General features: G+C 41.3%; 31 protein-coding genes and 2 pseudogenes. 11 read left to right on the top strand and 22 right to left on the bottom strand.

From position 1 onward, the window contains the following. Positions 1–46: 46 nt before the first annotated feature. The 6 genes and pseudogenes from ACFE93_RS08045 to ACFE93_RS08020 all read right to left on the bottom strand — a co-directional run bounded on the left by ACFE93_RS08045 (position 47) and on the right by ACFE93_RS08020 (position 7,364). Positions 47–1,828 carry a M61 family metallopeptidase gene (locus ACFE93_RS08045; protein WP_375472815.1) on the bottom strand — a complete coding sequence of 594 codons (1,782 nt, stop codon included), beginning with the start codon at positions 1,826–1,828 and terminating at the stop codon, positions 47–49. 168 nt (positions 1,829–1,996) lie between these two features. Then, positions 1,997–2,680, bottom strand: a complete 684-nt coding sequence (locus ACFE93_RS08040) for a Crp/Fnr family transcriptional regulator (protein WP_375472814.1) — start codon at positions 2,678–2,680, stop codon at positions 1,997–1,999. Between the two features lie 1,239 nt (positions 2,681–3,919). Then, positions 3,920–4,084: pseudogene (locus tag ACFE93_RS08035) on the bottom strand (pilus assembly protein PilB); the annotation flags it as partial. A gap of 338 nt (positions 4,085–4,422) precedes the next feature. Next, positions 4,423–5,610 (bottom strand): HetZ-related protein 2, encoded by a 1,188-nt coding sequence (locus tag ACFE93_RS08030; protein WP_375472813.1) that lies wholly within the window; start codon positions 5,608–5,610, stop codon positions 4,423–4,425. Positions 5,611–6,622: 1,012 nt separating this feature from the next. Continuing rightward, positions 6,623–6,970, bottom strand: coding sequence for a carbon dioxide-concentrating mechanism protein CcmK (locus ACFE93_RS08025; RefSeq protein WP_104908943.1), 348 nt, complete (start codon positions 6,968–6,970; stop codon positions 6,623–6,625). A gap of 82 nt (positions 6,971–7,052) precedes the next feature. Further along, positions 7,053–7,364, bottom strand: a complete 312-nt coding sequence (locus tag ACFE93_RS08020) for a BMC domain-containing protein (RefSeq protein WP_375472812.1) — start codon at positions 7,362–7,364, stop codon at positions 7,053–7,055. Between the two features lie 274 nt (positions 7,365–7,638). Between ACFE93_RS08020 and ACFE93_RS08015 the strand changes: the two genes are divergently transcribed. Further along, a complete protein-coding gene (locus ACFE93_RS08015; RefSeq protein WP_375472811.1) occupies positions 7,639–8,523 on the top strand; it encodes an alpha/beta fold hydrolase in 885 nt (294 codons plus the stop codon). A gap of 176 nt (positions 8,524–8,699) precedes the next feature. On the opposite strand, the gene ACFE93_RS08010 is transcribed toward ACFE93_RS08015, so the two are convergent. Both ACFE93_RS08010 and ACFE93_RS08005 read right to left on the bottom strand, forming a co-directional pair. Beyond that, complete coding sequence (locus tag ACFE93_RS08010) at positions 8,700–9,446, bottom strand: hypothetical protein (protein WP_375472810.1); 747 nt, start codon at positions 9,444–9,446, stop codon at positions 8,700–8,702. A gap of 2 nt (positions 9,447–9,448) precedes the next feature. Continuing rightward, positions 9,449–10,081, bottom strand: coding sequence for a ParA family protein (locus ACFE93_RS08005; protein ID WP_334912503.1), 633 nt, complete (start codon positions 10,079–10,081; stop codon positions 9,449–9,451). 239 nt (positions 10,082–10,320) lie between these two features. On the opposite strand from ACFE93_RS08005, the gene ACFE93_RS08000 reads away from it, so the two are divergent. From ACFE93_RS08000 to ACFE93_RS07990, 3 genes are all read left to right on the top strand, one after another. Beyond that, positions 10,321–11,703 carry a cytochrome P450 gene (locus ACFE93_RS08000; RefSeq protein WP_375472809.1) on the top strand — a complete coding sequence of 461 codons (1,383 nt, stop codon included), beginning with the start codon at positions 10,321–10,323 and terminating at the stop codon, positions 11,701–11,703. 49 nt (positions 11,704–11,752) lie between these two features. After that, a complete protein-coding gene (locus ACFE93_RS07995) occupies positions 11,753–12,130 on the top strand; it encodes a hypothetical protein (protein WP_375472808.1) in 378 nt (125 codons plus the stop codon). Positions 12,131–12,244: 114 nt separating this feature from the next. After that, positions 12,245–13,891 carry a HEAT repeat domain-containing protein gene (locus ACFE93_RS07990; protein ID WP_375472807.1) on the top strand — a complete coding sequence of 549 codons (1,647 nt, stop codon included), beginning with the start codon at positions 12,245–12,247 and terminating at the stop codon, positions 13,889–13,891. A 182-nt stretch (positions 13,892–14,073) separates the two neighbouring features. Here ACFE93_RS07990 and ACFE93_RS07985 read toward each other — a convergent pair whose 3' ends face one another. From ACFE93_RS07985 to ACFE93_RS07975, 3 genes are read right to left on the bottom strand one after another with little or no spacing between them, the layout of a single operon-like run. Next, the gene (locus tag ACFE93_RS07985; RefSeq protein ID WP_375472806.1) at positions 14,074–14,634 is read right to left on the bottom strand and encodes a shikimate kinase; all 561 of its coding nucleotides are present in this window, start codon (positions 14,632–14,634) and stop codon (positions 14,074–14,076) included. A gap of 56 nt (positions 14,635–14,690) precedes the next feature. Continuing rightward, positions 14,691–15,119, bottom strand: a complete 429-nt coding sequence (locus ACFE93_RS07980) for a hypothetical protein (RefSeq protein WP_375472805.1) — start codon at positions 15,117–15,119, stop codon at positions 14,691–14,693. A gap of 45 nt (positions 15,120–15,164) precedes the next feature. Continuing rightward, entirely contained in the window at positions 15,165–16,973 is a 1,809-nt protein-coding gene (locus ACFE93_RS07975) for an ABC transporter ATP-binding protein (RefSeq protein ID WP_375472817.1), read from the bottom strand. Positions 16,974–17,267: 294 nt separating this feature from the next. On the opposite strand from ACFE93_RS07975, the gene ACFE93_RS07970 reads away from it, so the two are divergent. After that, positions 17,268–18,683, top strand: coding sequence for a folate/biopterin family MFS transporter (locus tag ACFE93_RS07970; RefSeq protein ID WP_375472804.1), 1,416 nt, complete (start codon positions 17,268–17,270; stop codon positions 18,681–18,683). A 249-nt stretch (positions 18,684–18,932) separates the two neighbouring features. Here ACFE93_RS07970 and ACFE93_RS07965 read toward each other — a convergent pair whose 3' ends face one another. From ACFE93_RS07965 to ACFE93_RS07945, 5 genes and pseudogenes are all read right to left on the bottom strand, one after another. Then, a complete protein-coding gene (locus ACFE93_RS07965) occupies positions 18,933–20,090 on the bottom strand; it encodes a universal stress protein (RefSeq protein WP_375472803.1) in 1,158 nt (385 codons plus the stop codon). Between the two features lie 106 nt (positions 20,091–20,196). Further along, the gene (gene kdpC / locus ACFE93_RS07960; RefSeq protein ID WP_375472802.1) at positions 20,197–20,799 is read right to left on the bottom strand and encodes a K(+)-transporting ATPase subunit C; all 603 of its coding nucleotides are present in this window, start codon (positions 20,797–20,799) and stop codon (positions 20,197–20,199) included. Between the two features lie 514 nt (positions 20,800–21,313). Beyond that, on the bottom strand, positions 21,314–23,419 hold the full coding sequence (kdpB, locus tag ACFE93_RS07955; RefSeq protein WP_375472801.1) for a potassium-transporting ATPase subunit KdpB: 2,106 nt from the start codon (positions 23,417–23,419) through the stop codon (positions 21,314–21,316). A gap of 337 nt (positions 23,420–23,756) precedes the next feature. Continuing rightward, positions 23,757–25,442: a potassium-transporting ATPase subunit KdpA gene (gene kdpA, locus ACFE93_RS07950; RefSeq protein WP_375472800.1), complete on the bottom strand. Its 1,686-nt coding sequence runs from the start codon at positions 25,440–25,442 to the stop codon at positions 23,757–23,759. A 206-nt stretch (positions 25,443–25,648) separates the two neighbouring features. Further along, positions 25,649–25,840 (bottom strand): annotated as a pseudogene (locus tag ACFE93_RS07945) (tyrosine-type recombinase/integrase); the annotation flags it as partial. Between the two features lie 99 nt (positions 25,841–25,939). Here ACFE93_RS07945 and ACFE93_RS07940 point away from each other — a divergent pair. Then, a complete protein-coding gene (locus ACFE93_RS07940; protein ID WP_375472799.1) occupies positions 25,940–26,065 on the top strand; it encodes a hypothetical protein in 126 nt (41 codons plus the stop codon). A gap of 274 nt (positions 26,066–26,339) precedes the next feature. Here the strand turns inward: ACFE93_RS07940 and ACFE93_RS07935 are convergent, their stop codons facing one another. Further along, complete coding sequence (locus ACFE93_RS07935; protein ID WP_375472798.1) at positions 26,340–28,412, bottom strand: beta strand repeat-containing protein; 2,073 nt, start codon at positions 28,410–28,412, stop codon at positions 26,340–26,342. 723 nt (positions 28,413–29,135) lie between these two features. Between ACFE93_RS07935 and ACFE93_RS07930 the strand changes: the two genes are divergently transcribed. Both ACFE93_RS07930 and ACFE93_RS07925 read left to right on the top strand, forming a co-directional pair. Then, positions 29,136–30,227: a sensor histidine kinase gene (locus ACFE93_RS07930; RefSeq protein ID WP_375472797.1), complete on the top strand. Its 1,092-nt coding sequence runs from the start codon at positions 29,136–29,138 to the stop codon at positions 30,225–30,227. Positions 30,228–30,384: 157 nt separating this feature from the next. Then, on the top strand, positions 30,385–31,059 hold the full coding sequence (locus tag ACFE93_RS07925; protein WP_375472796.1) for a response regulator: 675 nt from the start codon (positions 30,385–30,387) through the stop codon (positions 31,057–31,059). Positions 31,060–31,081: 22 nt separating this feature from the next. On the opposite strand, the gene ACFE93_RS07920 is transcribed toward ACFE93_RS07925, so the two are convergent. From ACFE93_RS07920 to lepB, 4 genes are all read right to left on the bottom strand, one after another. Next, positions 31,082–32,410: a response regulator gene (locus tag ACFE93_RS07920; RefSeq protein ID WP_375472795.1), complete on the bottom strand. Its 1,329-nt coding sequence runs from the start codon at positions 32,408–32,410 to the stop codon at positions 31,082–31,084. A gap of 268 nt (positions 32,411–32,678) precedes the next feature. Continuing rightward, complete coding sequence (locus ACFE93_RS07915) at positions 32,679–34,514, bottom strand: EAL domain-containing protein (protein WP_375472794.1); 1,836 nt, start codon at positions 34,512–34,514, stop codon at positions 32,679–32,681. After that, positions 34,511–38,620, bottom strand: coding sequence for an ATP-binding protein (locus ACFE93_RS07910; RefSeq protein ID WP_375472793.1), 4,110 nt, complete (start codon positions 38,618–38,620; stop codon positions 34,511–34,513). Before ACFE93_RS07910 ends, ACFE93_RS07915 begins: the two co-directional genes overlap by 4 nt. 192 nt (positions 38,621–38,812) lie before the next feature. Further along, the gene (lepB, locus tag ACFE93_RS07905; protein WP_375472792.1) at positions 38,813–39,454 is read right to left on the bottom strand and encodes a signal peptidase I; all 642 of its coding nucleotides are present in this window, start codon (positions 39,452–39,454) and stop codon (positions 38,813–38,815) included. A gap of 252 nt (positions 39,455–39,706) precedes the next feature. On the opposite strand from lepB, the gene ACFE93_RS07900 reads away from it, so the two are divergent. The 3 genes from ACFE93_RS07900 (at position 39,707) to ACFE93_RS07890 (ending at position 43,799) form a co-directional block, all read left to right on the top strand. Then, positions 39,707–41,026, top strand: coding sequence for a dihydroorotase (locus ACFE93_RS07900; RefSeq protein ID WP_375472791.1), 1,320 nt, complete (start codon positions 39,707–39,709; stop codon positions 41,024–41,026). A gap of 601 nt (positions 41,027–41,627) precedes the next feature. Beyond that, positions 41,628–42,803 carry a patatin-like phospholipase family protein gene (locus tag ACFE93_RS07895; RefSeq protein ID WP_375472790.1) on the top strand — a complete coding sequence of 392 codons (1,176 nt, stop codon included), beginning with the start codon at positions 41,628–41,630 and terminating at the stop codon, positions 42,801–42,803. A gap of 435 nt (positions 42,804–43,238) precedes the next feature. After that, on the top strand, positions 43,239–43,799 hold the full coding sequence (locus tag ACFE93_RS07890; protein WP_375472789.1) for a nitrate transporter: 561 nt from the start codon (positions 43,239–43,241) through the stop codon (positions 43,797–43,799). 3 nt (positions 43,800–43,802) lie between these two features. Here ACFE93_RS07890 and ACFE93_RS07885 read toward each other — a convergent pair whose 3' ends face one another. Continuing rightward, a complete protein-coding gene (locus tag ACFE93_RS07885) occupies positions 43,803–45,206 on the bottom strand; it encodes a collagen-like protein (RefSeq protein WP_375472788.1) in 1,404 nt (467 codons plus the stop codon). Positions 45,207–45,334: the final 128 nt, after the last annotated feature.

The raw sequence follows: 45,334 nt of genomic DNA, 5'->3' as shown, positions 1-45,334 counted from the left end.
CTGCACCCCGCCCCTGTGCCTCTTTTCAATACCCCATGCCCCTTTATTAAACAGTTGCGATCGCAGCCCCAAGCCATCCAGCAAAGTTTTGCTGCTGTTTGGAGTTAGGATGCTCAACAGGCTTTACCTGATATTTAGTTGGATGTGGTGATGCCAGGGTGATGGAATAAGTACGCAGTTCGTCTTGGTGGAAAACTGCGACTTGGATGGTATCGTTTGGTTGGTAATCTTTCAGGCGATCGCTTAAGCCACCCGCTGTTACCTTAATCCGATCAATTGCTAACAACTCATCACCTGCATCAATTCCCTCTACTTGTGCAGGTGAACCAGTCTCCACAAACTTAACCATCTCCCGCCCATTCTCTGTATTTGTTCTCACGCCCAGGTAAGGTTCTTCTTGCTGTTCGGCTACCAACTGTAAGCCAAAGGGTTCTAAATACTGATTGAAAGGCAAATCATCAGTACTATCAATGTAGTGTTTAAAGAAATCAGTCAAATCGATTCCGGCAACAGATTCGATAACTTCTTGCAACTGTTCTGGGGTATAACCAATTTCAGCTTGCCCAAATTGCTGCCACATTTTCAGCATCACGTCATCGAGGGAGCGCTGATTGTTGTGAGTAGAGCGAATCAGCAAATCCAGCAGCAACGATACCATTTCTCCTTTTAAATAATAGGAAATTTGGGAATTACCGCTATTGGCATCTGGGCGATAGAGTTTTATCCAGGCATCAAAACTCGACTCGGAAACGGGTTGTACCTTGCGCCCTGGTGTCATTTCATATCTGGTAATTTCCTTACCCAAGTTATTCAAATACGACTTAACATCAAAAATTCCTGCCCGCAAAGGAATTAACAAGTCATAGTAACTAGTAGTGCCCTCACAAAACCACAATGATGGTGTGTAGTTTTCTTGGTCGTAATCAAAAACCTCTAATGCTTTTGGGCGAATTCGCTTGACATTCCACAAGTGAAAGAACTCGTGTGCAACTAATTGAAGAAAGCGATGGTACTTATCCTGAGCGCGAAACCCAAAACGTTGGTAAATTAAGGAGCAAGAGTCTTTATGCTCCAAACCGCCAAAAGCTTGGCTAAATAAATGTAGCAGAAACACATATCGTTCATAAGGCAAACCGCCGAACATCTGCGCTTCTACTTGAATAATTTTTTGGATATCAGCAATCATCTGCTGAACTTGGTAATTACCTTGCCCCCAGATTGCCAATTTATGAGGTTTTCCTAATACCTCAAATTTATACAATTGGTGGGAACCAATCTCAAAAGGGGTATCAACCAGAGTATCAAAATCGCTAGCCAAGAAAGTATTCGTTTCCTCAGCAACGGGTGTTAAGGCAGTAGTTACCTGCCATTCCGGCTGTGGTGGTACGATGGTGACGCGAATGGGTTGCTTATCCCAGCCAGATATTCTAAAAAATAGTGCCGCACCATTGAAATAACCGTGGGTAGCATCTAAGTGATTTGTCCGTACCGATAGCTCATTCGCAAAAATGCGGTAACGTACAGTTAATTCTGAAATACCTATTTTCTCTATCTGCCAATGATTTTTAGCGAGCTTTTGCCAATTTAAAGGCTTATTTTCTGCAAAAGCCTCAAAATCCTGTAAATTCTTCGCGTATTCCCGAACTAAATAGGAACCAGGTGTCCACACTGGCAGTTTTAAATCGAGAATCGGTGAGGAATAATCTACAAGGTGTAAAGTAATCTCAAACAGATGGGTTTCTGGTTGGGACATTGCCACCAAGTAATGAATTTTTGGCTCGGTTTCTTGGAGATAAGTGTTGGGGCGAGTTGCTGTTGCTTCAGTCATCTTGTGTACTGAGTCAATAATTAATGGGTAATTTTCCCCATCATGACAAATTTGCTTTTAACATCGCACACAAAACGTCTTTCGTTCATCATCATTCAAAATCTCTGGCGTTAAACTTACAAAGAAGCAAGCTACGCAGAGCGTCTTGTAGAGAATTGGATAAAAAAATCACACTTTGCCAGCCAAGTTCATCAACTGTTTGAAGTTCACAAGATAAGTGATGTTGTTGGCGCTATCAATTTTTATCCACCCTTTTTCATGTAGTTTTTCCATAATTTTGGTGGTTTCTTCAACGCCGATTTCTGTCACCTCTGCTAAATCTTTAAAGGGAATGTTAAAAATTTCTCTTCCTAAGTCTGACTCTTGACCATAGCTTTCACCCAAAGTCACTAGGGTATGGGCGAGTTTGACGGCTGGTGGTGAAGAGCGCATTTGTAAGCGCAGGTTAATTTGTCGCAATCGCCGCACCATCAGTTGCAACATTCGGTGATGTAACTGTGGGTCTTTAAACAATATTTGAATAAACCGCTCTCTGGAGATACTAAGCAACTTCACGGGTGAAAGGGCAATGACATCAGTTGAGCGTGGAGACTCATCCAAAATTGCCATTTCTCCAAAAAAATCGCCACGCCCAAAAATTGCCAGAGCTACTGAATCTTCCCCGACGGTACGCCGGACTTTGACCCAACCAGAAACCACGAAGTAAACGGCGTTACCCCAGGCATCTTCCATCACAACGGCTCGCCCAGATGGATATTCATGTTCAATTGCAACCTTGAGTAGCCATTCCAATGTCTGTGGATTGGCTGTACTCATTAAGGGGAAAAGTTCACTAAAAACCTCAGTTAGCATGAAATATTTGCAACAATAGGATTTAAGAGCGGGAAACTAACTTTGCTACTATTAAGTTTGTTTAAACCGTAATCTTACTCAGAATACGATCGCAAAATTTGTATTTATTTAGAGATAAATCTCTAAGCTTTATTAGTCTAGGATTCCATTACAACATAACAATTATGTATGCGAACGAAATCAGCGTTTTCACTTACTGACGGATGATTTACTCTTTGTTTGTCGATTGCTATCTAGTGCCAGTATTTTGATCTGTTGGTCTAAATTTTTCACTAATTGATTCAGTGCAACTAAAGCCTCTAATTGCTGAGAATCAAGGCTAGGATTCAGTAAAAGTCGTTCTTGTAGTTCATGTAACTTGATGCTTAGTTGCTGAGAAATTCCTAAAGCATCGCGGCCTAGACGTGTTAACTGTTGTTGTTGATAGAATTTTAATGCTGCTCCCCGCAATACTTGGAGTGTTGCCTCTTCGCCGTAGATTCCCGGCATGACTCGCAAGCGTAATAATAATCGATTTTTTTGATATACGTATTCCTTTTCTACCTGTTTTGGTTCTGCAACCGTGATTATAGGCAGGGAAGCAAACCGCTTTAATTCATTCAGTACTCCTTGGAAAACTGAGAGCGGCAGTTTTTCTAAGACAGACTGCAAAACTCCATTGTCACTCCACAGTATTCTGCCTTCATAAGCTTGTCTTTCTAAGTACAGACGACCAATTCCCCCAGCCAAGATTCGCCCTAGTAATTCTTCTAATAATTTCTTTGGTGGTAGTAGTTTTAGCAACTCAATCTGACTCAGTAGTTCGCAAGCTTGTGTGGGAAAAATAGGTAAATTGTTTGATGATGTGGCTTCAGAATTCTCTTCCTGTTGAGTTCTGGAAATAGGGGTCAAGAACGTTGTAGTTTGAAATGATTGGTCTAGCTCTGGGATCGGAGGCAAGTCTATCTGCTGTCCAGAATTTTGATGTTTTTGTGTCTGAAATACCATCAATATTGGTTGTTGATTTGATTCCGAGTCGGCATCTAGGGAAGGACTAGGTGTGTCAGCAATTGTAGCTGGGCTATTGGTTGGGAGAAAGTCCACTGTTGCCTGATGCAATTTAGCATCTAGCTGGGATGTATTCTTATGGTTAAGGTAGGCTGAAAGTATTCTGCGGTGGGCATCGGCTGCGATCGCCTCAATCACCATTGTGCAATTGATATAAGACAAAATGCGACCAACATAATCTAGGGCTTCGCTGTCTTCTGGATAAACCATACCTAGCAAGAGGTTTTTGTCTTTTAATCCAAAGGGCAAAATCTGGTGGTAGAGGCAAGCTTCAAAGGACAAAAGATTATCAATCAGGTAGAATATTTGTTCGCGATCGCCTCCTTCTTCCCACCTAGTTTGAGGGGCAGTTAGCATTTGCTGTCCATTTGCTGCGGTATCATTTAGTTCGCCCTTTGAAGACAACATAGATTTGATTTGTTGGTGTTTACTTATATTTTGCCTCTAATTCAATAAGTAGTTAATAAAGATACTTTGTTATATTATATAAATTTCAATTATATATACTTAAGTAATTGTAAGTAGAAGATGAATTTTAGATTATAGGCTAGGGATAATACTGAGGATTGCGAAAAAGAGTGCTGTACATGGATAGCGGGGCGTTGAGCTAGTGCTGAGTTTTGTTTATCTCCTTGTCTCTCATTTTTCTGCCTTCTCTGCTCCCCACTCCCCCATGCTCCATTTTCCACTACAGGCTACTCTTGAGTTCTTAAAGCTTGGGCTGCAAGATAGACTTTCGTCCATTCGCCTAACACTTGATGGGTTTTGAGTTTTAACTGCTGGGCTATGGCTTCTATTGAATTACCCGCTCTCCGCAAATCTAGAATTTGTCGTCCTAGAGGAGTCAATTTTTCATCAAGTTGCTGCCATTGGTTTTGGGTTAATCCCAAGTTATGTTCTTGCAAGGAAATTGAGAGCCAGTTGTCTACGAGCTCTGGATTACCTTTGAGAGCAAAAACACGTACAGCATGGTAACTAATTTTTTCTCGCAGACGGTAGACTTCTTTAGTTGGCTTATTTAGTCTTTTGGAAATCTCTTCCTGGGACTTACCTTGCAGATACAGCCGTAGCCATTCCACTGCTTCTATACCGAGATTTTCTTGTAAATAATTTTCAAATTCTTTTTGTACTGATTGGCGCAGCCCCTGTTGTTCCTCTAGTTGTTGTGCCTCTTGATATTCTGCGATCGCCTGACTATCGACTAAGTTAACTCGATTGTCACTGTCCTCTGTAAGAACTTCTTCTGACACTAGTCTAACCAAGTCACGGCCCGGTACTTGGGTTAAACCACCGCGCTGAGTACGACGCAAATAATTCACAAACCGGTAAGCTAATAGGGGTTGATTCCGTACTGGGCGCAGACAATATTCTTCTACACTGGCAAATAGCAGAGCATCCCCCAATCGTCTATCGGTTGTATATTTGGCAATATCAACCATTTGTTGTTGCATCTGACTGTCGCTTTGGAGTAACTCTTGGAGTACTTCTTGTAATACATCCATTACACTACGCTGGCGATCGCGACTGAGGGAAACCCAAGTCTGAATCTTATTCCGTAATGTTACTAAACTCCCCAATCGGGTTATCAAGTTGCGATATGCACGTTCTCGCCCCAGTCCCAAGTAGCGTTGACGTAAAATTCTCCAGCGATATTCCATCGCTTGCTTGGCGATATCGAGTTCTTTAGGATTAAACAGATCGAACCGTTTTGAGTCAGATCCCAACAGCCAGAGAATAATGCTTTGCCTCGCGGCTTCATTTTGGTCTGGACATTCCACAGCCAAGCGCTTTTGCCAATCTAGAGCCAGTTTTTCCACATCCATTGTCATAGTGAGATTGCATTCCTCGAAACTCAATTTTGAAGTTTGCATCACAACCCCCATTCGCCCCACCTAATTGTTTAACTGGCAGCTGCCCCAGATTTCATGAGTTTCATGAAAATAGCTCAGTGATTCTACTTTTATTACGTGTGAATTCACTAAAATTATGCAGAAATTTCTATATTGATGTTTTGCTTTAAATCCAAAATTACTAAAAGCCATGTATATCATGCATTTGGAGCAATTCTATTAATTGAAGCATTTTGTAAAGTTATGTTTTGTAGTTGAGAACAGAAATCTGCTTAAATTGGTGAGGATACACCTTGCACGAAATGGATCGGGTAAATCTAACATTTTGTAACAGCATAGAGGAACGAATCTAATTTAACTCAATGTTAGACGTTATTCCACCCGTATAAATTTCAACTCTCTACAACTCCTTACGTAGTAGAATACTTAGTTAAATCTAAATATCCTTGGTATTAATGAGATTTTGCCCTAGAAAATTCCCCAACCCCTGTGATGAATTGACTTAATTCCCTGTTTTTTAAAGATGATCGCGCTTTCGCTAAATCGTATTAAGTCACATTTTCTGATATTTGTTGGTTTTATTAAGTGTATCTACGGTAATTAGCGGTTTTAGAGGTTGTTTATTTGGTAAGTAGTTGTATAAAATCTTAGAGAAATACTATTGCTATAGCGTGGAATTAGTCTCAGTATCCTATGTGGGGATGTCTACGACGGGCTACGCCTACGCTATTCTGGATAGTAGGGATTGATAGGCGAATTGATTTTTTTTAAACCAGCTTCAGTCACAACTACACCTTTAATATTGCTAAGTTTTTCTTAAAGCTTTTATATTCCTAAAAATGAATAGTCAACAGTCAATATTGGTTTTGACTATTGACTTTGACTGTTGCTTTGCTTCTGCTTCAAAATTCAACTTATGCAAAATCTAAAAACAGAAAGAATGTAATTCTCTAAAGTTCTGATAATCAGAAGCCTGACAAGAAACTTCTCTTTAAATTCATTTATGGGAATTTTTTGTTTTGAATTCCCCCGCAGGAGGTTAAATCTATCGATTGTTCGATCTAACAATGGGATTTTCTACAGATTCTCGATAACCTTGGACTTGTTCTGTGTAGGCAATTGGTAGAACAGCTTCAACGTTTTCATGGGGACGAGGAATAATCACCCAGGATTCTAGGGTACCGCCATAAACATTTTCTGCGGCTTCAATACCGGCAGCCATAGCGGCTTTTACTTCAGAAACATCGCCACGAATATTAACTGTAAAACGAGCGCTACCTACTCTGATATAACCAACAAGGGTAACTCGACCAGCTTTTACCATCGCATCTGCTGCTGCTAGCACCGCAGGAAAACCTTTCGTTTCAAGTGCTCCAATTGCCTGTAATGACATTATTAATCTCCTGTATGAATAAACTGGGGGCTACAAGTTAATTGTACGAAGCTTCGCTACAGATAATGAATAGCAAAATTGCTTAGAAGATGCGGAAAGGTTCTGATTCCTCAGTAAAATGGATTGGTAATATGGTTTCGATATTTTCTGGGGGATTGGGAACGATGTAGTAGGTAATTACTGTACCAACTTTTACTTCCTCTCCAGCTGCGATTCCGGCTTCAACAGCTCTATTTACTTCAGAAACGTGTCCCCGGACGGCGACTAACAAGCGAGCGCTTTCCGCTTGACCATAATACACAATTGTGACTTCGGCAGCTTTGACCATTGCATCTGCTGCTGCTAAGACACTCGGAAAACCTAAAGTTTCAATTACGCCAACCGCCATTGGCATGGCATTAGCTCCTAGATTAAGGGATAAGCGATTTTAATTGTACGTGGCTTTAGTCCCAATTTTGACATTTTGGAAAACTTTCTTTGATGCCATATTTTTTGGGGAGGTAGAGAGGCGATTAATCGCGTCTTTTGGGAGTTAGAATATTTTGATAACTCACTGGTTTATGTTTTATATATTACAAATAATACCTCAGCATCTTAGATTGTGTAACTTTATTGTTTAACAAAATCAGTTATGGGTGGAAGCAAGCTAGTACGATAAACTGAAATTTATGTTTCCGAATTTTCTTCCTACAGCAGTTGGGCAACTCACAGAATCTACTTCGATCGCACTAGCTCGGAGTATTCAAACAACTGCGATCGCTACTCCTTTAACTAATCAACCAATTACCACAACATTTGTCAAGCAAGGGTGTGGTGGAACTCCGATTTTATTAATTCATGGCTTTGACAGTTCTGTATTAGAATTTCGGCGGCTTTTGCCATTACTTTCTGAAGATAATGAAACGTGGGCAGTGGATTTGCTGGGTTTTGGATTTACAGATAGACTTTCAGGAATTGCCTATAGCCCAACTGCGATTAAAACCCATCTTTATTATTTCTGGAAAAGCCTAATTAACCAACCTGTAATTTTGGTGGGCGCTTCGATGGGGGGTGCGACAGCGATTGATTTTACGCTGACTTATCCAGAAGTGGTAGAAAAGCTGGTGTTAATTGATAGTGCGGGGTTAGCAGGTGGTTCGCCATTGAGCAAATTCATGTTTCCCCCATTAGATTATTTAGCAGCTCAGTTTTTGAGTAATATGAAGGTGCGCGATCGCGTTTCTCGCATTGGATATAAAAATCAAACTCTTGCCTCTATCGATGCGTTATTTTGTGGGGCATTACACTTACAAATGCCGAGTTGGCATCAAGCTCTAATTTCTTTCACTAAAAGTGGTGGTTACAGTGCTTTTAGACTTGAGACAATATCACAAATTATGCAACAAACGCTAATTTTATGGGGCGATTCCGATAAAATTTTGGGTATTAGGGATGCCATAAGATTTAATAGAGCAATTCCACACAGTACCCTCGTCTGGATTCAATATTGTGGTCATCTCCCACACCTAGAACAACCACAAATTACCGCACAGCATATTTTAGACTTTCGATAATTGTAGTTCAAACCTAAGAAATCTTATGCATCTCTTGCACCTTATTGGATGTATTTGGGGAGAACGTCTTAAAAAAATACGAGGGTATACTGTGGCGGAAGTTTGCCTACCTTTGACAAGGGGCAAAATCCCCTTGTCTGGTTAATCGTGGCTAGCTGGATTTGTGCCAAGCTGTACTAGTCAAGTAACCACATCTCATTAGAACTCTCAGGATACTCATTTGGTTGATTTTGTGGTTGATTCTGAGCTAGTGGTTGCGATGACCGATGTGATTTTTTGTAGTTAAGTGGATTGTAGTGGTCTTTTACTGGTTTTATAGCACTAGTTTCTTTTACAACACTACCAGCATACTCATCTGGTTGATTTTGAGCTACTCTTTCTGATGAAAGATGTGATTTTTTGTAGTTATATGGATTGTAGTGTTCTTTTACTGGTTTTATAGCACTAGTTTCTTTTACAGCGACAGCAAGTTTAGAATTATCTTCTGCTATTTGTTTTAAAGCATTAATTTCTTCTATCAGATGGGAATTCGCTTCTGCTAGTTGCAGTGCTGTTTTTTTGGTTTCATCAAGTTCTTTTGTTAGCTGTTCTAGTAATGATTTTTGTTCGGATACAAATGTTTTTTGTTTAGATAATTTTGATTGCAAATCAGCAATCTCTTGTTCAAGAGATGCTTCTTTTTCGTGGCTTGTTTCTAGATTACTTGTCAATTCTTTGACAGTTACTTCTAAATCAGCTTTAGTGGGACTTGTACGCTTAGTAGAAGTTGGCTCAAGTGTTTGTGCTGACGATTCCTCATCAGATGCAGCCTGTTCTTCGGCAATTTTTTCTGCTGTAACTTCGATCGCAGATTCACCTTCTGGGGGTGTAAATTTTTGTGCCTCTTCTTGTAGTAAGTCAGAGAGACTTTGTTTCCTAGCCATTATTATTTTCTCCAATCACGCTGTAATTCATCAGCTGCACGGCGGTAGTCTAATTCCGCCTCCCGTGCATTTCCTCCTCGCCATTGAGTAATCGCTACACCTTCGAGTGCTGCTCGTTCATGAGCTTTATAGGCACGGATGAAGGTATTACAAGTAGGAATACCTAAGCGAGTCAGAGTGTTTTTCGCTTCTTGTGCTTCCCCCAGACTGCGCGTATCGACTTTGGTGAGCAATACCCGATGGGGGGTTCCCACTGGGATGACGGCTTCCTTGACTGTTTCCACGAGGATTGCTAAATCCATTGCGGCTGGGGGTGTAGGCAAAACTAGATAATCTGCGATCGCAACTACCGCCACTAATGCTTCAGAGCGTAGCGCGGGAGGTGTATCTACCACTACTAAATCGTAACCTGTTATCTTTGCTAAATCACCTAAAAGTGTAGGATCTGTTTCTTGAGATAAATCAAATCCCATTCCCTGCTGACTCCGCCCAAACCACCAACTGGCAGAACCTTGAATATCTGCATCAATCAGCAGCACCTTTTTTTTCTTCGCAAAGTTTGCAGCCAGATTGACTGCGGTAGTCGTTTTACCGACTCCTCCTTTACCGTTGAGAATAGCGATGATTTTTGGCACTGCTTGCTTCCGATGCTGCCTTTTGAGTGCTGAGTTCTGAGTGCTGAGTGCTGAGTTAGGAGTAGAAACGCGATTAATCGCGTCTGTACAAGAGTTTTTATTATTCTCTTTGTCTTCTTTTTCAGTCCCCAGTTTCCAGTTCCTAGTCCCCAATGATGAATATACCGCTTTCTGTAACCCTAAGTAACATGAAAAGTCGTAACAATAAAATTCAGAAGCCATCAACTCCACAAAATTCTATGACAACAACTTACAATCTGCCCGATGGGCCTCAAATGCCGCGCTGGCTGCGGATGATTAAGTTTATTAGTCAGCCACTGAAATATGTGGATGATTTTGCCCAAACTTACGGTGACACTTTCACGATCAGGAGTAATAGTTCTAATAACCATCTTGTGTATTTTAGTCAACCCCAAGCGCTTGAGCAGATTTTTACTGCTGATTCTAGGCATTTTGAGGTTGGCAGGGGGAACATAGGACTAAAATTTTTACTTGGCGATCGCTCCTTTATGTTAGCGGATGGCGATCGCCACCAGCGCCAACGGCAATTATTAGCTCCTCCCTTTCATGGCGAAAGAATGCGGGCTTACGGCGAGGAAATTCGGGAAATAACCCGACAAGTGAGTAATGAATGGCAAACTGGCAAGCCTTTTAATATCCGTAAGTCGATGCAAGAAATCACCTTGCGTGTTATTTTACGGGTCGTATTTGGTTTAAATGATGGACAGCTTTTTGAAGAACTGAGGCGATCGCTAAGTGATTTACTAGATTTCATCACTTCGTCCGTAATGTCCAGCGCCTTCTTCTTCCAATTCATGCAAAAAGATTTCGGTGCATGGAGTCCGTGGGGCTGGATTCTGCAACAACGGCAAAAAATTGATCGACTGATTTATGCTTTACTTCGAGAACGTCGGGCTGAACTCGATCAAAATCGCCAAGATATCCTGAGTTTGATGATGGCGGCTCGTTATGAAGATGGTCAAGGGATGTCAGATGAAGAATTACACGACGAGTTAATGACGCTGCTAGTTGCGGGACATGAAACTACCGCTTCGGCATTAACATGGGCTTTTTACTGGATTGACCATTTACCAGAGGTGCGTGAGAAGTTGCAAAAGGAACTCAACACCATTGGAATTAACCCCGATTTGAGTAGTGTAGCTAAATTGCCCTATTTAACAGCAGTTTGCCAAGAAACATTGCGAATTTACCCAATCGTCATGACTGCTTTTGTGCGGATAGTGAAGACGCCAATTACAATTATGGGCTACGAATTGCGAGAAGGAATGGTAATAGTCCCCAGTATTTATTTAGCGCATCATCGAGAAGAAGTTTATCCACAATCCAAGCAGTTCAAACCAGAACGCTTTTTAGGAAAACAATATTCACCTTATGAATATTTACCCTTTGGTGGCGGTAATCGTCGCTGTATTGGAATGGCATTTGCCCAGTATGAAATGAAAATTGTCTTGGCAACTGTTTTGTCAGAACTTCAAGTTTCGCTAGTGAATAAACGTCCCGTGCGTCCTGTGCGCCGTGGGTTAACTTTAGCTGCACCAGCCGGAATGCGGATGGTTGCAACACCTCAAGTAAAGCGTGCAAATACATCAGCGTTAGTTTAGGCAACTAGGGTGGGCATTTTAATCCCCACCCTACTATGAGGTAATAACTATGACAAAACTCGAATTACAAAATCATCAAGTTTGGCGAGATTTAAGTGAAATATTAGAAACTTTAGATGCTAATGCTCTTGTGAAAAAACATTTAGAACTATCTGATTATAAAATATGCGGCTACTGGGATGAACAAGATAAATATTATGAAACAATTACTTTGCCTCGTACCCTAGAATCTGAATTAATTAGTAGCTCTATTGGCGTTACATACAAAAAACGTTTTTTACAACTAAAGTTTTTCCTTATAGCTTCTGCTGTTGATGGCACTAAAAAGCTAGGTGAGTTGGTTCTTATTTACAATGAAAATTTAGAGTTTATTGATGAAAATTGGCTTTTAGATATCGATTCTCCAACGCTTGAGATACAATTCTGAGGTCTAGCAAAATTTATAGATTCTCATCGCGTCTAGACTTGACAGCAAGCCAACTAATGTAGCAAGATGCATTTAAGTCCCTTTCGTCCCACATCTCGAAGTGGGTAGGAGGCAATGCATGATTGGCAGTATTTCTTTAACCACGATCGCAGCAATTTAAATCAAGGCACTTACCGCATCTTTGAGCCGGAGTGGAAAGCAGAGATTATCCACTGGTTCAGCCAAAAGGATGTAGATAAGCAGCAGAAAGAAGATTTTATCCAAGCTTTAATAGATTTTGATGACGGTTGCGGCGATTTTTATCGGTATCGCGCCTATTTCTTGGCCGCTGACGCTTTATCCCAGTTCCCAGAATGTAGTTTGGGTGATGCAATTGTAGAACAACTGCTCAAATGGAGTTATGCCTATTTTCGGCAAGATAAAAGCAATTGGCAGATACTACCAAAACCATTGGTGAAGACAGCAAGAAAAACGCTGGAATTAACCGATAGAAAACGGGTAATTGCTGCTTTTGTGCATTTGGTTCATACTACTGAAACTCGTTCGATTCTCCGAGTTGCAGCCGAAAAGTTAGGAAAACTCGATCCGGGTAATAAAAGTGCGATCGCAGCTTTATTACTCCTAATGAAGCAAGATAAATATGACTATTGGTGGTTTGGAATTGGTAGTTTAGGGAAAATTGGCTATGGCAATGAAACTGCGATCGCTGCTTTAATCCAATTTATTAAGATGAAGCCTGATGAAATTACAAATGAGTGGTTGACTCTAGAAGACATATATCAGGGTGCGATTACAGCTTTAGGAAAAATAGCTTATGGCAATGAAATTGCGATCGCTACCCTAATTGATTTCATCCAAAAATACAAAGATGACGTGGTTTCTTCATGTGCGGCTGCGGCTTTGTGGGGCATTGATCCAGGTAATGCAATAGTGTTAAATACTTTAGTCCAGATTCTCGAAACTACCGAGAATACATATTTGCTCGATATGTCTGTTAGATATTTGATGGTAATTGATCCAGGTAACAAAGCTGCAATTACTATTTTAACTGAGAGAATTAAAATCACTGAGAATGAATTTTTCCGTTGTAAGGCTGCTTTATGTCTAGGAAAATTCGATTCAGGTAATAGAGTAGCAATCACCACTTTATCCAAAATACTTGAAACGGCTGAGGAAGAAGGTGTGTATTTTCATGCAGCAGATATACTAGCACCAACTAATGACTATCAGCAGCAAATAATTAAAGCCATGTGGAAAATGGTTAATTTAAAAGATGAACGTACATCTCTATATGCGCTCTTTATCTTGCTGGAAATAGATTCTAATAATCAACAGGCGTTTGATACTCTAATTCGGCTATTGAACACTACAAAGCATGAATCAATTTTGACAAGTGCTGCTTATAGCTTACAACAATTTAACCTAAGTAGAAAATTAGAAGCAGAGAAGCTAAATGAACTAATCGCCGTCTTTATCAGATTCATTCAAACCCATCATTATCTTGAAGTTGAGGAAGATGAAAATGAAGATTTATTTCCTTTGGAGTGGCTATCCTATGAATCCTGTCTTTTAGATATAGCTGATGATTTGATAAGCATCATCCAAAGCGAACATTTACCACAAGTAGTCATAAGCATAAAAGATTATCTGAGTGAACAGTTCTACAAAAACAGTTCATATCGCTATGAAGCCGTGTTTAACATTATCTGGCATTGTGCCGAAAATCTGACTTACCCAGATTTCTACAAAGCAATGAACTAAACAATAAGCGCAGAGTTATTTCTCTTCTTCCGCGTTTCTCTGCGCTTCCCTCCGGGTTCCTTTGCGTTAACAAACAGAAAATTGATACTCATCGCGGGATTATAGCCTAGCATAAAAGATATTTCCTAAAGCTGTAATGCATCTAGAAGATACACTTTAAATTAGACAACAAGTAATCAGTTTTAAAGTTTTACAATTTTAAGTATCTCGTCACGTGCTTCTTCAGGCGATTTCCCTTTTGTATAAACAACGAACTTTGCTAAATCATAATTTGAATGATGCTTAACAAAATATTCGTTCAAATCAAACCCATTACTAACAATTCCACCATTACGTTCGTTAAGTATTTGGATAGATTCTTTTAAATCTGGAGAAGGAAGAATCAACACAACATTTATATATAGCTCTAAAACTTGTTGCACCCGTTTGAAAAGTTCCTCATCTTCATAAACAGAATGGCCTGCACCAAAATCAATAACACAATTGTTATATTCCGAAAGTACTCTTTCAACTGCGTAGGCTTCAAAGGGTTTCCAATAACGATAAATACCTTGAAATCCTTCTTTTTCTCTTATTTGCTTTGCCAACTGCTCATCATAATTTATTTCCTTATAATAATCCAATCGTACATCGTCCATAGAACACTGTGGAATCCCTAACTTCTGAGTAAGGAGTCTTCCAAGGGTGCTTTTACCTGTACTAATTGGCCCAATAAGAATAATATCTGAAATTTTACGACTCATTTTAAAAAGCCTGAAGATTAGAAACAACTCTGCTCAAATAAATAAGGCTTAGTTAGTTATAACTTCAACTCTTCACTCATCCGTTGTTCCAGCACATCCAATAACCCATCCACATCCTTCCCAGCTTGCTCAAAACAAATCGGTGGTGCTGGTTCCGGTGCAAACTGAATTAACTTAATTTCCCCCTTCCCAATCCCAATCATCACAACTTCCACTTCCGGCTTGTGATTCTCAACAATTCCCAAAATTTCCTGAAGCCGATTCTCAACCTTAATATTTAAATTCTCTATCTGCTCTTTCGGACAATAAACAAAATGCGGCGCTGGTTGCAAATCAATACCAACAGTACCTTGACTGTCACCATTTGCTAACCACAATCCCCAAAACAGCGCTGCCAACTCTTGCTGATTTGCTTTGACAAACTTATCCAGCTGGCGACGCCACTTGTTATCACCTGATTCTGGTTGACTATTACCAAAAAACATAAATAATTCGTAATTCGTAATTAAGACAGAAAGAAGGGGCGAAAGTTATCTTAAGCCTGATTGTACACGCCAGAGACTAGAATAAATACCGTCTTTCTCTAGCAATTGCTGATGGGTTCCCGACTCTACTAATTTCCCATATTCCATGACATAAATGCAATCGGCATTGCGGATGGTGGAAAGACGATGAGCGATCGCAATTGTAGTTCTATCTACTGTAATCCGTTCTAGCGATCGCTGGATTGCTGCTTCTGTTTCATTATCCACCGCCGAGGTCGCTTCGTCTAAAATCAGAATCGGGGGATTCTTTAAGACTGCACGGGCGATCGCAATCCGTTGTCTTTGTCCACCAGATAACTTTTGTCCTCTTTCCCCCACAATTGTCTCATAACCTTCGGGCAATTCAATAATAAATTCGTGCGCCTCGGCTATCTTCGCCGCCGTGATGATTTCTTGCTCTGTAGTCTCAAAGCTACCATAAGCAATATTCTCCGCTACAGTGCCATGAAATAGAAAGACATCTTGACTCACCAAACCGATACAGCGGCGTAAATCTTGTAAATTCAAACTTTCTAAATCAATGCCATCGAGAGTAATGCTTCCAGCTTGCACCTCATACAACCGCAACAAGAGTTTAACTAAAGTACTTTTACCAGAACCAGTTGAACCGACAATCGCAATGGTTTTTCCCGCCGGAATATCCAAAGACAGATTTTTAATTACTGGAAATCTATCTTTATAGGCAAAATAAACATTTTTAAATTGCACTTCACCGCGCACTTCATTCACAGGTAATGCCACATCACCTGTATGAATGGCAATAGGAGTATCCAATAAATTCATGACTCGATTAGTGGAAGCCATTGCCCTTTGATATTGGTCAAATGTTTCGCCTAATCTAGTTAAAGGCCATAGCAATCGCTGAATTAAAAATACTAATACGCTGTAAGTACCTACAGACATTGCTCCAGAAACTGCGGCCATCCCGCCATATAAAAGTAATGCAGTGAAACCCACCAAGATTAGCATCCGAATTAGCGGCACAAAAGCAGCAGAAAGAGTAATTGCCTTCCTATTACTGCGGCGATAAGCGTCACTATCTAATTCCAAACGAGAGGCTTCATAAGTTTCGGCAGTGAAACTTTTAATAGTAGTAATTCCGCTAATATTATTTGATAACCGCGAATTGAGAAAACCTACCTTTTCGCGGACATCAGCGTAGCGAGGCGCAAGTAGTCGTTGGTAGGCAAAAGAACCCCAGAGGATAAATGGCATCGGTGACAAAGCCATCCACGCTACACTAGGAGCCAAAATAAAGAAAGCAGCGCCAATAATTAGAACAGTTGCGGAAACTTGGATGATATCATTTGCTCCACCATCCAAAAACCGCTCTAATTGGTTAATATCATCACTGAGGATAGACATTAAACCGCCAGTGCTGCGTTCTTCAAAATAAGCCAATTCCAACTCTTGCAAATGTTTGTATGCATCCAAACGCAAGTCATGCTGAATATTCTGAGCCAAATTCCGCCAAAGTCGAGCGTAGGCGTACTCAAAAACCGATTCTAGTATCCAAATGATCACAGTGAGGAAAGAAATAATCAAAAATTGTCCAAAGACATCCCGTACCCCTAACTGTGCAATTATGGAATCCTGTTGCTTGACTACCACATCCACTGCTACGCCAATTAAGCCGGGTGGTGCTAGGTCGAAAAATTTATTGAGGATAGAATAAGTAGTCGCCAGCCAAATTTGTTTGCGATACTGGTGTCCGTACTCAAGCAAACGCTGGAGAGGATACGTTGAATGTTTACGCCTTCTTGATGCCCGATGAGATTTTAATACAGTAGCCACGGCTTTTTGCGGTTTCGTGTGACTGATATTACCACGGAACAAAGTCTTGAGTCCTAAGTCCTGAGTCTGAAGATTCATTTAGACAGAACTAATGAGAACTATATTCGATGTACCAAAATTCAAAGGCGAATAGCCGATCGGGAACGAGAACATCTTGCTAAAAGAAAGAAAAGTTGTTAGGAAAGCCTTAAATAATACTCAAAGAAGAAATAAAAGCAAAAATGTGAGAAAAAACCCACCTCCTAAGAATCGATATGATAGAAAAGTAAACAAAATTTAAAAATTATTTATCGAATGGTAGATCAATTATCTGGCTTGTCCAAGGTCAAAAATTCAATAACACAAAAACTCTTCTTGGGTAATGAACCAAATGCGGAGTTAATTGCAATTCTCACCGTTTACTTTGTCCAAGGAATTTTAGGGTTATCGCGTCTAGCCGTTAGCTTTTTTCTCAAAGATGAACTACTCCTGAGTCCAGTCCAGGTATCGGCGCTATTGGGAATTGTCTTCCTACCTTGGATGATCAAGCCGGTATTTGGTTTTATCTCTGATGGCTTGCCTATATTTGGCTATCGTCGCCGTCCTTACTTGATTTTATCCGGGATATTGGGAACTGCTTCTTGGATAAGTCTGGCCACAATAGTTCATACTAGCTGGGCAGCTACATTAGCGATCGCTCTAGGTTCTCTCTCCGTCGCCATGAGTGATGTCATCGTTGACTCGCTGGTTGTGGAACGAGCCAGGGGCGAATCGCAAGCAAAAGCCGGTTCACTACAATCTCTGTGCTGGGGTGCTTCGGCGATCGGAGGTTTAATAACAGCCTACTTTAGCGGTCTGCTGCTCCAATACTTTACTACCCGTACCGTCTTTGGGATTACCGCTTTATTTCCTCTGATCGTTTCAGGGGTGGCTTGGTTAATTGCTGAGTCCCCTGTTAGCAAAGATGCTCAAGATAGTAATCAGACCAACTCTTTACCAATCAAACATCAGCTGGGGCAGCTACGCCAAGCCATAAGCCAAAAAACAATTTGGCTACCAACGGCGTTTATCTTCATCTGGCAAGCTACCCCAAATGCTGACTCAGCCTTTTTCTACTTCACTACCAACGAACTCCACTTTGAACCAGAATTTTTGGGGCGGGTGCATTTGGTAACAAGTTTCGCTTCTTTAGCAGGTGTTTGGATTTTTCAACGTTTCCTTAAAAGCATTCCTTTTCGCGTGATTTTTGCTTGGAGTACTGTCCTTTCGTCAATTTTGGGGATGACGATGCTGTTGTTGGTGACTCACACAAACAGGCTATTGGGTATAGATGACCACTGGTTTAGTTTGGGTGATAGCCTGATTCTGACTGTGATGGGGAAAATTGCCTTTATGCAAGTGATGGTGCTAGCAGCAAGGCTTTGTCCTTCTGGTGTAGAAGCAACATTATTTGCCTTATTAATGTCAGTGTTTAATTCAGCAGGAAGCGTTTCTCATGCATTCGGGGCATTAATCACTTATTGGCTGGGGATCACTGCAACCAACTTTGAGTCACTTTGGATCTTGGTGGTAATTACTAACCTCAGTACGCTGTTACCCCTACCATTTATCAACTGGCTACCTGCTGCTGAGGAGCAAACTGAGACACTCAAAAATGAGGAACAATCATTTTCGCCTGATTTGATGTCTGAGTTGGTACTGAGAGAACCAAAGTCAGAAATATTAGAATAGTACACCTCTTGCACGAATGCAAAACTAGCCCTCATCCCCCAACCCCTTCTCCCAAAATTGGGAGAAGGGGAGACAATTTCAAAGTCCCTCTCCCAAGCTTGGGAGAGGGATTTAGGGTGAGGGCTTTTGATTCATGCAAGAAGTCTAGTGTAATACAGCAGTTTTCAAGTAAATGAGGTACAAAGTGCAGGACTCATGCATCAGACAGAAAAAGTTTCACTTCTTTACTCCTGCCCCCTGCCCGATCCCCTATTTGGATGAAACCATTTTTTCGCTGGCAATAATATGCAAATCGATGTTTTTGAGTAAGCGTACCAATTTTTGCGTCAAAGATCCTTTGAGGAGCATTTGCCAGCGCGATCGCTGACTTTCACCAATTACAATTTGGGTAATCCGATATTTCTCGGCGACTTGGGCGATCGCATTAGCTATATTACTGTTGGTAACACGAATAAAACTACCTTCAAATTCCTTACAAAGTTTCTCACAAGTGTGGATATGTAAGCTTTCCTCTTTGGTGAGGAAGCGTTCTGGATCGGCTACGAACAAAGTATAAAGCGGCGCGTTCATATAGTTAGCTAGTCTCGCACCTCGACGTAACAATTGCACTGAGTTGGGATAAGTGGAAACACACACCAAAACCCGCTCGTGAATATTACAAAATTGTCCGTTGGGAGTAGAGGCGATCGCATTTTCTTCCACGTTGTCTGCCACTTCCCGCAAAGCCAACTCCCGCAAAGCAATCAGGTTACGGCGTTGGAAAAAATTATCGAGGGATTGTTGGATTTTTGGCTGTGCGTAAATCTTCCCTTCTAATAACCGTTCTTGCAGTGTTTCCGGTGTGACATCAACTACCACTATTTCATCTGCTTCATCCATAATCCTGTCAGGAACCCGTTCGCGGACTACTACACCTGTAATTCTGGCTACTAGGTCGTTGAGACTTTCTAGATGTTGCACATTCATTGTGGAGTAGACATCAATACCTGCTGCCAAAACTACTTCTACATCTTCGTAGCGCTTTTCGCGTGGAGAACCAGGGACATTGGTATGGGCAAGTTCATCGATTAAGACTAATTGGGGCGATCGCTTTAAAATAGCATCTGTATCCATATCCGTCAGCGTCAACTCACCGCGAGGATATTGCTTACGGGGTATAATTTCGAGTCCCTCTGCCTTTTCAGCTGTCTCTTTGCGTGCGTGGGTTTCCAAAAGTCCAACAACGATATCAATTCCTTCCTGTTTGAATGCGTGTCCCTCTTCCAGCATCCGGTAGGTTTTGCCTACTCCAGGAGCCATACCAATAAAGATTTTATGCTTACCCCGCCGTCGTCCGGGATAAAGCGAGTAACTTGCAGAATTTAAAGGCGCATTCCCAGCCGAACCAATATTAGTATTATCTGACATTTATAGCACTCCTATTGCATGGGAAAACCATCATTGCCAATGCCCCATGACGCCACTTGCTCCACTTGGGGAGACCCCAAGACCGCAGTGGCTCCCCCATGCCCATTTACTGATTTTGCTGACGATTAAAATCTTGCAAATCAAGAGCATAATTCAATCGGAGAACATTGACTCCCGGTTCGCCAAAAATCCATAAAAATCTGCCATCAGTATACTTATTAATTAAACGTAGGATCTCCTCTTCTTTTACTCCCCGCGCACCAGCAACCCGCGTCAATTGCTGCCGTGCTGCTTTAAAGGAAATATGCGGATCTAAACCAGAACCAGAGGTATAAATTATATCAGCTATCGGTTGAAGATTTTCCTCTCGTAATTTATCTGCCTCTTCTAAAATCCGCTTCTGTAGTTCTGGATTGCTTGCCGCGAGATTACTAGCTCCAGATATGCCAGTTGGCTTGGCTTTTTTTCCTTGGCTATATCTAACAGTACTAGGACGAGAATGGAAATATCGCTCAGATGTGAACACCTGACCAATCAAAGCCGAACCAATTGGTTCATTACTTAAATTCCGCATGATGCTGCCATTAGCTTGATAGGGCAAAAAAACTTGACCCACTACAAGAATTACCAACGGATAGATGATTGCAGTCAACAACCAAAGCATTAAAGTTATAAAAATTGCTCTGATGGTTTCTCGAATAATAGCCATAAAAAATTTTCCAATTGCGCCTAGAATTTAATTTTTAATTTTAATTTTTAATTCTTTTGCCCACCTAGCAGGAAATTACAAGATGCTTTAGCAACAGCATAAACAACTAGGGCAGTTACCACATTCAAGCACAGCGGGATAAAAATAGCGAGTGATAGATGTTGTTTATGCCATTGCGACTAAACAAAGGATATCGCCAAAGCAGTACTGAGTAAAAACGATGTTTATTCATATTCTTCTTGTTCCACCTCTCAACAGGTAAAAGTAAAAATGTTTATTATTTTACTTTGGTTAAGATGCGCTTGTTTCCCCATCTTCTCTACTTTTGCTGTCCTTAGAGGATGTTTGAAAAGTCGCAAAATATACTACTAGCACTGGCAAATATAATTTGTGACTATACAGACAAAACCAACTTCTGTGGGTTTGAAAACTTGATTTTCTCTTAGTCCACGGAGGTGGACTAAGCTTTGTCTAATAGCGAATTATATTCGCCTAATACTTTTCAAACATCCACTTAAGCCAAGCCCACAGATGTAATCAGTACATCGATCAACTTAATGGCAATAAACGGTGCAATTACCCCACCTAAGCCGTAAATTAAGATATTACGTTGGAGTAACTGATTAGCTCTCAGCGGTCTAAACCGGACACCCTTTAATGCTAAGGGAATCAAAGCGGGAATAATCAAAGCATTATAAATCAGTGCTGAGAGTACAGCAGATTTAGGGCTAGTCAAATTCATAATATTCATGCTTTGCAGGTTAGCAGCGACAAATATCACTGGGATAATTGCAAAGTATTTAGCAATATCATTAGCGATGGAAAATGTCGTCAATGCTCCGCGAGTAATCAACAATTGTTTACCAATACTAATGAGATCGAGCAGCTTTGTAGGATCGGAGTCCAAATCGACCATGTTGGCAGCTTCTTTTGCCGCTTGCGTTCCTGTATTCATCGCCACGCCGACGTTAGCTTGGGCTAATGCTGGTGCATCGTTAGTTCCATCTCCCGTCATCGCCACCAGTTTACCTGCGGCTTGTTCCTGTTTAATGATGCTGATTTTGTCTTCTGGTGTAGCTTCGGCAATGAAGTCATCAACTCCAGCTTCTTTGGCAATGACAGAAGCGGTAATTCGGTTGTCTCCAGTTAGCATGATGGTACGCACTCCCATCCGTCGCAGTTGCTCAAAGCGATCGCGAATACCAGGTTTAACTATATCTTTGAGATAAATAATCCCATAGATTTCGTTATCTAGGCTGACTGCTAGGGGTGTACCTCCCAAGCGAGAAACTCGTTCGTAGGTAGCATCCAATTCTGGTGTATCGTATCCGTTGCGGGAACGGACAAATCCTTTAATAGCTTCTACAGCTCCCTTTCTGGCTTCATACCCACCAGGTAAATTCGTGCCACTCATCCGGGTTTTGGCGGAAAAACTAATTCCTTCTGCCTGACTGGAGTCAAAATCAAACCGCGCGCCCAATTTTTCTGCCAATCGGACAATAGATTTACCTTCTGGTGTATTGTCAAAGACACTAGCTGCCCAGGCAACATTAACGATTTCTGACATTGAATGACCGTTGAGAGGAATAAACTCTTCCGCCAGACGGTTGCCGAGGGTAATTGTACCTGTCTTGTCAAGAAGTAAAGTGTTGACATCACCACAGGCTTCCACTGCTCGTCCTGATGTGGCAATAACGTTAAATTGGGCAACTCTATCCATACCAGCAATACCGATGGTACTTAGTAAGCCGCCAATGGTGGTAGGAATTAACGCTACTAATAGGGCAATTAAAATTGGGACGCTGACTGGACTGTTGATATAGTAAGCAAGTGCAGGCAAGGTTACTACGACTAACAAAAACACTAAGCTGAGAACTGCCAACAATACGGTGAGGGCAATTTCATTGGGTGTTTTGCTGCGTTCTGCCCCTTCTACTAAGGCAATCATTCGGTCAATAAAGCCTTTGCCTGGGTCAGTCGTGATCCGAATAATTAGTTCATCTGAGATAATCCGCGTCCCACCAGTGACGGAACTAGCAACGTCGGAGCCTGATTCTTTTAACACTGGTGCAGATTCCCCAGTAATTGCTGATTCATCCACTGAGGCAACACCCATGATTACTTCGCCATCGGCGGGGATGATATCGCCAGCAACGACGTAGATGGTATCGCCCTGTTTGAGGCTGATGGATGAAACTTCACTAATTGTGCCATCGGCAGCAAGTTTTTTCGCGATCGCCTCTAACTTTGTTAACCGCAAAGCATCGGCTTGGGCTTTACCCCGTCCTTCTGCCACTGCTTCGGCAAAATTGGCAAACCAAACTGTAAAGAATAAAATCCCCGATAACAAGGCGTTGAAAAGTTGTGGGTTCTTTTGAAGGGCTGGGCCAAATAGGTTGGGATCAATCGTTAGCAATAGGATGATGATTGTCCCTACCCAAACTACAAAGATTACTGGATTTTTGATTGCATACTTAGGGTTGAGTTTGACAAAAGCATCTCTAATTGCCCTTAAGTACAGCCACTTATTATTTGCCCTGGTCTTTTTACGTTTTTGGCGGCGATCGCCACTACGAAAACTTGGGCGTCTAGCTTTGAAGTTAGTTGCCACTTGATTCATGAATAAAGTTTAGGGATGAGAAGTTAGGAGTTAGGAGTTATAGGAACTTCTAATAAAAAAATATCCAACCTGTAGGATGCGTTACTAACGCATCCTACGAAACCGGATAATTTATAAGATAAGGCAGGAGCCAGGAGGAAAGAAGTACAAATGAAAACTTTAATTCTAAGTAATTACCCAGTTAACAAATCAGATACTGGTACGAGACGCGTATGTGCAAGAGATAAACCTTTCTTGCTTTAATCTCACACTTATAAGTCTGGGTTACTCCTTCCTCCTGCCTCCTGAATTATTTGTTGATATCTTCTTAATTTCAAACTTATAACTCATAACTTTTCTAACTGCCAGATGCTAGTTTTAAACCCTCAGCGATGGGGCCTAAAGCCAGAACGGGAAAGAAAGTTAATACTCCCAAAACCAGCGTCACTCCAGCCGCGATCCCAGTGAATACCAGAGAATCAGTTCTTAGGGTAGTAGGGGTTTCTTGTACTTGTTGTTTGCGAGACATCCCGTCAGCTAGCAGCAGGATGGCAATCATCGGTATGTAGCGTCCTCCGATTAAGCTAACTAAAGTACTCAAGTTCCACCACAGGCTCTTATCTTCCAAGCCCTCTAAGCCCGAACCATTATTTGCTGCTGCTGAGGCATATTCATAAACTACTTGAGAAATACCGTGATAACCAGAGTTGCTAATTCCAGATAGGGAGATGGGATAAGCTAAAGCGATCGCACTGGGAATCAAAACTAGAATTGGGTGAATCACCAGCACTACACTAGCGAGAACGATTTCCCGCTTTTCAATTTTGCGTCCTAAAAACTCTGGAGTACGTCCTGCCATTAGTCCAGTTAGGAAGACTGTGAGAATTAAGTAAATAAATAAGTAAGCTGTTCCAGTTCCCTGACCACCCCAGATAACCTGGATAAATAAGTTGAACAGAGTCGAAAATATTCCTTGCGGCATCAAAGAATCGTGCATCCCGTTCACAGCACCAGACATAGTAGCGGTAGTCATCACTGCCCAAAATGCTGTCTGTGCCCAACCAAATCGAACTTCTTTCCCCTCTAAATTGGGTTGTTCTAATCCAAAGGCGGTATTAACTAGGGGATTACCTTGCAGTTCTCCCACGGCTGTAACTCCCACCAGAACTACAAAAATCACAAACACCATCCAAAAAAGTAGCCAAGCTTGTTTGATGTTATTGGCAAATATACCGTAGGTGTAAATCAAGGCTGCTGGGATAGAAATCATAGCGAGCATTTCTATCAAATTAGAAGCGCCATTGGGATTTTCAAAGGGATGGGCTGAGTTGACGCCAAAAAAGCCGCCGCCGTTCTCGCCCAAAAGTTTGATCGTTTCAAAAGATGCTACCGGGCCTCTGGCCAGATATTGCGTCCCGCCTTCTAAGGTTCTCACATCCAGAGTCCCAGCTAATGTTTGTGGTACACCTGTTACCAGCAAAGCGATCGCACCAATAATCGAAATCGGCAGCAAGATTCGTGTAATTCCACGGACAAGATCGACGTAAAAGTTTCCCAATCTTCTACCCGTCAAGCCGCGAATAAAGGCAATTCCCACGGCTAAACCGGTGGCTGCGGAGGTGAACATCAAAAACCCTAAAGCCGCTACCTGGCTAAAATAGCTTAAGGTTGTCTCACCAACATAGTGTTGTTGGTCGGTATTTGTTACAAATGAAATCGTTGTATGTAGCAAAACATCCCAACTGATAGCACCGAAGCCGTTTGGATTCCAGGGTAAGAGTCTCTGAAAATATATCAGAAAATACACTGAAATAGCCATAATCGTGTTGCAAAAGATTACGGCCCGGATATACTGCCAACCCGTCATGTCATCTTTTCTGCGAACACCCGCAAGTACGAACATACTTCGCTCTATGGGGTTCATTAAAAAATCAAGCAGTGTTCTTTCTCCCAAAAAGACACGCGCTATGTATTTTCCGAATAATGGAGTGATTGCTATGACAATACACAGCGTTAAGCCAATTTGCAAAAAACCTTGTCCCATATATTTCGCGCTAAATTAAATTTAAGTCCTAGCAAGCCAATTTTTAGAAATAACAGATTTTTAGGAATTTACTATTTTCAGCTATTATTATTTTCCAGATACTTGTTAAAGTTTTTGTTAAGAATATTTAATTTTTACTCTTAATTCATCTATTTCACTCGTTAGGATTATTTGTTTATACAATACATTTTCCAAGTTTGCAGAACTTACACACTCAGATTCTCCATCGCATTGCTCTCTGACAACATCGACAATGCCGTTGCCGCCCCCAATACCCGATCGTCATACACTTCTAAGTATCTCTGGAACTGGTCTAAATTCTGATGCCCTGAGATTTCCTGATTTACCCGCAATGAAATACCAGCGTTACTCATCTGGGTTAAGGCAGTACGCCGAAAGCCTGCGATTTACAGACTATAACGATTTGACCCCGATTAGTCAGAATTGGTTGAGTGAGATTAGGGAACTCCAAATAAAAAAATACTCAACTACTTTTTGTGGGGTGGGCGTCTCGCCCGCCCCAAGCCTTGGGCGGACAAGATGTCCACCCCACAAGATTGGATAATTTATTTGTCGGAAGTCCCTTAGCGATCGCTCCTATATATCTCCAATCACTGCATTAGGGGCGATCGTGGCATTTTGGGAAAATTGTACCTTAACCGCAAAGGCAATAGTCGCAAAATTAGATTTAGAAATTGATTTGATTTCGCTTGTACCGGATAGGTTAAAAATTAATTAAAAGTACTCTTTCGTGTTAAAAAGTATACAATTCATTATATTCTGTGCAAGAATGGCGATCGCCGATCAAAATGACTTGCATTGCTCAATCGAATGCGAGGTGCTGAAAATAACACCTCGCAACACATACTGCTTAGTAATATAAAATGCTAATGACGATTAAACAACCACAAAATTGTTTTGGGTTAGTGACAATCCAGCTGATAATTGTGCAAATTTTACTTGAGTAAACCCTGATGCACTACCGTCTTGATCAAAGAACAATGCACCTGTAATGTCATTGTAGATAAATCGTTGACTACTAGTGGTTGCAGATGTTCCGATCGTAAACTGATTAGCCAAGAGTGAAGCTGTTGACAACCCGCCACCAAAACCATCAGCCGATACCTGAATCAGGTCTTTAGTGGCGTCGAAGTCATAAAGACTATCTACACCTTCGTTGTAACTATTGAAAGCAAAAGTATCAGTACCATTGCCACCTTTAAGGTAGTCATTACCATTGCCACCTTTAAGGTAGTCATTACCATCGCCCCCGGAGAGCAGGTTACTGCCTGTTGAACCGCTTGCATTCAAGGTATCGTTACCTGCACCACCGTTGAGGGTATTATTGCCAGATGTGCTAGAGTCATAAGCTGTGCCGGACTCGTAATCATAGGAAAAGGAGGAAGAGACGCTTAGATAATCATTGCCGTCGCCTCCTAAGAGCAGATTATTACCATCTGAACCGCCAGCAATCAAGGTATCATTACCAGCACCACCATCGAGGGTATTATTGCCCTTTGAGGCGTAGTCCCCTGTGAAGCTACCGCCGTAGATCACTTCCCCCGAAACGTCTAGAGAATCATTGCCATCGCCCCCAGAGAGGAGATTATTGCCCACACCACCATCAATGAGGGTATCATTCCCCGTACCACCCCTTAAAAGGTCGTTGCCACTCAAGCCGTCAATGATGTCATCACCCCCTTGACCATTGATCACATCATCTGAGTTGTCAAAGCCGTTAACATTATTGTCCAGGTCGTTAAGGAAGGTGACTGTATTTTTGTTGAAGATGGTGCTTTGGGTGGAGTTGGCATTGAAGACATCAAAGCTGTCTGTGATGCTAGTTTGCCCATCAAACAAAATATTGCCCAAGTCTACACTGGCTCCTGTAGATAAGCTTAGGTTATCTAGGTTTTCCAAGGCAAAGTTTTGCAGGATAACTGAGACATTATTTACCCCTTCAAAGCTGATTTCCAGATTCTTGCCATTCTCGGTCAGCTGTAGATTTCGGGCAGTCAAGCCAGCGCCCTGGAATATTAGGGTATCAACTTCGGCAATGACTGCTGCTGTGGGGTGTGTTCCTTTACCTACTCCACCGAAATCAGTGATAGTATCAGTGCCGTCGCACAACGCGTAAACAAATTTATCCTTGCCACCACCACCTGTGAGGATATCCTTGCCACCGCCACCTGTGAGGATATCCTTGCCACCGCCACCTGTAAGGTAGTCATTGCCATCGCCCCCAGAGAGTAGGTTATTGCCTGTTGAACCGCTAGCAGTCAAGGTATCGTTACCTGCACCACCGTTGAGGGTGTTATTGCCCCTTGATTGACTGTCGGAGGAACTGTACTCATCTTCAATACTACTACCAGAGATGTCAAGATAATCATTGCCATCGCCTCCAGAGAGTAGGTTATTTGTTGAACCGCTAGCAGTCAAGGTATCGTTACCTGCACCACCGTTGAGGGTATTATTGCCCCTCGTTGAGCTATCCTCGGAGCTATAATAACCGTCGAAGGATTCTGATGTTGCATAGCCAGAGATGTCTAGAAAATCATTGCCATCGCCCCCAGAGAGTAGGTTTTCCCCTTTTGAACCGCCAGCAGTCAAGGTATCGTCACCTGCACCACCGTTGAGGGTATTATTGCCTGTTGATTGATTGTCGGAATCACCGAAGAACTGGGAAGAGCTTACACTCTTACCAGAGATATTTAGAAAATCATTGCCATCGTCCCCAGAGAGTAGGTTATTGCCCTCTGAACCGCTACCATTCAAGGTATCGTCACCTGCACCACCGTTTAGGGTATTATCGCCTGTTGAGGTAGTGGCGTAAGAATATGTAATAGCGGCAGAGATGTCAAGATAATCATTACCATCGCCCCCAGAGAGCAGGTTGTCTACTTTAACGTAAATCTTTTCGTCGCTGCCTACGAGAGTATCATTACCGTTGGTTCCAATGATATCTGCCATAATTTTTACCTCCCTTAATAAATCGATTTTTCCAGTAACTTCAGTTGTGAATTTGCAGTTTGTGCTGTTTCAAGGCACAAATGACTTGGTTCAAAATTGATATTTTCGGCATACTTCATCCATTACCCTTAAGGAAGAGTAATATTTCTCGAAGATTCACCTTTGGACTGACTTGTACGTAGCACGCAATTTTACTTGTTAATATTTCTGTGATTTCCTTACCAAAAGTGCTGCCACAAGGTTAAGTGCTGCATATTACACTCAGACATTACCATTTACTGTGTTCGTGCAAGAACGCCTTTACGACAAATTTATGTTTCCTTCATCGAAATGAAATATCTTGATGAGACTCAACAGAGTTCAAATTAATCTCATTAATTGCTATTTATTGAGCGGTAGGCGCGATCATACTGACGGCTGTATGCCCCAAATATATTTCAGGACTAGCCCTTTCAAGGTGGTGAAATTTGGAACAAAAGTTGATTATTTCAACTTTCAAAAAGCCCAAAATCTGAGCGGAGAATTCAAGATGGTTGCGCTGAAACAACGTATGTTCATTTGTCACCTTAAAAGGGCTAGTACAGCACGGCGCAAGTAAACCACCCATTCCAAATCAATACAACGCTTATACTGTATTAATTTTGAATTCCGCCTTGCAGTATAAATCCTATTATGCAGATTTTTAGTAAATCATAAATGACGATGTTTAGTTGATTATTGACTATGAAAGAAGCTATAAATGAGCGTGGAAAGACCTATGGACTAATAGCGATCGCCTTTGCGATCGTGATAATTATGGAATATTTGACACCCCCTGAGTACGTATTTGGCTACCTCTACACAGCGACAATTTTATTAGCAGATGCTCGATTGAATCGGAGAGCCGTTTTGGGGATCACTCTTGCAGCGACAGGATTAACATTGTTGAATTTGTTTGTTCCCGGAGGAGAAATAATTAATTCTCCAATGTTGGCAAATAGATTGATTGCAGTGTTGGCATTGTTGGTAACAGGTTGGTTAAGCGATCGCAACCATCGCAATGAAGAAGCGATCGCTTATACTCAAGCACAATTACGCTCCCAAGAACAACTAGCTATCATGCGTGAAGATTTTGTTTCTACCCTAACGCATGATTTGAAAACACCCCTATTAGGAGCAATTGAAACGCTGAAATATTTTCAAAATGAGCAATTTGGTGAAATCACGCCCATGCAAGCAAAAGTCTTACAAACAATGGCTCGTAGTCATGGCAGTACACTGCAATTAGTCCAAACACTTTTAGATGTGTACCGCAATGATGCCGAAGGACTGAAACTACAGATATCACCAGTTAACTTGGTGACAGTAGCGGAAGAGATCGTCGCTACCCTGACTGAACTAGCGAAAACACGTCAGGTTTATATTTCTCTGCATTATGGCGAATCAGATTTTCGCAGCTTTCTCTGGGTAAACGGAGATTCTTTGCAACTTGGGCGAGTCTTCGCCAATCTCTTGAGTAATGGCATAAACCATACCCCTCGTGGCGGTAAAGTGGAAGTAGTATTTGAAGGTTATTCTAGCGATCAAGTGGTAAAAATACTCGATACTGGTTCCGGCATTACCGAAAAAGAGTTACCTCACTTATTTGAGAGATTTTATCAAGGAAATAGCGATCGCCACGTCTCTGGATCTGGGCTAGGACTTTATTTGACCAGGCAAATTATTACTGCTCATGGGGGTACAATTTGGGCAGAGAATCGCTCACCACGCGGCGCACTGTTTGGTTTCCGACTCCCAGCTTGTCCGCCACCAGGGAGTAGTAGTGCTGAGTGCTGAGTGCTGAGTGCTGAGTGCTGAGTGCTGAGTGCTGAGTGCTGAGTAAAGAAGTGGGGAATCTGACTTCTCTAATCAGAACTGGGAACTAGGAACGGGCTAAACGCCCCGAAAAAACCTAACGGAACTGTTTTACCCAATGCCCAATGCCCAATTACCAATGACAAAAATCTTACTAGTTGAAGATGATGAATTATTTCGGCTTGGTCTGCGGATGCGGTTGCAACAAGAAACCAGTTTGGAGATTGTCGCAGAAGCAGAAGATGGGGAACAAGCTGTAGAATTAGCAAATCACTATCCTCTGGATTTAGTCTTGCTGGATATAGGTTTACCGGGAATTGGTGGGATTGAGGCTTGTCGCCAAATTAAGCAGAAGCACCCAAATTTACCAATTCTTGTTTTAACGTCTCGTTCTGAAAAACCCCTGATTTCGAGGTTAATTGCCGCCGGGGCGCAAGGTTACTGCCTTAAAGGTATTCCGGCTGAGTCTTTGATATTAGCAGTGCGATCGGTTGCTGCGGGCGCTTCTTGGTGGGATCAAACAGCAACAACTGAAATTAGAGCCGCTTTTGAGGGTAATTCGATGGCGTTGCAGTCTGCAAAAACTGAGGAATCTTTAGAAAATCCTTTAACGAAGCGGGAGCAAGAAATTTTGGCACTAGTAGCAGCTGGCAAAAGCAATCAAGAAATTGCTGAAATTCTCTACATTGCCCCTGGTACAGTGCGGGTTCATGTCCATGCTATTTTACAGAAACTAGAAGTACGCGATCGCACTCAAGCCGCAGTCTTAGCTATCCAAAAAGGATTGGTAGCACCAGAATTGTTGATTAATTAGATTTATCGGGTCAGAAATTCTTTCAAGATTTTGAAAATTGCGATGAGATATCAGGCTGCTCTATAGGAATTTCGATCGCAAACTCTGCTCCTTTGCCAGCAGATGAGGTACAACTAATATTTCCTCGGTGTTTTTGGACGATAATCTGATAACTAATAGATAATCCTAACCCACTACCTTTGCCCACAGGTTTTGTGGTAAAGAATGGATCAAATAAACGCGATCGCAACGACTCTTCAATACCAATACCATTATCAGCGATCGCAATTTTGACTAAATTAAAGTCTGTCACCTCTGTATGAATCCGAATTTGGGGAGTCGGGAGTCGGGAGTCGGGAGTAGAAGATTGATTCCTCACTCCTTCTTCTATTGCATCAATAGCATTATTCAACAGATGCATAAATACTTGATTTAGTTCACTCGCATAACAAGTGACTAGGGGCAAGTTACCATAATCTTTCACTATAACAATTGCTGGACGATCGGCTGCTTCTCTGAGCCGATGTTGTAACATCACTAAAGTATTTTCGATGTCTTCATGGATATTTACCCGTTTCATTTCTGCTTCATCATGCCGAGAAAAATGTTGTAGCGCCAGTACAATTTCTCGAATGCGATCGGAGCCTCTATACATTGCACCTATCAGATTTTGTAGATCCTTAATGATAAAATTCAGGTCTACATCTTTGGCTATTTGCTGAATTTTTGGCGTGGGTTTGGGATATTCTTGCTGATAGACCTCAATTATATTTACAAGGTCTTCCACATATTGACCAGCATATTGGAGATTTCCATAAATAAAACTGATCGGGTTATTAATCTCATGAGCCAGCCCAGCTACTAACTGTCCCAGTGCCACCATCTTTTCGTTTTGAATTTGTTGAACTTGAGAAGCTTTCAAGTTATCAAGAGCCTGTTGGAGTAAAAAGTTTTTTTCTTGCAATTTAACTTGCAGCAAGCGTAAATTAATCTGATTTTCAATTCGCAACACCACTTCTGCCCCATGAAAAGGTTTTGCAATATAATCTACACCACCAACATCAAATGCCTTTACTTTATCTACAACATCATCGAGGGCGCTAATAAAAATTACTGGGACTTCACTAGTTTTATCGTCAGCTTTTAGTTGTTGACAAACTTGGTAGCCATCCATATCTGGCATATTGATATCTAGCAAAATCACATCGGGCAAAACCATTTGACATGCAGTCAGTGCCATTTTACCGTTTAAGGCTTTGCGAACTTCAAAACCTTGTGCAGTCAACATCGCTGATAAAAGCCGCAAATTATCTGGGGTATCATCGACCACCAAAATATTTCTTTTTTCATGGTTAGTTTGATTAAAATGCATTATTGATCAAAAGTTATGCGTATAATTATTGAGGATAGTAAATTCTTCTTTGAAATCACCCTAAAATTTGTTGACCGATTTCACCAAAATACTTGTATTTATAGTTTAACTCTCACATGGCTGAAGACTTTTGCAGATTATCGAAGCTATTGGCCAGTTATTACCTTTGGCAACCAGATGAACTGCTGTAAGGATTATAGTAGATAGCACTCACAAATTATCTAGCCGAGGATCAAAAATGAAATTTTTTCCAGGTGCTACTTAATAGCTACCATTGAGGTGCTGAGGTGAGCAACTCAAGAGCCAATTGTTGTTCTACAGGTTTAGAAAATAGATATCCTTGAGCAAAATTACAGTTTAAACTTCTCAATTGCGCTAACTGTTCTTGTGTTTCGACACCTTCAGCGATCGCACTCATTCCCATTGAGTTGGCAATGCCAATCATTGCTGGTACTAACCCCATATTCTCTTTGTTCTCCTGCATCCGTTTGACGAAGGATTTATCAATTTTGAGTGCATTTAAAGGAAAGCTGTGCAGGTAACTCAAAGAGGAATATCCTGTACCAAAGTCATCCATAATCAACTTGATTTTTCGCTGCTTTAGTTGTTGAAGAATTATTTTTATTGCATCGGTATTTTCCATAATTACACTTTCGGTAATTTCTAATTCTAAATATGCCGGATTTATTTTATTTTCATAAATTATTCGGTCAATTTGTTCTACCAAATTCGGCTGTAAAAATAACCTTGCACTCAAATTGACACTCATCGTTAGAGGTTCTGGCGTCACTGGATAATGTTGCCAGATGCTTAATTGATGACAAGCTGACTGTAATACCCAAGTATTGATGGCATTAATTAAACCCGTTTCTTCGGCCACAGGAATAAATTCTATGGGAGAAACCAAACCACGAATCGGATGTTGCCAGCGCACCAAGGCTTCAAATCCAGAAATTCTGCCTGTAGCCAGAGAAATAATTGGCTGATAGTAAACGAGGAATTCTTGCCTTTCAACAGCCCTGCGCAGGTCATTTTCTAACTCTAAAAGCTGAATAGCTTCCTGATGCATCGCTGGATTAAAAACGTGATATTTGGCTCTTCCTTGAGCCTTAGCTCGATACATTGCCGTATCTGCATCCCGCAGCAAATACTCTGGGCGATCGTAATCTTTATTGCCCCAGCTAATACCAATACTGGCATTCATAAATACTTCATATCTTGACAGTTGAAAAGCAAGTGATAACTGCTGCAAAATCCTTTCGGCAACTTGGATTGCTATATTGATATCTGTGATATTCTCTAAGAGAATTCCAAATTCATCCCCGCCTAATCTTGCTAAAGTATCAACAGGTATCAGACATGCTTGTAATCGGTGAGCAATGGCTATCAGCAATTCATCTCCCACTGGATGTCCAAGAGAATCATTAATAACTTTGAAGCGATCGCAGTCCAAAAAAAGTACCGCAAACTGATAATTAGATTCTTGCTTCGCCCGATTGAGAGCATTTTCTAGTCGCCTAGTAAACAAAACTCGGTTTGATAATCCAGTCAGGGAATCATGCAGTGCTCTATCTAGCATTTGACTTTGCAATTGCTGGCGGGAATCGATTTCTTGCTGGAGTTTTTGGAGAGTTTTTTCTAGCTCCCTAGTCCGCTGTTTTACCCGATCTTCAAGTTCAGCATTTAGTTTCAATATTTCTAACCGCGCCGATCTCAATGCCAGTTGATTCTGCACGCGCACTAAAACTTCTTGAAACTCAAAAGGTTTGGTGATGTAGTCTACACCACCCACTTTAAAAGCTTTAACTTTGTCAAAAACATCATCTAAAGCGCTAATAAAAATTATTGGAATATCGGCTGTTAGCTCCCAAGCTTTAAAGGTCTGGCAAATTTCATAGCCATCTACTTCTGGCATCATAATATCGAGTAGAATCAAATCAGGTAATAATGTTTGAGTTGCTGTCAGTGCCATTTGCCAGTTCAAAGCTTTACGAACGTTATACCCTTCCCTTGTCAATATGGAGGATAAAACCCGGAGGTTATCCGCCATATCATCAACGATCAAAATATCTTTTTTATTAGGGTCTAAATGCTCGTAATTCATTCTAAGTTTGTTGTAGTCAATTCCATGATTTTCTCAAACTGGTAGTTATTTGCTAAATCCCTGAGAACTTGGAAAACTTGAGCATTATCTGATGGAATTTGCTTGAGTAACTCTAAAATCAGTTCATCGCTACAGCTAGCTGCGGCATAATGAACCTGTTGGAGCCACTCAGGTGACATTTTTGATAAATAGCCCAGGAGTTCGGCAACACTGACAAAAATCTGTGTCGCTTGATCGACAACTACTGTGTTTGTGGTTTCTACTTGATTGGTATATTTTAAACCCAGATGTTTGCTCAGTTTTTCCAATAATACTTCCTGTTTGAATGGCTTGCGAATAAAATCATCACAGCCAATGGACAAAATTTTCTGGCGTTCTTCTTCAAAGGCGCTAGCAGTTAGGGCAATAATGATTGTATTTGTATGGGAGCTATCCGACATTGTTCTAGAGAAGTTATAAGGGGGAGCCAAGGCTGTTGGCATCCGCGATTGCAAAGTGGACGCACCAGAAGCATCATTTTCCATAACACCAGTTATTTCTGGTGTGGAAGACTCTTTGCGGACAACTTTCAGAACCTCACCCTCGCCTGAATCGGTTAACTCTTCTGCAAGGTACTGGCTCCCCAATGATACTGGTTGTTTCAATTTTGGGAACCTCCGCGACGTATTGGCTGTCCCATGCCCGATTTCTCTAGCTTTAATAATTCTTGTGGCTTCGTAACCGTCCATGACTGGCATTCGCATATCCATAAAAATCAGGTGTGGTTGCCAAGATTCCCAATTAGCGATCGCTTCACTACCATCTGTAGCTTCGTTAACTTCAAAGCCTAGAGATGTGAGAATTTTAACTAGCAACAACCGGCTTTCTTTAGAGTCGTCAACTACTAGGATGCGGTAGACTTTTTCACTAGGTGCTAAAGCTCTAATTTGTGATTTAATTTGGTTTATCGGGATTTCTCTGGGGCAAGTTAGAGCAATCTGAACGTTAAAGGCAAATGTACTACCGACACCAGGCATCGTGCTGACAGTAATATCTCCTCCCATCAGTTGCACGTATTTACGGCTAATCGCTAAACCCAGTCCCGTCCCTTGTTGGAATTTTCTGCCGATTTCGGTTTGTTCAAAAGCTTCAAACAGCAAGTCAAGTTCTTGTGGGGTAATACCACAGCCAGTATCTTGTACCTCGAAGAAAAGAAGAGAGGAATAAGAAAGATTTTGCTCCCCCTGCTCCCCTGCTCCCAGTCTCACCCGTAGCGTCACCCTCCCTCGATTGGTAAATTTGATCGCATTTCCCAAGAGGTTGAGCAATACTTGACACAGTTTATTTTCGTCCGTTTCTATGTATTTAGGAATATCTGGCGGATATTCAAATAGTAATTCTAAATTTTTAGATGCAGCACGCAAGTGCAACATCTCTTCTAAGTTCTTCAACAAATGAATTAAGTCAAAGCTGCTGCAATTTAATGTGATTTTGCCAGCTTCGATTTTAGACATTTCTAGAATGTCGTTAATTAATTTGAGTAGATGTTCGCCAGCACGATTAATTATTGCCAAGTTTTCTTGATGTTCGCTAGATAGCGAATAATCTCGACTCATAACTTGGGTGAAACCAAGAATGGCATTGAGTGGGGTACGTAGTTCGTGGCTCATGTTAGCAAGGAATTCGCTTTTGGCGAGGTTGGCGGCAGCACTTCGCGCCGCTTCTCGAACGGCTGCTTGTTGTTCCTGTGCAGCGATTTTTTGCGATTGAATCAGTTCTTCTTGGGTGGTTTGCAGTTGCTCGATAACTTGCTGGAACTCTTCAGTACGTTTTTTTACTTGAGCCTCTAAGGTGCGATTGTATTCTGCTAATAACTTTTCTGTTTGTTTGCGTTGAGTAATATCAAAAAATGTGGCGATCGCAAAAGCAAGATTCCCCGATTCATCATAAATTGGCTTTCCTAAAATTTCAATGGGAGTAATCTTGCCACAACGGCGAATTTCCATATCATCAACCCTAGTGCTTTGCCCTTGTAATGCCCTTAAAATCGGCAGGCGATCGCTGGGGTAAAGTTGATTTGTCCCGGCAAGGTAAGCTTGATATATCTCTGACAATTCTTCGGCGCTAACTTCTGCGTAGACGCCTAGCGGTGAGGGGGTCGCAGTCTTGGCGGTTCCCGTCGATTGCGACCCCCCGAACCCGTTGGCGCAGCCTCTCGTAGAGAAGGGCTTGTCGTTAGACATCGCTCCTTGACCGAGAATTTGCTGCCCAATCTGATTTGTATAATAAGGTTCACCTTCAGCATTGATGATAAATACACCTACCGGCATGGCTTCTAAAAATTGAGTTAGCTGACTTTGATTATGAGATAGTGCCTCATTTAAAACTTGCATTTGGGCATTCTTTGCTTCTAAAGCACTAAAAGATGCTTGAAGTTGCTTTGCCATAGTTTCAAATGATTTGGCTAGTTCTCCCAGTTCATCGCAACGCTGAATGTCTGGTATTTGCTCCCATTCACCTTGAGCAATTTTCTTCGCCGATCTGTTTAATTGTAAAATCGGCTTAATTACCCAACGAGCAGTCAAAATTCCAATTCTTGTAGCCAGTAAAAAAGCAACTATGCACAGCAAAATAGTGATGTGGGTGTTGGCATTAATTTGCTCCATAAATTCGCCTTCGGGAATCACCGCCACAATTAGCCAATCTAAACCCAGTTCGTCCTTCCAGCTTTTTACCTGCACAAAATAACGCATTCCATCGGCGCTAAAACTTAGCTGTTGCTTCCCCACAACAGACTTAAGACTGCCAAAGCGTTCGATCAAAGACTGTGTTGTGAGTTTAATTAAAGGATTTTGACTATCTAATGCTGATAGACGTTTTCCTTTACCATTAACGATTGTATATGGTGGCTCGCTAGTAGAAGAAGCCACTATTAACCCAGAACGCTCTAAAATAAAAGTTTTACCTGACTCTTTGACCTTTAACTTGGCTAAAAACGTGCTGATTTGTGACAAGAGCAAATCAACACTAATCACCCCAACGAATTTGCGATTTTTATCGTAAACAGGATAGCTGGAAGATATGGATAAAACTTCTGGTTTATCTTCCCATTGATAAATTTGACTCCAAACTCGTTTGCCTACTTTGACTGGATCTGCATACCAAGCTTCTACGCGAGGATCGTAATTTTTGACTTCCTGTAAATGGCGGCGATTTCCTTGGTTGTCTGTAGGATAAACATAGAGTTTGCCTATACCACGCTTTGCGCTAACTTCATTAATTAAGAGCTGACCATTATCTAGACGCTCAACACCAATAAACTCACCTTTAGGATTGGCAAAGCTGTTGTAGCCAACATTGAAAACCTGCATTTGTTTCCAAAAGTAATTGCCGGTGGTTTGAAAGTCCGAAAGGTTGAGCAAACCTAGCTCAATCGCATCTAAGTTTATTTGATTAATTTGCTTCGGAGTTGTTAAATAGCGATCAAGATGCTGTTCAATGCGATCGCAGATTTCATTTTCTAATTGAGTAGCAAGCTCCCTTACCGCTTTTTGGCCGTTTTGATACGAAAGATAGCCCACAAGTCCCACCGCACCACAAATTTGCAAGATAAAGGGCACAATCAGAACATATCTTAGGGGCATCTTGGCATAAACTTTGCCAACTAAGCGATTAAATAATTTGACGCGCATTTCATCTACACTTAAACCAGGAAACCAAGAAGCTACCTCTGCCAATGTGGCCGTACTAATTACCGTTGGGCCAAGTGAGTGTGTATCGTCAGGAAAACCCATCAAAGAGTTTTGTCCCAATGTGACAGCAAACTCAAAATAATCACTCAAAGTTGCTTCTAATACTTGCCGTTCCTCATCCAGATGAAAAATTTGTTGTAAGTTGCAATCGGGGATTTGCAACGAGATAGTTCTATTTAAGAGTGCAAATTGTGCTCTTAGTAAATGGATTTTAGCATGACGTTTGCCATTGACAAATCTACCTTGTCCGTCAAAAATGGCAAACTCGCGGTCATACTGTAGTGCTCCACTGGCAAGAACTCTAGCGTTCTCAACTTCAACACCATCCAGTGATTTTACTGGATACAGTAAAATCTTAGCTAGGTAAGGCGTCATAGCAATTACTTGGATTTGAGATTTGGCGAAAAGTCGTAGCAATCTCCTCTTAGCGTTTAGCTTTACCAATGCTAAGAGCAAACTAAACTTTTCAAGACGGATTTTGGATTTTAGATTGGTGATTTAATAGTCCCCAATCTAAAATCTAAAATTTTTTTGTTAATGAGCTATTTGAGCAATATTGTTTGTTAATTATGGATATACTGGCGATTTATCGATTCCGCCAACATGATTTAAAGGCCAGAAGCGAACTACAGCACGTCCTATAATATTCTGGCGGGGGACAACACCCCAGCAGCGGCTATCATAACTACTGTTACGATTATCACCCAGTACTAAATATGAATCGGTTGGTATAGTCTGGGGTTTTGCCAAAAAAGGTGGCTGTGGCCCTGATTGGCAAACATCAATAACTGTAGTCTGCCCAGAACTGAGGTAATTAGATTCTGGCAGAGGTTTGTTGTTGATATAGACTTTGCCATCCTTAAGTTGTATTTTTTCTCCAGGTAAGCCAATTATACGTTTAATAAAAGCATCTTGATATTGTTCTTTTTGTAGTTCTTTCGTCGGTGAAAATACTACTATATCTCCTCGTTCCGGGTTAGCAAATTTATACTTCAACTTATCGACAATAATTTTATCTGCCTCCCACTGGTTTGGTGTACCATGTAGAGTCGGTTCCATTGAGCCAGATGGAATCCAGCGTGCTTCAGCAACAAAGGTACGAATTCCCAGAGCTAAAACAATGCTCAATACAATTGTTCTACCTAGCTCTGCGATCCAAGAATTATCGGGTTGTTGACTAGAGTTGTTATCAGACACTTGATTATGCATGAAATTACTTAACTTAACGAAAGATGTAGGTAATTAACTCGCCTAGTGAGACTTGATCTGTTAATCTTAACGGGAAAATTTTAATTTCCTAGTTATGTTTGCATCTTGACTACCAATTTTAGATTGTGGATTTTAAAAATAAACTTTTTTTTAAGGCAAGGCAAAAATTGGTTACTCCGATCGCGAATAAGTTTAACCTAAAAGCATGGTTCTCTGTAATACATAGCTCCCTGTCTAAACTTGGTTATCTCTATGTCATCTTCAAAAATGTTACTGATTCGCCGCGCTCGCATAATCTTACCCGATGGTGAACTGATGGTTGGGGATGTGTTGACGCGCGATCGCCAAATAGTCGAAGTTGCGCCAGAAATCTCCCAAACAGCACTAGCCACTGAAGTTGACGCAGAAGGCTTAACTTTGTTGCCAGGAGTTATCGATCCGCAGGTACATTTCCGGGAACCTGGACTAGAACACAAGGAAGATTTATTCACTGCCAGTTGTGCCTGTGCTAAAGGGGGAGTCACAACATTTTTAGAAATGCCCAATACGCGTCCCTTAACAACGACACAGCAGGCATTAGACGACAAACTAGAACGGGCCTCACACAAGTCCTTGGTTAATTATGGCTTTTTTATTGGGGCAACAGCAGAGAATTTACCAGATTTGCTTTTAGCAAAGCCAACACCGGGAATTAAGATTTTCATGGGGTCGATGCATGGTCAGTTGTTGGTTGATGGCGAAACAGCATTGGAGGCGATATTTGCTAAAGGCGATCGCTTAATTGCCGTTCATGCCGAAGACCAAGCTAGAATCAACCAACGCCGCCAAGAATTTGCCAATATTCACGATCCAGCCGTTCACTCGCAAATTCAAGACGATCGAGCGGCGTTGCTGGCAACCCAACTAGCATTAAAACTTTCTCAAAAATATCAACGTCGGTTGCATATTCTCCATACATCAACAGCGCTGGAAGCAGATTTACTGCGTCAGGAGAAACCGAGTTGGGTAACAGCGGAGGTGACACCACAGCATTTGTTATTAAATACTAGTGCATATAAACAGATTGGCACATTAGCACAGATGAACCCACCTTTGCGATCGCCCCACGATAACGAAGTTCTCTGGCAAGCTTTGCGCGATGGTGTGATTGATTTCATCGCTACAGATCACGCGCCACACACCTTAGAAGAAAAAGCTCAAGAATACCCCAATAGCCCTTCGGGAATGCCTGGGGTAGAAACTTCCCTCGCTTTGATGTTAACTGCGGCGATGGAGGGAAAGTGTACTGTGGCTCAAGTTGTGAACTGGATGTCTAAAGCTGTAGCTGTGGCTTATGGTATTCCGAATAAGGGAGCGATCGCACCTGGTTATGATGCCGATTTAGTGCTTGTAGATTTAAACACATACCGTCCAGTCCGGCGTGAGGAACTTTTAACCAAATGCCATTGGAGTCCCTTTGAAGGCTGGAACCTGACCGGCTGGGCTACAACTACCATTGTCGGCGGTGAGATAGTTTATGACAAAGGCCAAGTAAATACGCAAGTGCGGGGTCAAGCTTTAACTTTCTTATAGCAAATATTTATTTAAGCTTACGTAGTAGACAGATGATCATACATCAAAGCCATACTTGAACTAGCAAGATTTTAATCTATCTAGAGTCAAGACTAGACCAATGCAGTTTGGTTAAAGCTAAAAGACGAAAATCCTTGTTTTTCCTCCTTTACTCTTTTAACCAAAGGGTATTGACTTGTCGCTTTAGCAGAAATTGTAACTTAAAACCCTGAATTTACAGCAACTACATGAAGTATATTCTTCCCCAACCTTCACGCCAGATTGCGCGAGTGGGGTATTTCTGTGCCTCACAACGTTGAAATTTGCTGTATTTCTAAGTGTTTTAAGTTAAATCTTCAATAACTACTCTATTCCCGCTATCAGATTACCTATTTAGTCTTCTCTTCCCTGCTTGGCGTCCCACTCTAACGAGACGCTATGCGTACCCATACGTAGTGTTTCGTAGAGAAGGCAGTTTGTTAAAAAAACTTAAGTATTCTTCCAGTCGGATAAATCGGATAAGTCGGATAAGAGTAAACAAGCTAATGGAACCGTATTATGATTCATCTCATGATACTTGTCCCCAAAAAGATAACCAGAGAAATAATCAAAGATAATTGCTATGTCCTTCAAAATTTTGTCTTTAGATGGTGGCGGTATTCGGGGAATTGTTGCAGCACGAATACTTCAACAAGTAGAACAAGAAATTAGAAATCAGGGAAAAGGAGAGTTTTTACACGAATATTTTGACATGGTTGCTGGTACTTCTACTGGTTCAATATTAGCAGGAGGGATTGCTATAGGAAAGGAGAGTGATGAACTCATTAAACTGTATAGAAATAGAGGTAAAGATATATTCCCTCTAGAAATAAAAGAGCGCTACAAAAACTTTCCATCCATCATCAAATCAATTATTGAGGTATTTTCTCCATCTAAATATTCTCATGATGGAATTACTAGTGTCCTCAAAGATGCCTATAAATCTACAAGAATCAAGGATATCGAAAAACCCATTCTTTTAATTCTTGCTTACGATACGCTATATCGCAACACAACCTTTTTTACAAATTGTCATCCCGATTTAGGAGACAGATGGTACGATGACTGTTATTTATGGGAAATATCTACCGCTTCTGCCTCAGCACCTACTTTTTTTCCACCATATAAATTAGAACCTGTAGATAAACAAAAATTTGGTGACTGGGAATTCCCACACATTGATGGAGGAGTTTCTGCTAATAACCCTGCTCTTGCAGCTTTGAGTTTAGCGATGAGGATTAGCCAGTCTTCAGTATCTCCAGAAATCAAGCAACAATATAAACTAGATAATCTGCGATTGGAAGATATTTCTATCCTTTCTATTGGCACAGGTCAAACTGGTCAACCATATCAATATAAGCAAATAAGCAAATGGAGAGGCTTAGACTGGATCAAAAATCTTACTAACATCTTCATGGAACCTACATCTGAGATTGATAGTACGATTTGCCGACAAATTATGGGTGGATATGAGTCCAAACGTTACTTACGTCTTCAGTTTGACTTAAATGAGACATTTAAACCCAAACCAAAAGAAACTTATAAAGATCCTCGCATTGTCTTACCTCCAGAAGATCGAAAAAATAAATTTACAGGGCAAAAAGTCAGTGAAGAAATAGATAATACTAATTCCGAGATTCTTCAGCAGTTAATAGATACTACCTCTGCATTCATCGATCGCGGTCTGACGTACTACACCAGAGATGACTCCGGTTATCCGATAAAAAAGGCGATCGCGTCTTTTATTAGAGATAACTAGCAATTTTCTGTGTCATTATTTACAAGTGTCTACAATTGGTTGGGGTTTGAATACCCATCCAATTGATCCCTACAGTCTGTTCAAGAGTTTTTCTCGCTCGTTCCATCAGCTGAGATAATCAAGGAGCGATCGCACTTAAGCTCTAGCAATAACTGCCTTCTTTAATAAATTCTAGAAATTGTATTTAATTTACTAATTAAAATTTGCGTTTCTGATAAAGTTTAGTAAAGTCAAGCTTTACCTCTTCTTTGTACTACTTCTATCACATTGTAATAATACCTAAGTTTTTTAATTATTAATTAACGAGGAGAAGATATAAAAAACTTTTAGTAAAAAAATATAATGTATAATCAAATACATTCTTAGCCTTGTTTTGTGTTGTTGCCGCAGTATTTCCCGAATGTTTTCCATGAGAACTGAGGCAGAGAAAATAACATGTTTTTAGACATTTTAGCTAGCCTGCAACGGTTATTTGTTGGTTATATTCCAGCCGCTGTATTGGGTAGTTTCATTGGATATTTAATCGGGATAAATAGCATGATTTATCAGCTATTTCGGCTGATATTTCAGATACCTCATAGTATCCCTCCTATAGCTTTGCTACCTATTGCTCTAATCATGTTTCAAGAAAGCGACTCGGCTGCTATTGTAGTAGTTTTTGTGGGAACTCTCTGGACGATGATTATTAATACAGCAATAGGTATGCAGCATTTCAAGAGACAGAATAATAACTTTCGTGTAGCTATATTTCATATATTTCATGCCTTGAAAGTTAGCATTTGGGTAGCTTGGTTTATTGTTATTGCCACAGAAATGTTAACAGGCCCAAGAGGACTCGGCTTTACCCTCTGGGATGCTTATAAGGCTGGCAATGCTGATTACATAATCGAGGAAATATTATACATCGGTATCATTGGCTTTTTGCTGGATCAGTTACTAGATTTCGCAGCCTATATTCTCTCGCAAATGGTTTCAGATGGGAAAAAATCTTCTTAAACTTTATCTAGGTTTGCGGATTGCACCCTGCCAGCTAATAGTTTGCTTGGCAGAACGTATTCCTAAAGAACGAGTTGCTACGACTTCAATATCAACATTCACACCAGGGCGTAAAGCGTCGTCAGGAATTTTAAGCTTGCCCAAAGCTAGAGTAAAACGGTTGTAGTCACGAGTCACAAGTTCGTTAGGAATATCCCCTTCATATTCAGTTTTGTAACCAGAAAAACCGTGCAAGCTATCTTGGGCGCGGAGTTTCACGCGAAATTGAGTATTAATGGCATCAGACTTGGCTGCCAAATCGACTATTTTTAAGTTGAGATTTTGTCCGGCATCGGCAAACTCTGCTACAGCTAACCGGGTAACATCTTTTTTGGGAATGGCATGGTTAACGGTAAATGTTGTGAAGTTAGCCTCACTTTTGGCGTTACCCTCAACCCATAATTCTTCAGAAAAAGTAACTTCTACTTGTTTGTTATCAGTTAAATTTAGTGTTACAGCTTGATTGCCAAAGCTGGTGATAGGTTGTCTTTCTTGCCAAACTATTTGAAAAGCCTCTTCTAGACGCCGTTCAAACTCAAGGTAATCATCGGCGATCGCAGAACCAGGTGCAAGTAGAGAAACTGCTCCCACGCGTTGATTCCACTTATTCTTCGAGAGGTGGAACTGTTTGTTTATCAGTTCCGAAATTGCTAGCTGCACAGTTGGAGTATCAGCTGCCAAAGGTTCCTTGCTATTGACAATACTCAAAGTTCCTAAGCGCCCTTGGCTACCATCGCTACCATCGCTGCCATCTTGCCCATCGCTACCATTGCTGCATCTATAAACCTTGTCAGTACACTTATAATCAGGGCTACCAGGAGTTCCCTTGCAGGTTTTTACTTCCCATCTTTGTCTGTGACAGTTACAACCCTCCGTACCATTGCCACCTCTACCGCCGCGCCCACCTTCCCCACTAGTTGCTCGGACAGAAATATTCCGTAAGTCTGCCAAATTGCTGTAATACACTGTCAGAGAACCACCATTTCCCCCATCTCCTCCTTTGCCACCATTACCGCCATTACCACCATCTGGTGCGTTTATGTCATGGCTGACGTTATCAGGTTGGGAACCACAGTCAGGTTGATAACCATGTTCACCATCTTCCCCGTCTTCACCATCTTTACCGGACAAGTCAAGATTAACGGGTGAACCATTGACAAAAATATTTTGGTTTTCACCACTGCTACCATCTCTACCCTCACGTCCATCGGTTCCTGCACGTTCATCTCTGCCATAATTTCTGGCTACTTTATAGTATTCGTCAGAGGCAACGGCTGGACATAAAACTGAACCAGAGGCAGGGAAAAAGCTAGTAAATAAGCAGAATGTCAGCAGTAGTGGCAGCTTACTCCTAAAACCATTGTGCATCTAGTTACACCTAAAACTTTAGTTAAATTATCTACTCCTGACGCTGACTTTCAACAATTTGCTCCCTCTTGTCCAGTGCTACGGTGTACGCACAAGTACTTTCGTTCACAAAACAAGTACTTTCGTTC

This window comes from uncultured Nostoc sp., from assembly GCF_964247315.1.
Lineage (GTDB): Bacteria > Cyanobacteriota > Cyanobacteriia > Cyanobacteriales > Nostocaceae > Nostoc.
This window is presented reverse-complemented; position numbering and strand designations above follow the sequence as displayed.

What these genes read in the sequence shown, in the direction of transcription:
- ACFE93_RS08045 (WP_375472815.1), bottom strand. Translation starts at nt 1,828, where the DNA reads ATGACTGAAGCAACAGCAACTCGCCCCAACACTTATCTCCAAGAAACC.
- ACFE93_RS08040 (WP_375472814.1), bottom strand. Translation starts at nt 2,680, where the DNA reads ATGCTAACTGAGGTTTTTAGTGAACTTTTCCCCTTAATGAGTACAGCC.
- ACFE93_RS08030 (WP_375472813.1), bottom strand. Translation starts at nt 5,610, where the DNA reads ATGGGGGTTGTGATGCAAACTTCAAAATTGAGTTTCGAGGAATGCAAT.
- ACFE93_RS08025 (WP_104908943.1), bottom strand. Translation starts at nt 6,970, where the DNA reads ATGTCATTACAGGCAATTGGAGCACTTGAAACGAAAGGTTTTCCTGCG.
- ACFE93_RS08020 (WP_375472812.1), bottom strand. Translation starts at nt 7,364, where the DNA reads ATGCCAATGGCGGTTGGCGTAATTGAAACTTTAGGTTTTCCGAGTGTC.
- ACFE93_RS08015 (WP_375472811.1), top strand. Translation starts at nt 7,639, where the DNA reads ATGTTTCCGAATTTTCTTCCTACAGCAGTTGGGCAACTCACAGAATCT.
- ACFE93_RS08010 (WP_375472810.1), bottom strand. Translation starts at nt 9,446, where the DNA reads ATGGCTAGGAAACAAAGTCTCTCTGACTTACTACAAGAAGAGGCACAA.
- ACFE93_RS08000 (WP_375472809.1), top strand. Translation starts at nt 10,321, where the DNA reads ATGACAACAACTTACAATCTGCCCGATGGGCCTCAAATGCCGCGCTGG.
- ACFE93_RS07995 (WP_375472808.1), top strand. Translation starts at nt 11,753, where the DNA reads ATGACAAAACTCGAATTACAAAATCATCAAGTTTGGCGAGATTTAAGT.
- ACFE93_RS07990 (WP_375472807.1), top strand. Translation starts at nt 12,245, where the DNA reads ATGCATGATTGGCAGTATTTCTTTAACCACGATCGCAGCAATTTAAAT.
- ACFE93_RS07985 (WP_375472806.1), bottom strand. Translation starts at nt 14,634, where the DNA reads ATGAGTCGTAAAATTTCAGATATTATTCTTATTGGGCCAATTAGTACA.
- ACFE93_RS07980 (WP_375472805.1), bottom strand. Translation starts at nt 15,119, where the DNA reads ATGTTTTTTGGTAATAGTCAACCAGAATCAGGTGATAACAAGTGGCGT.
- ACFE93_RS07970 (WP_375472804.1), top strand. Translation starts at nt 17,268, where the DNA reads ATGGTAGATCAATTATCTGGCTTGTCCAAGGTCAAAAATTCAATAACA.
- ACFE93_RS07965 (WP_375472803.1), bottom strand. Translation starts at nt 20,090, where the DNA reads ATGTCAGATAATACTAATATTGGTTCGGCTGGGAATGCGCCTTTAAAT.
- kdpC (WP_375472802.1), bottom strand. Translation starts at nt 20,799, where the DNA reads ATGGCTATTATTCGAGAAACCATCAGAGCAATTTTTATAACTTTAATG.
- kdpB (WP_375472801.1), bottom strand. Translation starts at nt 23,419, where the DNA reads ATGAATCAAGTGGCAACTAACTTCAAAGCTAGACGCCCAAGTTTTCGT.
- kdpA (WP_375472800.1), bottom strand. Translation starts at nt 25,442, where the DNA reads ATGGGACAAGGTTTTTTGCAAATTGGCTTAACGCTGTGTATTGTCATA.
- ACFE93_RS07935 (WP_375472798.1), bottom strand. Translation starts at nt 28,412, where the DNA reads ATGGCAGATATCATTGGAACCAACGGTAATGATACTCTCGTAGGCAGC.
- ACFE93_RS07930 (WP_375472797.1), top strand. Translation starts at nt 29,136, where the DNA reads ATGAAAGAAGCTATAAATGAGCGTGGAAAGACCTATGGACTAATAGCG.
- ACFE93_RS07925 (WP_375472796.1), top strand. Translation starts at nt 30,385, where the DNA reads ATGACAAAAATCTTACTAGTTGAAGATGATGAATTATTTCGGCTTGGT.
- ACFE93_RS07920 (WP_375472795.1), bottom strand. Translation starts at nt 32,410, where the DNA reads ATGCATTTTAATCAAACTAACCATGAAAAAAGAAATATTTTGGTGGTC.
- ACFE93_RS07915 (WP_375472794.1), bottom strand. Translation starts at nt 34,514, where the DNA reads ATGAATTACGAGCATTTAGACCCTAATAAAAAAGATATTTTGATCGTT.
- ACFE93_RS07910 (WP_375472793.1), bottom strand. Translation starts at nt 38,620, where the DNA reads ATGACGCCTTACCTAGCTAAGATTTTACTGTATCCAGTAAAATCACTG.
- lepB (WP_375472792.1), bottom strand. Translation starts at nt 39,454, where the DNA reads ATGCATAATCAAGTGTCTGATAACAACTCTAGTCAACAACCCGATAAT.
- ACFE93_RS07900 (WP_375472791.1), top strand. Translation starts at nt 39,707, where the DNA reads ATGTCATCTTCAAAAATGTTACTGATTCGCCGCGCTCGCATAATCTTA.
- ACFE93_RS07895 (WP_375472790.1), top strand. Translation starts at nt 41,628, where the DNA reads ATGTCCTTCAAAATTTTGTCTTTAGATGGTGGCGGTATTCGGGGAATT.
- ACFE93_RS07890 (WP_375472789.1), top strand. Translation starts at nt 43,239, where the DNA reads ATGTTTTTAGACATTTTAGCTAGCCTGCAACGGTTATTTGTTGGTTAT.
- ACFE93_RS07885 (WP_375472788.1), bottom strand. Translation starts at nt 45,206, where the DNA reads ATGCACAATGGTTTTAGGAGTAAGCTGCCACTACTGCTGACATTCTGC.